The 57273-nt window shown below is 62.6% G+C and carries 55 protein-coding genes and 1 pseudogene (2 of these 56 only partly in view); 39 read left to right on the top strand and 17 right to left on the bottom strand.

Going from position 1 to position 57273, the window contains the following annotated elements:
• The 3 genes in view from NL154_RS27805 to NL154_RS27795 are tightly spaced (each overlapping or abutting the next) and all read left to right on the top strand, a layout consistent with a single transcriptional unit that may run on beyond the window.
• Positions 1-333, top strand: the 3' portion of a protein-coding gene (locus tag NL154_RS27805; RefSeq protein WP_210632461.1) for a precorrin-8X methylmutase. The gene continues 300 nt to the left of window position 1, outside the view; 333 of the gene's 633 nt are visible here — the last part of the coding sequence; the start codon falls outside the window, past its left edge; its stop codon occupies positions 331-333.
• The gene (locus NL154_RS27800) at positions 330-1058 is read left to right on the top strand and encodes a precorrin-2 C(20)-methyltransferase (RefSeq protein WP_210632460.1); all 729 of its coding nucleotides are present in this window, start codon (positions 330-332) and stop codon (positions 1056-1058) included. The genes NL154_RS27805 and NL154_RS27800 overlap by 4 nt, the downstream gene beginning before the upstream one ends.
• Positions 1055-1819, top strand: coding sequence for a precorrin-3B C(17)-methyltransferase (locus NL154_RS27795; protein ID WP_434734455.1), 765 nt, complete (start codon positions 1055-1057; stop codon positions 1817-1819). Before NL154_RS27800 ends, NL154_RS27795 begins: the two co-directional genes overlap by 4 nt.
• On the opposite strand, the gene NL154_RS27790 is transcribed toward NL154_RS27795, so the two are convergent.
• Positions 1783-2553, bottom strand: coding sequence for a cobalt-precorrin-6A reductase (locus NL154_RS27790; protein ID WP_221153262.1), 771 nt, complete (start codon positions 2551-2553; stop codon positions 1783-1785). The two genes, NL154_RS27795 and NL154_RS27790, sit on opposite strands and share 37 nt — an antisense overlap.
• Between NL154_RS27790 and cbiE the strand changes: the two genes are divergently transcribed.
• Complete coding sequence (cbiE, locus tag NL154_RS27785) at positions 2552-3784, top strand: precorrin-6y C5,15-methyltransferase (decarboxylating) subunit CbiE (protein ID WP_210632457.1); 1233 nt, start codon at positions 2552-2554, stop codon at positions 3782-3784. The genes NL154_RS27790 and cbiE overlap by 2 nt on opposite strands.
• A gap of 4 nt (positions 3785-3788) precedes the next feature.
• Positions 3789-4547: a precorrin-4 C(11)-methyltransferase gene (gene cobM, locus NL154_RS27780; RefSeq protein WP_210632456.1), complete on the top strand. Its 759-nt coding sequence runs from the start codon at positions 3789-3791 to the stop codon at positions 4545-4547.
• 58 nt (positions 4548-4605) lie between these two features.
• Here cobM and NL154_RS27775 read toward each other — a convergent pair whose 3' ends face one another.
• Positions 4606-5418: a TIM barrel protein gene (locus NL154_RS27775; protein ID WP_434734454.1), complete on the bottom strand. Its 813-nt coding sequence runs from the start codon at positions 5416-5418 to the stop codon at positions 4606-4608.
• Positions 5419-5580: 162 nt separating this feature from the next.
• Positions 5581-6609 carry a LacI family DNA-binding transcriptional regulator gene (locus tag NL154_RS27770; RefSeq protein WP_221153397.1) on the bottom strand — a complete coding sequence of 343 codons (1029 nt, stop codon included), beginning with the start codon at positions 6607-6609 and terminating at the stop codon, positions 5581-5583.
• 123 nt (positions 6610-6732) lie between these two features.
• Here NL154_RS27770 and NL154_RS27765 point away from each other — a divergent pair, with 123 nt between their 5' ends.
• From NL154_RS27765 to NL154_RS27705, 13 genes are all read left to right on the top strand, one after another.
• Positions 6733-7821: a fatty acid desaturase family protein gene (locus NL154_RS27765; RefSeq protein ID WP_210632454.1), complete on the top strand. Its 1089-nt coding sequence runs from the start codon at positions 6733-6735 to the stop codon at positions 7819-7821.
• A 21-nt stretch (positions 7822-7842) separates the two neighbouring features.
• Entirely contained in the window at positions 7843-8157 is a 315-nt protein-coding gene (locus NL154_RS27760; RefSeq protein ID WP_434734453.1) for a MocE family 2Fe-2S type ferredoxin, read from the top strand.
• Between the two features lie 11 nt (positions 8158-8168).
• Positions 8169-9395, top strand: coding sequence for an NAD(P)/FAD-dependent oxidoreductase (locus NL154_RS27755; RefSeq protein WP_434734452.1), 1227 nt, complete (start codon positions 8169-8171; stop codon positions 9393-9395).
• Between the two features lie 23 nt (positions 9396-9418).
• Positions 9419-10234 (top strand): 3-methyl-2-oxobutanoate hydroxymethyltransferase, encoded by an 816-nt coding sequence (locus NL154_RS27750; RefSeq protein ID WP_221163647.1) that lies wholly within the window; start codon positions 9419-9421, stop codon positions 10232-10234.
• Positions 10235-10353: 119 nt separating this feature from the next.
• On the top strand, positions 10354-11250 hold the full coding sequence (locus tag NL154_RS27745) for an NUDIX hydrolase (protein ID WP_221153256.1): 897 nt from the start codon (positions 10354-10356) through the stop codon (positions 11248-11250).
• Between the two features lie 69 nt (positions 11251-11319).
• Positions 11320-12291 carry a quinolinate synthase NadA gene (nadA, locus tag NL154_RS27740; protein ID WP_434734451.1) on the top strand — a complete coding sequence of 324 codons (972 nt, stop codon included), beginning with the start codon at positions 11320-11322 and terminating at the stop codon, positions 12289-12291.
• Positions 12288-13832: an L-aspartate oxidase gene (locus NL154_RS27735; RefSeq protein WP_210632448.1), complete on the top strand. Its 1545-nt coding sequence runs from the start codon at positions 12288-12290 to the stop codon at positions 13830-13832. The genes nadA and NL154_RS27735 overlap by 4 nt, the downstream gene beginning before the upstream one ends.
• A gap of 1 nt (position 13833) precedes the next feature.
• Positions 13834-14715 carry a carboxylating nicotinate-nucleotide diphosphorylase gene (nadC, locus tag NL154_RS27730; RefSeq protein WP_210632447.1) on the top strand — a complete coding sequence of 294 codons (882 nt, stop codon included), beginning with the start codon at positions 13834-13836 and terminating at the stop codon, positions 14713-14715.
• A gap of 255 nt (positions 14716-14970) precedes the next feature.
• Positions 14971-16926: a BTAD domain-containing putative transcriptional regulator gene (locus NL154_RS27725; RefSeq protein ID WP_434734450.1), complete on the top strand. Its 1956-nt coding sequence runs from the start codon at positions 14971-14973 to the stop codon at positions 16924-16926.
• A gap of 103 nt (positions 16927-17029) precedes the next feature.
• The gene (locus NL154_RS27720; RefSeq protein ID WP_176536271.1) at positions 17030-17173 is read left to right on the top strand and encodes a hypothetical protein; all 144 of its coding nucleotides are present in this window, start codon (positions 17030-17032) and stop codon (positions 17171-17173) included.
• Between the two features lie 13 nt (positions 17174-17186).
• Positions 17187-18449, top strand: a complete 1263-nt coding sequence (locus tag NL154_RS27715) for a YcaO-like family protein (RefSeq protein ID WP_434734449.1) — start codon at positions 17187-17189, stop codon at positions 18447-18449.
• The gene (locus NL154_RS27710; RefSeq protein WP_434734448.1) at positions 18446-19189 is read left to right on the top strand and encodes a TfuA-like protein; all 744 of its coding nucleotides are present in this window, start codon (positions 18446-18448) and stop codon (positions 19187-19189) included. Before NL154_RS27715 ends, NL154_RS27710 begins: the two co-directional genes overlap by 4 nt.
• Before the next feature lie 65 nt (positions 19190-19254).
• Positions 19255-19521, top strand: a complete 267-nt coding sequence (locus NL154_RS27705) for a hypothetical protein (RefSeq protein WP_004668299.1) — start codon at positions 19255-19257, stop codon at positions 19519-19521.
• 39 nt (positions 19522-19560) lie between these two features.
• Here NL154_RS27705 and NL154_RS27700 read toward each other — a convergent pair whose 3' ends face one another.
• From NL154_RS27700 to NL154_RS27690, 3 genes are all read right to left on the bottom strand, one after another.
• Entirely contained in the window at positions 19561-19965 is a 405-nt protein-coding gene (locus NL154_RS27700; RefSeq protein WP_184458547.1) for a helix-turn-helix domain-containing protein, read from the bottom strand.
• A 263-nt stretch (positions 19966-20228) separates the two neighbouring features.
• Positions 20229-21065: an amidohydrolase family protein gene (locus NL154_RS27695; RefSeq protein WP_434734447.1), complete on the bottom strand. Its 837-nt coding sequence runs from the start codon at positions 21063-21065 to the stop codon at positions 20229-20231.
• An 88-nt stretch (positions 21066-21153) separates the two neighbouring features.
• The gene (locus NL154_RS27690) at positions 21154-21939 is read right to left on the bottom strand and encodes an IclR family transcriptional regulator (RefSeq protein WP_434734446.1); all 786 of its coding nucleotides are present in this window, start codon (positions 21937-21939) and stop codon (positions 21154-21156) included.
• 299 nt (positions 21940-22238) lie between these two features.
• Here NL154_RS27690 and NL154_RS27685 point away from each other — a divergent pair, with 299 nt between their 5' ends.
• Both NL154_RS27685 and NL154_RS27680 read left to right on the top strand, forming a co-directional pair.
• Positions 22239-22973 (top strand): SDR family oxidoreductase, encoded by a 735-nt coding sequence (locus tag NL154_RS27685; protein WP_221123081.1) that lies wholly within the window; start codon positions 22239-22241, stop codon positions 22971-22973.
• 75 nt (positions 22974-23048) lie between these two features.
• Positions 23049-24326, top strand: a complete 1278-nt coding sequence (locus NL154_RS27680) for an L-fuconate dehydratase (RefSeq protein WP_434734445.1) — start codon at positions 23049-23051, stop codon at positions 24324-24326.
• A gap of 110 nt (positions 24327-24436) precedes the next feature.
• On the opposite strand, the pseudogene NL154_RS27675 reads toward NL154_RS27680, so the two are convergent.
• The 5 genes and pseudogenes from NL154_RS27675 to NL154_RS27655 all read right to left on the bottom strand — a co-directional run.
• Positions 24437-25126: pseudogene (locus NL154_RS27675) on the bottom strand (FAD-dependent oxidoreductase); the annotation flags it as partial.
• A 602-nt stretch (positions 25127-25728) separates the two neighbouring features.
• Positions 25729-26277, bottom strand: coding sequence for a sarcosine oxidase subunit gamma family protein (locus NL154_RS27670; RefSeq protein WP_210632439.1), 549 nt, complete (start codon positions 26275-26277; stop codon positions 25729-25731).
• A complete protein-coding gene (locus tag NL154_RS27665; protein WP_434734444.1) occupies positions 26270-29224 on the bottom strand; it encodes a sarcosine oxidase subunit alpha family protein in 2955 nt (984 codons plus the stop codon). The genes NL154_RS27670 and NL154_RS27665 overlap by 8 nt, the downstream gene beginning before the upstream one ends.
• Entirely contained in the window at positions 29221-29502 is a 282-nt protein-coding gene (locus NL154_RS27660) for a sarcosine oxidase subunit delta (RefSeq protein ID WP_210632437.1), read from the bottom strand. The genes NL154_RS27665 and NL154_RS27660 overlap by 4 nt, the downstream gene beginning before the upstream one ends.
• Before the next feature lie 13 nt (positions 29503-29515).
• The gene (locus NL154_RS27655; RefSeq protein WP_210632436.1) at positions 29516-30766 is read right to left on the bottom strand and encodes a sarcosine oxidase subunit beta family protein; all 1251 of its coding nucleotides are present in this window, start codon (positions 30764-30766) and stop codon (positions 29516-29518) included.
• Between the two features lie 86 nt (positions 30767-30852).
• Here NL154_RS27655 and NL154_RS27650 point away from each other — a divergent pair, with 86 nt between their 5' ends.
• The 17 genes from NL154_RS27650 (at position 30853) to minE (ending at position 47062) form a co-directional block, all read left to right on the top strand.
• Positions 30853-31812 (top strand): GlxA family transcriptional regulator, encoded by a 960-nt coding sequence (locus NL154_RS27650; RefSeq protein WP_210632435.1) that lies wholly within the window; start codon positions 30853-30855, stop codon positions 31810-31812.
• A gap of 79 nt (positions 31813-31891) precedes the next feature.
• Entirely contained in the window at positions 31892-32575 is a 684-nt protein-coding gene (locus tag NL154_RS27645; RefSeq protein ID WP_210632434.1) for a helix-turn-helix domain-containing protein, read from the top strand.
• 89 nt (positions 32576-32664) lie between these two features.
• Positions 32665-33570, top strand: a complete 906-nt coding sequence (locus NL154_RS27640) for a class II glutamine amidotransferase (protein WP_210632433.1) — start codon at positions 32665-32667, stop codon at positions 33568-33570.
• A gap of 69 nt (positions 33571-33639) precedes the next feature.
• A complete protein-coding gene (locus NL154_RS27635) occupies positions 33640-34326 on the top strand; it encodes a protein GlxC (RefSeq protein WP_434734443.1) in 687 nt (228 codons plus the stop codon).
• A gap of 14 nt (positions 34327-34340) precedes the next feature.
• Entirely contained in the window at positions 34341-35669 is a 1329-nt protein-coding gene (locus NL154_RS27630) for an FMN-binding glutamate synthase family protein (RefSeq protein ID WP_210632431.1), read from the top strand.
• Between the two features lie 80 nt (positions 35670-35749).
• Complete coding sequence (glnT, locus tag NL154_RS27625) at positions 35750-37057, top strand: type III glutamate--ammonia ligase (protein WP_221144761.1); 1308 nt, start codon at positions 35750-35752, stop codon at positions 37055-37057.
• Between the two features lie 89 nt (positions 37058-37146).
• The gene (gene purU, locus NL154_RS27620; protein ID WP_434734442.1) at positions 37147-38031 is read left to right on the top strand and encodes a formyltetrahydrofolate deformylase; all 885 of its coding nucleotides are present in this window, start codon (positions 37147-37149) and stop codon (positions 38029-38031) included.
• A gap of 3 nt (positions 38032-38034) precedes the next feature.
• Positions 38035-38934, top strand: a complete 900-nt coding sequence (gene folD / locus NL154_RS27615) for a bifunctional methylenetetrahydrofolate dehydrogenase/methenyltetrahydrofolate cyclohydrolase FolD (RefSeq protein WP_434734441.1) — start codon at positions 38035-38037, stop codon at positions 38932-38934.
• A 91-nt stretch (positions 38935-39025) separates the two neighbouring features.
• Entirely contained in the window at positions 39026-40159 is a 1134-nt protein-coding gene (locus NL154_RS27610; protein ID WP_434734440.1) for an aminomethyltransferase family protein, read from the top strand.
• An 11-nt stretch (positions 40160-40170) separates the two neighbouring features.
• Positions 40171-40776, top strand: a complete 606-nt coding sequence (locus NL154_RS27605; RefSeq protein ID WP_434734439.1) for a dimethylamine monooxygenase subunit DmmA family protein — start codon at positions 40171-40173, stop codon at positions 40774-40776.
• Entirely contained in the window at positions 40773-41738 is a 966-nt protein-coding gene (locus tag NL154_RS27600) for a PDR/VanB family oxidoreductase (protein ID WP_434734438.1), read from the top strand. Before NL154_RS27605 ends, NL154_RS27600 begins: the two co-directional genes overlap by 4 nt.
• Positions 41739-41762: 24 nt before the next feature.
• Positions 41763-42803, top strand: coding sequence for a heme-dependent oxidative N-demethylase family protein (locus NL154_RS27595; RefSeq protein WP_210632426.1), 1041 nt, complete (start codon positions 41763-41765; stop codon positions 42801-42803).
• Positions 42804-42907: 104 nt separating this feature from the next.
• Positions 42908-44245 (top strand): NAD(P)-binding domain-containing protein, encoded by a 1338-nt coding sequence (locus tag NL154_RS27590; protein WP_210632425.1) that lies wholly within the window; start codon positions 42908-42910, stop codon positions 44243-44245.
• A 176-nt stretch (positions 44246-44421) separates the two neighbouring features.
• A complete protein-coding gene (locus NL154_RS27585; protein ID WP_210632424.1) occupies positions 44422-45024 on the top strand; it encodes a methyl-accepting chemotaxis protein in 603 nt (200 codons plus the stop codon).
• A 208-nt stretch (positions 45025-45232) separates the two neighbouring features.
• On the top strand, positions 45233-45958 hold the full coding sequence (gene minC, locus NL154_RS27580; RefSeq protein ID WP_434734437.1) for a septum site-determining protein MinC: 726 nt from the start codon (positions 45233-45235) through the stop codon (positions 45956-45958).
• 31 nt (positions 45959-45989) lie between these two features.
• A complete protein-coding gene (gene minD / locus NL154_RS27575) occupies positions 45990-46805 on the top strand; it encodes a septum site-determining protein MinD (RefSeq protein ID WP_064684611.1) in 816 nt (271 codons plus the stop codon).
• Positions 46802-47062, top strand: coding sequence for a cell division topological specificity factor MinE (gene minE, locus NL154_RS27570; RefSeq protein WP_011428260.1), 261 nt, complete (start codon positions 46802-46804; stop codon positions 47060-47062). The genes minD and minE overlap by 4 nt, the downstream gene beginning before the upstream one ends.
• 59 nt (positions 47063-47121) lie before the next feature.
• On the opposite strand, the gene NL154_RS27565 is transcribed toward minE, so the two are convergent.
• The gene (locus NL154_RS27565) at positions 47122-49491 is read right to left on the bottom strand and encodes a DUF1989 domain-containing protein (protein ID WP_434734436.1); all 2370 of its coding nucleotides are present in this window, start codon (positions 49489-49491) and stop codon (positions 47122-47124) included.
• A gap of 249 nt (positions 49492-49740) precedes the next feature.
• On the opposite strand from NL154_RS27565, the gene NL154_RS27560 reads away from it, so the two are divergent.
• Complete coding sequence (locus NL154_RS27560) at positions 49741-51525, top strand: APC family permease (RefSeq protein ID WP_210632422.1); 1785 nt, start codon at positions 49741-49743, stop codon at positions 51523-51525.
• 123 nt (positions 51526-51648) lie between these two features.
• Here NL154_RS27560 and NL154_RS27555 read toward each other — a convergent pair whose 3' ends face one another.
• From NL154_RS27555 to NL154_RS27535, 5 genes are all read right to left on the bottom strand, one after another.
• Positions 51649-52410, bottom strand: coding sequence for an SDR family NAD(P)-dependent oxidoreductase (locus NL154_RS27555; RefSeq protein WP_207245846.1), 762 nt, complete (start codon positions 52408-52410; stop codon positions 51649-51651).
• Between the two features lie 13 nt (positions 52411-52423).
• Entirely contained in the window at positions 52424-53233 is an 810-nt protein-coding gene (locus tag NL154_RS27550) for an ABC transporter permease (protein WP_221153395.1), read from the bottom strand.
• On the bottom strand, positions 53233-54099 hold the full coding sequence (locus NL154_RS27545) for an ABC transporter permease (protein WP_210632420.1): 867 nt from the start codon (positions 54097-54099) through the stop codon (positions 53233-53235). The genes NL154_RS27550 and NL154_RS27545 overlap by 1 nt, the downstream gene beginning before the upstream one ends.
• An 82-nt stretch (positions 54100-54181) precedes the next feature.
• Positions 54182-55342: an ABC transporter substrate-binding protein gene (locus NL154_RS27540; protein WP_207245849.1), complete on the bottom strand. Its 1161-nt coding sequence runs from the start codon at positions 55340-55342 to the stop codon at positions 54182-54184.
• Positions 55302-56486 carry an ABC transporter ATP-binding protein gene (locus NL154_RS27535; RefSeq protein WP_207245850.1) on the bottom strand — a complete coding sequence of 395 codons (1185 nt, stop codon included), beginning with the start codon at positions 56484-56486 and terminating at the stop codon, positions 55302-55304. The genes NL154_RS27540 and NL154_RS27535 overlap by 41 nt, the downstream gene beginning before the upstream one ends.
• A 193-nt stretch (positions 56487-56679) precedes the next feature.
• On the opposite strand from NL154_RS27535, the gene NL154_RS27530 reads away from it, so the two are divergent.
• Positions 56680-57273, top strand: the 5' portion of a protein-coding gene (locus NL154_RS27530) for a helix-turn-helix transcriptional regulator (protein ID WP_210632417.1). The gene runs 261 nt beyond the window's last position; only the first 594 of its 855 coding nucleotides appear in the window; its start codon is at positions 56680-56682; the stop codon falls past the right edge of the window.

Genomic DNA, 57273 nt, shown 5'->3' with positions numbered 1-57273 from the left:
CGCGATCCCGCAACGCCGGAGCTCGCACGCGAGATCGGCAATACACGCTCGGCCGCCGCCATGCATCTCTGGCTCGAAAGGCTCGGCGGGAGCATTGTCGCCATTGGCAATGCCCCGACGGCGCTTTTCCATCTTCTCGAACTCCTACGCGACGGCGCGCCGAAACCGGCTGCGATCCTCGGCATGCCGGTCGGCTTTGTCGGCGCGGCGGAATCGAAGGATGCGCTGGCGGAAAATTCCTATGGCGTCCCCTTCGCCATCGTGCGCGGCCGGCTCGGCGGCAGCGCCATGACGGCTGCCGCCATTAATGCGCTGGCGAGGCCGGGCCTATGACGACACCCCGTCTCATCGGCGTCGGCACGGGTCCCGGCGACCCGGAGCTTCTGACCCTCAAGGCCGTGCGCGCCATCGAACGCGCTGATGTCATCGCTTACTTTGCCAAGCAGGGCAGGGGCGGTAACGGCAAGGCGATCGTCGAGCCGCTGCTGAAACCTTGGGTCACTCTGCTGCCACTCTACTATCCCGTCACCACTGAGATCGACAAAGGTGACGAACGCTACCAAAGCCTGATCACCGAGTTTTACGACCGGTCTGCAAGAGACATCGCCGGGCACCTCGAGGCCGGGCGGACCGTCGCTGTTCTCAGCGAAGGCGACCCGCTCTTCTACGGCTCCTACATGCACTTGCATGTCCGGCTCTCCAAGCACTACCCCACCGAAGTGATCCCCGGCATCAGCGCCATGTCGGGCTGCTGGTCGCTGGCCGGCATGGCGATCGTCCAGGGGGACGACGTGCTGTCCGTACTGCCCGGTACAATGGCCGAGGCAGAGCTGACGCGCCGGCTCGCCGATACGCAAGCCGCCGTCATCATGAAGGTCGGTCGCAATCTGCCGAAAATACGCCGGGCGCTTTCGGCAGCCGGCCGGCTAGCGGACGCCCTCTATGTCGAGCGCGGCACCATGTCGAATGCGGCGATGGAAAAGCTTGCCGACAGGAACGACGGCGATGCGCCCTACTTCTCGCTCGTGCTGGTGCCGGGCTGGGAGGGCAGCCGATGAGTGGCAGGCTTTTCGTCATCGGCACCGGTCCCGGCAATCCCGAGCAGATGACGCCGGAAGCGCTGGCGGTCGTCGAGGCGGCGACGGATTTCTTCGGCTACGGACCTTATCTCGACCGGCTGCAGCTCCGCTCCGATCAGCTGCGGCATGCGTCGGACAATCGCGAGGAGCTCGACAGGGCAGGGGCGGCGCTTTCCATGGCAGCGGATGGCGCCAACGTCTGCATTGTCTCCGGCGGCGATCCCGGTGTCTTCGCCATGGCCGCTGCCGTCTGCGAGGCGATCGAGAATGGGCCGGCGGCGTGGCGCGCCGTCGATCTCACCGTTCTGCCCGGTGTCACGGCGATGCTGGCGGTGGCCGCAAGAGCCGGGGCGCCGCTGGGTCACGACTTCTGCGCAATATCGTTATCAGATAACCTAAAGCCTTGGAATGTCATAGAAAATAGGCTTGCATTGGCGGCAAAGGCAGGCTTCGTCATCGCGCTCTATAATCCGATCAGCCGGTCGCGGCCGTGGCAACTCGGTGAGGCTTTCAAGCTGCTGCGCCACCATCTGCCGGCAACAACCCCCGTGATTTTCGGGCGCGCGGCCGGGCGGGCAAACGAGCGCATTGCGGTGCAGCCGCTATCGCAAGCGGATGCATCGATCGCCGATATGGCGACCTGCATCATCATCGGCTCCGCCGAAACGCGGATCGTCACGCGCCCCGGCAAGCCGGACCTGGTCTACACGCCACGTTTCATGGCGGGGGGGAAGAGGTGATCGATCGCCGCAAGCGCCGCCTCGACGGTTTCGACCGATGCGACCATCGGCGACGGCGCGCGCGCCACCATCATCACCTCGATGCCGAGCAGCCGCGCCGACTCGATCTTTGCATAGGTGGCAGTGCCGCCGCTGTTCTTGGCAATGATGACATCGATATGATGCTGCCTCAGCAAAGTGCACTCGCTTTCCAGCGTGAACGGGCCGCGATCGAGGATATATTCGGCATTCGCAAGCCTAAGCGGCCGTTCGACGGGGTCGACGCTGCGGATGAGATAGTGATGTTGCGGCGCCGCTTCTGCGTGGTGAGCACCCTGCCGCCCCGTCGCCAGGAAGACATGGCGGGGGGATTGGCCGAGCGCCTCGATGGCCGCCGGGATGCTCTGTACTTCCCGCCAGCGATCGCCCGCCAAGCGCTGCCATTCGGGGCGGCGCAGAGCGATTGCAGCGACAGCCGCGGTCTCGGCCGCGACCGCGGCATTTTTGGAAATTCGCTCGGCGAAAGGGTGCGTGGCGTCGATCAGCAGCCCGTAGCTGCCGGCTTTCAGAAAATCAGCCAGTGCCATGGCGCCGCCGAAACCACCGATACGGACCTGAACAGGCTGAACGGCCGGTTTCTCGGTACGTCCGGCGAGCGACAGCAGAACATCGCAATCATCACGCGCCGCGAGCGCTTCGGCGAGCAGGCGCGCCTCGCCGGTGCCACCGAGGATCAGGATGCGAAGTCTTCCCATGTCTGATGTCTTTTCCACTTGCAACAAGCGCTGGCTGACTATTATCGGCATCGGCGAAGATGGTCCAGCCGCCCTGGGCGAGGAGGCCAAGAGGCTGATCGCCACTGCACCCGCCGTGTTTGGCGGAACGCGGCACCATGCGCTTGCCGCATCCCTGATATCCGGCGAAATGCTTGCCTGGCAGAGCCCCTTCGAGCGCTCGGTCGACGCCGTCCTTGAAAGGCGCGGCACGCCTGTCGTCGTGCTCGCCTCCGGCGATCCGTTTCTCTATGGCGTCGGCGCAACCCTCTGCCGCCGTGTCGCGGCCGAAGAGATGCGTGTCATTCCCGCGCCTTCGGCCTTCAGCCTTGCCGCCTCCCGGCTCGGCTGGCCGCAGCAGGACGTGACGACAATCTCGTTGCACGGACGGCCGCTCGACCTGGTCCGACCGCATTTGCACCCCGGGCGGCGCATCATTGCTCTGACCTCTGATGAGAAAGGACCCCGCGAGCTCGCTGCCCTGCTTGTCACCATCGGCTTCGGGCAGTCGAGACTTACCGTGCTCGAAGCCTTGGGCGGTGCGCGGGAACGACAGAGATGCGTCGTGGCGGCGGATTTCGATCTCGCTGACATCGATCCCCTGAACGTCTGCGCGCTCGAGATTGCGGCAGGGGAGCGGGCTCGCATCCTGCCTTTTGCCGCAGGTCTCGAGGATGATCTGTTCGAGCACGACGGCCAGATCACCAAACGGGAGATCCGGGCGATGACGCTTTCGGCGCTTGCGCCACGTCATGGCGAACTGCTCTGGGATGTCGGCGCCGGCTCGGGATCGATCGGCATCGAATGGATGCTGGCCGATCCCAGCCTGAAGACGATCGCCGTCGAGCAATCGCCGGAGCGGGCGGCGCGGATTGCCCGCAACGCATCCGCCTTCGGCGTGCCGCATCTCGCCGTCGTCGAGGGTTCAGCGCCCGATGCGCTGCGAGGCCTGCCAGAACCGGATGCGATCTTCCTCGGCGGCGGCGGCAGCGAAGCCGATGTCATCGACATTGCCGCCGCCGCGCTGAAGCGGGGAGGGCGGCTTGTCGCCAATGCCGTGACGCTTGACATGGAAGCGTTATTGATCTCCCAACATGGCAAACGCGGCGGCTCCCTCACGCGGATCGAAATATCGCGCGCTGCGCCGCTCGGCAGCATGAGCGGCTGGCGGCCGGCGATGCCGGTAACGCAATGGCGCTGGACGAAAGGATAACGGGATGACGGTGCATTTCATTGGCGCGGGGCCGGGCGCCGCGGATCTGATCACGGTGCGTGGCCGCGATCTCATCGCCCGCTGCCCGGTCTGCCTCTATGCCGGCTCCATCGTCTCGCCGGAACTGCTGCAATATTGCCCGCCTGGCGCGCGCATCGTCGATACTGCCCCGATGTCGCTCGATGAGATCGAGGCGGAATATCTCCGTGCCGCTGCCGCCAGCCAGGACGTCGCCCGGCTGCACTCGGGCGACCTCTCCGTCTGGAGTGCCGTGGCCGAGCAGGCGCGCCGGCTGCAGAAGCACGGCATCGCCTATACGATGACCCCCGGCATTCCGGCCTTTGCGGCCGCGGCCGCAGCACTGGGGCGCGAACTAACGATCCCTGGCGTCGCCCAAAGCCTGGTGCTGACCCGCGTTTCCGGTCGCGCTTCACCGATGCCGAACGAAGAGAGGCTCGCAAAATTCGGCGCGACGGGTGCTACGCTGGCGATCCATCTGGCGATCCATGCTCTGAAGCAGGTGGTCGACGAGTTGACGCCACTTTACGGCGCAGACTGCCCGATCGTCATCGTCGTCAAAGCCTCCTGGGCGGACGAGCGCATCCTCTCCGGCACTCTCGCTGATATCGAGGCAAGAGTTGCGGCCGAACCGATCGAACGCACCGCGATCATCTTCGTCGGACCGTCGCTCGCGGCGGAGGATTTTCGCGAGAGCTCGCTCTATGATCCGGCCTATCAGCGCCGGTTCAGGGGCCGGGAATAGTGTCTCACGATCGGCCGCTCGCCGGCGGCCGATCGTGAAGAGAAGCGTGCATCGGGTCTCAGACTCGCGCCGTCAGGTAATCCATGCTGGCGCGCAGCGCAGCGGCCGGATCCTTGACCGCATGAACTCCCGCAGCAAAAGGTTCGAAGGAGAACGGGCCCCTATAGCCCGCCTGCAGCAGCGCCTTGATCTGCCCGGCATTGTCGAGCCGGTCGTCGCCGTCCACGAGCACGCGATGGGAGTCACGCATATCGGCAACGGACACGGAGGGATCGCTCACGCCGGAAATATGCACGAGGCCGGCCAGTTCCGGGAAGGTCGCTGCTTCGCCGGCAAGGTGATGGTGGAAGGTGTCGTGAACGAGCTTGAAGGTCGATTGCGCGCCGAGCTCCTTGATCGCCTCGGCCGCCTCGGTCTTCGAACGCAGCGAGCAGATCTCGAAGCCGAGCGGCTCGACGAGGCCGATGATGCCGGCCTTATCGAGCATCGGCTTCAGCGCGGACAGAGCCTCGCGCAGATTGGCCTGGCGTTCGCCGTCGGCGCAGCCGGTGCCGTCATTCTTCGGAACGAGGACAAGCGCCTTGGCGCCCGATGCGCTGGCATAATCGATCAATTCCCTAGCTTCCCGGGCGCGTGCTTCATTCCATTCGTTGAAGCGCTGCAGCGCGTTGATCGAAATGATCGTCAGCCCGTGGCGGGCGGCTGCTTCTCTGATCGCTTCAGGCTTGGTGCCGTCGAGAATGGCATTGCCGGAAAGGTCGTTGCGGATCTCAACGGAATCAATGCCGAGCGACTTTGCCAGCGCGAAGAAATCGTCGACGGCAAGCGATGGCGCGGCCATATGGTTGAGGGCAAAGCGGATCGAAGTCATGACGGTTATATCCTCCTCGTCTCCGCGACATGAGCGGAGCGGTACTCGTGAATGGGCGAGCGAATCTCTATCCGAATTTACGGGGCAATCCATCCGTCATTACCGGCGCCAGCCTTCATTGCTGAAAGAATTTCAGGCGCGATGATAGAACTCCATCATTGCTCAGATATTCTCGGAAATATAGATATCGAAAGGCAGGAAGGATTGGCCGGGAACGGTGGCCTCACCGTGCTCTATCGCGCCGAGCATCAGCGATAAAAGCTCCTTGCAGAGAGCGGGCAGGGGAGTGGCGACCACCATGGTGACGATATCGTCGGCGAGACCCGCCTTGCTCTCTGGCGTCAACTCGTTGACGACAAGCACGATCCGGCCGCCGACATCCTCTTCACGGAACGCCGAAATCGCCCCCTCCATGCCGCCGCCGCAGACATAAAGCCCAACGAGGTCGGGATGTTTCTGCAGCAGCGTCAGCGTTGCCTCATGGGTGATTTCGGCGGTCTCCAGGTTGATCAATGTTTCGACGACATCGAATTCAGGCGCATTCTCGCGAAAATAGGAGCGGAAACCGATCTCCCGCAGTTCATGGCCGTGGAAGCGGTGGCTGCCGACGAAACAGGCGACCTTGCCGGGCCTGTGCGCCGTACGCGCAATCATCCACGCGGCAGTGCGTCCCACCTTGCGGTTGTTGACGCCGACATAGGCGTCACGCACGCCGGTGGCGAGGTCCGAGAGCAGCGAGAAGACGGGGATGCCGCGCTCCTTCAATTCCTCGACCGCCGTTGTAACCGCGGGGTAGTCGGGGCCGACAACGGCAACCGCCTGGTTGCGGGCGCCGAGCGACTTGATCTTCTCATTGATGGCGGCAGGAGTCGTCGCAGACGGGTATTCGATCTGGATCTGGAGACGGGCGGTGGTGACGGCGCGTGCCGCTGCTTCGATTTCCCGGGCGAAGCTCTGATAGAAGGCCTGCGTCGGCTTCTGCAGCAGGAAGGCGAGCTTGTATTGCGGCAAATCTTCGAAGACGCGCTGCCGGATGAGGCCGACGGCATGATAGCCGATCTCCTGCGCTGCATCATAGACCCGCCGCGCCGTTTCCTCCCGCACACGATGACGAGCGTTGAGAACGCGGTCGACAGTGGCGACACTGACGCCGGAGGCGCGGGCGAGATCGGAAATGGTGGGGCGGCGCATGGTGATGTATTCGCTCATGGATGCGAGCCATTCATGATGGCTTTTGATAGATTACATCAAGCCTGCATTGAGCGTCGCCCAAAGTCAACCTATTCTTCCGACAACGGCATAGGGAGGCGGATAATGGCGACCCAGACAAAGAAACGTGACTACGACCTGCTCGGGGAAAGCGGCCGCATCGCGGTGGAGACGGGACTGGCGGCTGCCGAATGGTATCACACCGAGATTTCGCGCAAGGAGATGAAGGCGCTGATGCAGCGCTCCGATGCGCCAGCGATCCGTGACACGGTCATCTGGCTCGGCAGCATGATGGTCTTTGCCGGTCTCGGCATCTATTTCTGGGGCTCCTGGATCGCGCTGCCCTTCTTTCTCGCCTATGGCGTGCTCTACGGCTCGGCCTCCGACAGCCGCTGGCACGAATGCGGCCATGGCACCGCCTTCAAGACGCGCTGGATGAACGATGTCGTCTACCAGATCGCCTGCTTCATGATCATGCGCAATCCGGTCACCTGGCGCTGGAGCCATACGCGCCACCACACCGATACGGTCATCGTCGGCCGCGATCCGGAGATCGCCGTCATGCGGCCGCCGGACCTCTTCCGGCTGGTCCTCAATTTCTTCGGCATCCTCGACGTCTGGCATGCCGTCGTCGACATGCTGCGCAACGCCTTCGGCGTCATCAGCGCGACGGAAAAAACCTTTATTCCGGAGATGGAGCAGCCGAAGGCGATCCGCTTCGCCCGTATCTGGCTGGCGATCTATCTCGCGACAATCGCCGTCGCGGTCGCCACCGGCTCGATCCTGCCGCTGATGCTGATCGGCCTGCCTCGCCTCTACGGCGCCTGGCACCACGTGCTGACGGGGCTTTTGCAACATGGCGGCCTTGCCGATAACGTCATCGATCACCGGCTGAACAGCCGTACGGTCTATATGAACCCGATCAGCCGTTTCATTTATTGGAACATGAATTACCACGTCGAACATCACATGTTCCCGATGGTGCCCTATCACGCGCTGCCCCGGCTGCACGCAATGATCAAGCATGATCTGCCGGCACCGAACCCGTCGATCTGGTCGGGCTACCGCGAGATGATCCCGGCTTTCCTGCGCCAGCTGCGCAACGAGGATTATTTCCTGAAGCGGGAACTGCCGGACACCGCGCGGCCCTACCGCGAAGAATTCCACAAAGAACTCGCCCCGGCGGCGCAATAATCACAATCGAGGGAGGTAGAGATGAGCGGAAACTGGATCGAAGTCTGCGGCAAGGACGAGATCGATGAAGAGGATGTCATCCGCTTCGATCATGGCGGGCGCACCTTCGCGGTCTACCGCAGTCCCGACGACGAATTCTTCGCCACCGACGGGCTCTGCACGCATGAACAGATCCATCTCGCCGACGGGCTTGTCATGGATGAAATCATCGAATGCCCGAAACATAACGGCCGCTTCAACTACAAGACAGGCGAAGCCAAGGGTGCGCCGGTCTGCGTCAATCTCAGGACCTATCCGGTCAAGGTCGAAGGCGGCTCCGTCTTCATCTCGGTCTGACGGAGGTCGATGTGGCACATTTCGTTATTCTCGGTGCGGGCGAATGTGGTGCCCGCGCCGCTTTCGCTCTGCGGGAAAAAGGTTTTGCCGGCGAGATAACGCTTGTCGGCGCCGAACCCCTTCACCCTTATGAACGGCCGCCGCTTTCCAAGGCTGCCTCCGCCGATGCCGGCGATCCGAAATTCATCGCCGCTGCGGAAAAATACGCCGAAAGCGACATCCGGCTGCTGACCGGTCTTGAAGCCAGGGATTTCGATCCTGCCTCGCGGAGGGTCATGCTTTCGGATGGCACCGCGCTTTCCTACGACAAGCTTCTGCTGGCGACGGGCGCGGCCGCGCGATCATTCCCCGGCGCTCCGGAAGGCAATCCGCATATCCGTTCGCTTCGGACCCATCACGATGCGGCCGCTCTGCGCAAGGCGATGAAGCCGGGACGCCATATCGCCATTATCGGCGGCGGCTTCATCGGGCTGGAACTTGCCGCGACGGCGCGCCTGCTTGGCGCCGACGTCACCGTTATCGAGGGGCTGGAGCGGGTGCTGAAACGCGGCGTGCCGGAGGAGATCGCCCATCTGCTCACCGAACGCCACCGCGCCGAAGGTGTCGATATCCGCTGCGGCGTCTCGATCGAGACATTGACCGAGGAAGGCGGGAAGGCCGTGATCAAACTGTCGACGGGCGAGATGGTAGAGGCCGACCTCGCCCTCGTCGGCATCGGCGCGCGGCCGAATTTCGACATCGCCGAAAGGGCGGGGCTTACAATCGAAAACGGTATTGCCGTCGACACCTATCTCCGGACCTCGGCGCCGGATGTCTTTGCCGCCGGCGATTGCTGCTCCTTCCCATTGCCGATCTATGGCGGCCGGCGTGTAAGGCTCGAATCGTGGCGCAATGCCCAGGAGCAGGGCACGTTGGCCGCAGCCAACATGCTCGGCCTCGACGAAGCCGTTTCATCGGTGCCGTGGTTCTGGTCGGATCAATACGACGTGACGCTGCAGATTGCAGGCCTCGCCGGAGGGGCGGTCCTGCATCTGCGCCGCGACCTCGGCCCAGGCGCCTTCATTCTCTTCCACCTCGACGCCCATGGCCGGTTGATTGCGGCGAGCGGCATCGGACCGGGCAATGCCGTGGCGCGTGATATCAGGCTTGCGGAAATGCTGATCGCGGCTGGTGCCCATCCGGACCCTGTCGCGCTGACATCAAGCAACATCAAGCTGAAATCCCTTCTGGCCGCCTGAATCCCATATTTTCAAAGGAATTGATGATGAAAAAACATAAGCGTGCAACCGTTGCCGACCTGCTTGCGGAAAAGGGCAGGCGCCAGCTGACCATGCTGCGCGTCACCTCGCTCGAGGAGGCCGAAGCCGCCGAAAAGGCCGGGATCGACATGGTCTCTGTACCACCGTCGCTGCTCGGCCCGGTCTTCCGCGAGATCGCCCCCACGCCCTTTGCCATTCCGGGTCTCGAATATGGCGACCATGTCTCGGCTGAAGACTATCTGCGCGCCGCCTTCGCCGCGCTGAAGGCCGGCGGCGACGCCGTCTATTGCGCCGCCAGCCTGCAGACGATTCGGCGCCTGCGTGACGAGGGCATCCCGGTCTGCGGCCATCTCGGGCTGATCCCCTCGAAAGCCACCTGGACGGGCGGCTTCCGCGCCGTCGGCAAGACGGCGGCGAGTGCGGCCGAGATCTGGCGACAGACCAAGGCGCTGGAAGAGGCCGGCGCCTTTGCCGCCGAAATCGAAGTCGTGCCGGGGGATGTCGCCGCCGCCATCAGCGACAACACCTCGATGCTGATGATCTCGATGGGCGCGGGCAGCGGCTGCGACGCCCAATATCTCTTCGCCGACGACGTGCTCGGAGCCAATCGCGACCATTACCCGCGCCATGCCAAGGTCTACCGCAACTTCGCCGCCGAACATGACAGGCTGCAGCGCGAACGCATCGCCGCCTTCACCGAATTCGCAGAGGACGTCAGGACCGGCGCCTATCCGGAAAAGCGTCATTGCGTCGGTATCGACGACGCCGAACTGAAGATTTTCCTCGACCGGCTGACTAACGAGACGGGCAAGCGCTGACGCTTGCCCCGGGGCTCCCCCTCTGCCAGGAGGAGAGGGGGAAAGTTCCATTGGCTTCCGTCGCCGCCTGTGGCAGGAATGATACGTTCGATTCATTCGGAACGGAGTATTCGGCCCCTGTGACGATCGGCTTTGCGCATGCGGAACTGATTGCGGTGCTCGTCGCGGTGACGGGGGATGAGCCACGCGTCATGACCATCCGATCCGGCAACGCGCTGCCGTCGGGTCCGTTCGAAATGGGCCATCGAACCCTGCAATCGGGCCTGCGCGAATGGGTGCAGGAGCAGACCGAACACCCGGTCGGTTACCTCGAACAGCTCTATACTTTCGCCGACCGCGACCGGAACAACGAGATTCTTGGCGGACGGACGATCTCGATCAGCTATCTCGGCCTCGTCAACGAGCAGGCGGGCTCCGGCCGGCCGGGGTGGCACGGCTGGTACGACTATTTTCCCTGGGAAGACCACCGGCAGGGCCGGCCGGCCGTGCTGGACGAGATCGTCGCGCGGCTCAGACGCTGGGCGGATGCCGATCCGGCGCGGCGGCACCATCGCCACCGCCGCGCCGACTTCACCTTCGGCCTCGACGGCGGCGGCTGGAATGAGGATCTCGCCCTGCAACGCTATGAACTGCTTTATGAAGCCGGCCTCGTGGCCGAAGCCGGATGCCGGGTGGAGGCCAATCTCGGCCGGGCGATGTTTGCCGATCACCGCCGCATTCTGGCGACCGGCATTGCCCGGCTGCGCGCCAAAATCAAATACCGCCCCGTCGTCTTCGAACTGATGCCGGAGAGTTTTACGCTTCTGCGGCTGCAACGCACGATCGAGGCCCTGGCGGGGCTGACACTGCACAAACAGAATTTCCGCCGCCTCATCGAACAGCAGGACCTGGTCGAGGAGACCGGCGGAACGGAAAGCGAAACCGGCGGCCGGCCGGCCAAGCTCTTCCGCTTCCGCCATACAGTGCTCGAAGAACGGGCGCTTGCAGGAACGAAATTACCGCTCTCCCGCAATTGACATATGCTCACAGCGAGAATATGTCTTTGCCTATGATATGCTCAAGTAGAGCATAATTAGGAGCCGGCCATGAACCACCCAGTTTCCGCATCCTCGCTCTATAACCGCGTCAGCCGCGTCATTCCCAAAGCCGAATGGATGTCGTTCGAGGATGACGTCAACGCCATTCTCGAGCTCAAGCGCCGCCGCAACGCCGTCATTCTCGCCCACAATTATCAGACGCCTGAGATTTTTCACGGCGTGGCCGATATTGTCGGCGACAGCCTGGCGCTCGCCCGCAAGGCGGTTGAGGTCGAGGCCGATGTCATCGTGCTGGCCGGCGTGCATTTCATGGCCGAGACTGCCAAGCTTCTCAATCCCGAAAAAACCGTGCTGATCCCCGATCTCGGCGCCGGCTGCTCGCTGGCGGAATCGATCACGCCGGAGGATATTGCGCTGCTGCGCCAGGCCCATCCCGGCGTCCCCGTCATCACCTATGTCAATACCTCGGCCGCGGTGAAGGCCGCCTCCGACATCTGCTGCACCTCGGGCAACGCCAAACAGGTGGTGGAGTCGCTCGGCGTGCCGAAGGTGCTGATGATCCCCGATGAATATCTCGCCCGCAACGTCGCCCGCGAGACCGATGTCGAGATCATCGCCTGGCATGGGCATTGCGAAGTGCATGAACTGTTCACCGCTGACGATGTCCGCCAGCTGCGTGAAAACCATCCCGGCGTGACGGTGCTTGCCCATCCGGAATGCCCGCCCGACGTGGTGGCGGAGGCCGATTTTGCCGGCTCCACCGCTGTCATGTCCGATTATGTCGGCAGGCAGAAGCCGGCACGGGTGGTGCTGCTCACCGAGTGCTCGATGAGCGACAATGTCGCCGTCCACCACCCTGACGTCGAATTCATCCGCCCCTGCAATCTGTGTCCGCATATGAAGCGGATCACGCTCGCCAATATCCGCGCCGCACTCGAGGAAAACCGCCACGAGGTGACGGTCGATCCGGCAATCGCTGTGGCCGCGCGCCGCGCCGTCGAGAGGATGCTTTCGATATGACCGAGATCCTTGAGCAGTTGACTGGCCGCACCGTCATCGTCGGCAGCGGCCTTGCCGGGCTGATGACGGCGCTGACGCTGGCGCCGGAACCTTCGGTCATCGTCACCCGCGCCGGCCTCGGCGCCGAGACTTCCAGCGCGTGGGCGCAGGGTGGCATTGCCGCCAGTATCGGCGCCGACGACAGCGCCGCACTGCATCTTGCCGATACGCTTGCCGCCGGCGACGGGCTCTGCGACCGAAGGGTCGCCGCCGGCATCATTGCGGAGGCGCCGGCGGCCATTGCAGCACTGGAACAAGCCGGGGTCCGCTTCGACCGCAATGACTCCGGGGAACTCTCGCTCGGATTGGAGGCTGCCCATAGCCGCCGCCGCATCGTCCATGCCGAAGGCGACGGCTCAGGTGCGGCGATCATCGCAGCGCTGGTGCGGGCCGTGGCGCGGACGCCGGCCATCACCGTGCTCGAAGGCCTCGAGGCGCGACGGATTTTGATGGACGGCGAGCGCGTCGCCGGGCTGCTCTGCGCGACCGCAAGCGGCGCGGCCGCCGTCCTTTCGACGACAAGGCTGGTGCTCGCCACCGGCGGGATCGGCGGACTTTATGATGCGACGACCAATCCGATGGGCAATTTTGGTCAGGGGATTGCGCTCGCGGCAAGGGCGGGTGCCGAGCTTGCCGATATGGAATTCGTGCAGTTTCATCCGACGGCGCTCGATTCACGCCGCAGGCCCCTGGCGCTTGTCAGCGAGGCGGTGCGCGGCGAGGGGGCCTTGCTTGTCAACGAACGCGGCGAACGGTTCATGGCCGGCATAGCGGGCGCCGAACTTGCGCCGCGCGACGTGGTGGCGCGCGCCATCAGTGCCGAGATCGCCCGCGGCGGCCGCGTCTTCCTCGATGCTCGCAAGGCGCTCGGCAGTCGCTTTGCCGCGCGCTTCCCCGTCATCGCTGCCCTTGGCGGCGAGGCCGGCATCGATCCGGCCAAAGACCTCGTCCCGGTGCGTCCGGCCGTGCACTACCAAATGGGTGGCGTCGCGACGGATGCGAATGGCCGCAGCTCGGTCGCCGGCCTCTGGGTCGCCGGCGAGGCCGCCTCGACCGGTCTGCACGGCGCGAACCGGCTTGCCAGCAATTCGCTGCTCGAGGCGGCTGTCATGGGCATGCGGGCGGCGCGCGACATATCGGCCATGCCGGCGGGCGGCGCCGGTGCCATCTTCGCAGAACAGCTTCCGGAGCCGGCCGACGCATCCTCCATCCGCACGATCGTCTCGCGCCATCTCGGCGTGCTGCGCAATGCGGATGCCCTCCAAGGCGCAATCGCCGCATTGCTGCCACTTGCCGAGGGCGACGGCCCCGGCTCCGATCCGGCCATTGTTGCATTGCTGATCGCCGTCTTTGCCAGCCTACGGGTGGAATCGCGCGGCGCCCACGCCCGCACCGATTTTCCCCTGCAGCTCGCCGATGCGCAACGCCGCCGGATGCGCCTTTCCCAAGCGCTGGAGATTGCCCGCGCCACACCACCCTATTCGCTGGCCAGGAGCGCCTGACATGAGCCTCGTTCCGCTTCCGCGTCTGATTATCGAACCCTTGGTGCGAGCAGCCCTGCTCGAAGATCTCGGCCTTGCCGGCGACATCACCTCGGCGTCGGTCATTCCCTCAGATCACCGCTCCACGGTGGTGATGGCCGCTCGCCAACCGGGCGTGATCGCCGGCCTCGATGCGGCCGACCTCGCTTTCACGCTCGTCGATCCTCAGATCGTCATGCGCCGCCATCTCAACGACGGTGATGCAGTCAAATCAGGTGACGTCATCGCCACGATCGAAGGCCCGTCGCGCGGGCTCTTGACCGGTGAGCGCACCGCGCTGAATTTCCTCGGCCATCTCTCGGGCGTCGCCACCGTCACGGCCGGGATTGCCGCAGCCATCAGCGGCACCAAGGCCTCGGTCGCCTGCACGCGCAAGACGACGCCCGGGCTGCGGGCTCTGGAGAAATATGCAGTGCGGGCCGGCGGCGGCATGAACCACCGTTTCGCGCTTTATGACGCAGTGCTGATCAAGGACAACCACGTGGCCATATCAGGCGGTGTTGCCCAGGCGATCCGCCGGGCGCGGGCCGGCGTCGGTCATCTGGTCAAGATCGAGGTCGAAGTGGACAGGCTCGATCAGTTGCAGGAAGCGATGGCCGTCGGTGTCGATGCCGTTCTGCTCGACAATATGACGCCGGACCAGCTGCGCGAGGCCGTCGCAATCGTTGCCGGGCGGGCAATCACCGAGGCATCCGGCCGGGTGACGCCGGCAACGGCCGCCGCAATCGCCGCTTCCGGCGTCGACCTTATTTCGGTCGGTTGGCTAACGCACAGCGCACCAGTGCTGGATATCGGCCTCGATTTCGTCGAGGCCGCCGGCGCGACACAAACCAGCACCAAATAGATCGCGCAGATGCTGTGATCGATCAGGCTCGCTTGCTGTTGGTTGCGGCTGTAGAGGCCGCAGCGGCTGGAATAATCGATCCAAATCACGTCGGGGGCAAAGTGTTGGCAAGCATTTCCGGCCGCTCATGTGAGAAAATGCAAATATTCGGTGTAAAAACTTCTTTTTGCGCTATGCGCGGGCTTATTATCGCTCTAACATGTTCCTGAGTGGCCGGCGCGCATGCGCGTCTGGTCTTCAGGGGTGAGAAGCGGGATGCAACGGACATCCGGACAGATGTCGACGAACAGGCTCTGCCTGCTCGGAAGGCCGCGATTGCTGGCAGCGGGGAGGGAACTCCCCTTGCCGGAGAAGTCTTATTTTCTCTTCGCCATGCTCGCCGCCGAAGCCAATCTCGAACTCGACCGCGAAACCGTCAGGCGGCAGCTCTGGCAATCGGAAGCCCCGGAAAAACGCGCGGGCAGTCTGCGCCAGCTGCTGGCGCGTATCGAGCAAAGCATTCCCGCCGACCTGCCGCCGCTGCTGAAAGCGACCCGAACCCATATCGGCCTTGCCGACGGCTGGGAAGTCGACGTCCATATAATGAAACAGAAAGGGCCCATCGCAGCCGAAGACGGCGACATTCTGAACGGCGAATTGCTTGAAGGCGCCAAGTCGCCGACGCAGGGCGCCGAAGACTGGCTGACATACGAGCGCCAGCGCGTCGACGAATTGCGCGCCGCCCATCTGACGCGGCTGGTGGAAACCGCTGACGACAGATCGGATGAAGAGCAGGTGGCCTTTGCCCGTCGCCTGCTGGAGCTCGATCCCGCCAGCGAGACGGCCTATCGCGCCCTGATGCGCACTTATGTCAGGATGAACGATCCGGCCGCGGCCCGCCAATCCTATCTGAAGTGCAAGAGCCAGCTGAAGGACGAATTCGACACCGAGCCGGAGGAAAGCACCACCGCGCTCGCCCGCGAACTCGGCCTGATCCCGGCAGCTCAACCCGCGGCGGCCGAACGTCCGTCGGCAGCGCCCGGCGGATTCGCCGATCTGCTCGGCCAGCCGCGGATCATCATCCTGCCGCCGGAAAGCATTTTCACCGATCCGCTGATGGAGCGCGTCGGCAGGGCCCTTCTTGAAGATGTCACCATCGGCCTCAGCCAGCAGCGCGGCTTCAAGGTGATCGCAGCCCATACGAGCCTTGAAATCCTCAGCCGTTCGGTCGATCCGGCTCGCGCTGTGCCACGTGCGCTCGACCTCAGCTTCGACTATGCGGTCTACGTCACCATCCAGGGCCGCGACGAGGATGTCTATGCGACCTGCCGTCTGACGCGGACGGCGACCTCAGAGGTGATCTGGGCTCTGGAACTGCCGCTGGTCATGCAGAAGATCAGTGAATCCTTCGCGCATCTGACACGGCGCATCGTCTCCTCGCTCGCCGACAGCGTCGAACGCTGCGAGCTGGCGATGCCGATCGGCGAGGCGCCGCCATCGGCTTACCGTCTTTATCTCGAAGGCAAGCGCCTGATCGCCCAAACAGACCTGCAGCATCTGCGCCAGGCGCGCAAGTGGTTCAGATCCTCGCTCAATCGCTACGAGAATTTCTCGGCCGCCCATGCCGGCGTGTCGCGCGCGCTCGGCATGGAATGGCTGATCCGGGGCATGCAGGACACCGAACTGCTCGACGAGGCGAATGGCGCCGCCCGACTGGCGCAGCAATCCGACCCGAACAGCGGCCGGGCCTACCGCGAACTCGGTTTCGTGGCGCTGTATCGCCGCCGTTTCGACGAAAGCCTGGACTATTTCCAGCAGGCTCAGGATCTCAATCCCAACGACGCCGACATCCTTGCCGATTATGCCGACGCGCTCTGCCACTACGGCGACTTTGACAAGGCGCTGGATCTGAACAACGCGGCTTTCAAGCTCAATCCGCTGCCGCCGGACTATTACTACTGGAATCGTGGCGGCATCCACTTCGATCGCGGCGAATATAACCAGGCGATCGAGGCGCTTGAGCCGGTGCAGTCGAAACAGGCGACCGCGCGACTGCTGGCGGCTGCCCATGCCATGGCGGGCGATATGAAAAAAGCCGGCAAATACGCCAACGTCGTTCTGGAAAATTTCCCGGATTTCCGCAGCGAGGACATCCGCCATTTCGTTCCCGACCGCGATCCCCGCTACACGGAAACGCTGATTCATGGCCTCCAACTGGCCGGACTTCCCTGATTGCATGGCCTTTTAACGAAGCCTGTAACGGTTAAATGACGCAGACAGTGTTCCTCTGCAATGGTTAACGGCAGCCGGCTGCCTATCCCATTGGAGATGGACAATGAAAACCACTGTTGAAACCCATGCAGCAATGCCCTCTCAGCCGCGCTTCTCGGCCGCAGCCAAGGCTGCGATGAAGCAGGACGAACTCAACGTCACGGCAAATGCTCTCGAAAACCTGACCCATGCGCTGAAGTTCCGCTAAGAGCGAGATCGGTATGTCCGCCTTCGCCGATCTTGAAATGCTAGCCGATGATCTCAAGCGATCATCGGCCGGCGTCAGCGACTATCACGACCGTGCAGTCACGCCGGCACAGACACTTGCAGCCATCAGGCCGCATCTGCGCGAATTCGGTATTACGCGCGTCGGTCTGCTGACCGCTCTCGACGTGCTGAACATCCCCGTCGCCTTCGCAACGAGGCCGAACAGCCACACGCTTTCGGTCTTCCAGGGCAAAGGCATCGATAATGATGCCGCCATGGCCTCGGCCGCCATGGAGGCGATCGAGACGCGGATCGCGGAAAATGCGCCTGCCGACCTGACGCAGGCGACGGTGGAGAGCATGCGGGCGGAACGCGCCGCCATGATCGATCTCGATAATGTCGCACGCTGTGCGCCCGATGAAATCGGCGGCGACCCCATCCCATGGTGCTCCGGCCTCGACATTCTGTCCGGCAGCAGCGTCTTCGTCCCCTGGTGGCTTGTCGGCCTCGACCATCGCGGCGAGCGGCCGCCGGGCTTCGAGCAGTCGAGCGATGGGCTTGCCTCCGGCAATACGCCGGCCGAAGCCGTCCTGCACGGACTTTGCGAGCTGGTGGAGCGTGATGCCTGGGCTTTGACCCAGTTGAAATCGCCGCAGCGCCTCAAGGAGAGCCGCATCGACCCCGCCTCCTTCGGCGATGCGGTCATCGACGTCATGACCGACCGGATCACGCGCGCTGGCATGCGGCTGCTGCTGCTCGACATGACCACGGATATCGGCGTTCCGGCTTTTCTGGCCGTCATCATGCCGGGCAATCTTTCCGACCGCGTCGACGCGCGCTGGTCGCATGTCTGCGGCGGCTGCGGCTGCCATCCCGATCCTGTGCGCGCCGCGCTGCGCGCCATTACCGAAGCGGCCCAGAGCCGGCTGACCGCGATCGCCGGCAGCCGCGACGATTTCTCGCCGCGCATCTATCAGCGGCTCGATCGGAGTGCGGCGATGCAGCAGCTGGTCGAACTCTGCGAGAGCGACGGCCGGATGCGCGCCTTCCAGAGCCGCCATCGCCGTGCCGCGACGATCCAGAAGACCATCCGCCACATAGCCGACCGGCTGGTGGCGAGCGGGATCGAGCAGATCGTCGCCGTGCCCTTTGCCCGTCCGGCTTTGCCGGTCTCGGTCGTCAGGGTGATCGTGCCGGGCCTGGAGGTCGATATATCAGGACAGTATGTCCAACTCGGCCTGCGCGCCGTCAACACCATGAGAGGAGCGCAGTCATGAAGGTTCTGTTCGTCGGTCCGAGCCTTGGTGGCGGCCTTGCCGCAGCGAGAAACATGTCTCCCTGCATCGATTTCCGCCCGCCCGCCGCCCGCGGCGACATCCTGAAGGCGGTGGAGGATGGCGCCACCGCGATCGGCCTCGTCGACGGCTATTTCGGCGATCTGCCTTCGGTCTGGCACAAGGAAATTCTCTACGCGCTCGAACGTGATGTCGCCGTAGCCGGCGGCGCCAGCATGGGCGCGTTGCGGGCCGCGGAATGCGCACCGTTCGGCATGGTCGGCCTCGGCTCGATCTTCGAGGATTACGCGTCCGGGCGGCTGCTCGACGACGAGGCCGTCGCGCTGGTACATGCGCCGCAGGCGCTTGGCTGGCTGCCGCTTTCCGTACCCTGGGTCGATTTCGAGCCGACGATCGATGCGCTTTATGCCTGCGGCGAGATTTCGACGGCTGAGCGCAAGAAACTGCTGCTCTCCGGCCGCTTCCTGCATTTCTCCGAACGCACCTATGCGCACGTGCTCGACGAGTGCCATTTCCGCAAGCCGCGCCGCGACCACCTCCTCGCCGCTCTGCGCAAGAACCGCGTCGAACGCAAACGCGACGACGCGCGGCTGGTGCTGGAGTGGCTGCACCGCGACGAATTCGCCCCCGTCAACCGTGACTGGCGCTTTGCCGCAACCTCGCATTGGGAGCTTTTGCACGCCGAAGTCACACGCAATGTGACTCCTGTAACGCTAGAATAACGGTCTCGGCGAAATGATGCAGTGGTGATGGAATCTGAGGCTTCACGGCCAAAGGGGCGGGAACAATGTTTGAACAACATAATGAAGGTACAGGCAGTGAATACGCAAGGATCTTCCGGCTGCTGTCGGCAGCCAAGGAGGAGGCTGAAAAGCTTCAGCTGCGTAATCTGATGCACCTGACGAACATGGCACTGCTGCAGGTCGTAATCGATTGGGACGGCATAGATCCGGACAGGGAGCTTGACGTCAACCTCGAGAAACTGCTCGGCAGCAAGGCCAAGATCGCAATGAAGGACGCTAGCGAGAATCTGATCCTGATCGATCGCCATTGACCTTCATGCCGCCGTTAGGATCGCGTGAAGGAGATCCGGCTATTCGGCCGCTTCACCGTCGGCCTGTTCGGTGTGGGCGATTGCCTGAACAAGCTTCAGGATCTTCTTGCGAAGCGCTTCGTTTTTGATCGAGAAGAACGCCGCGTTCAAAAGGACACCCTCGCGCGAAATAACGAATTCCTCGCTGGGAGCGGGGTTGTCGTTAGCCGTTTCAGGGGTCGACAGGTCGTCGAAGAACGTCCTGACGTCGACATTCAGCGCACCGGCGATTTCTACCAGCATGCTGGCGGAAACGCGGTTGGAGCCTTTTTCGTATTTCTGGATCTGCTGAAACGTTACGCCAACACGGTCGCCCAATTCCGTCTGCGAAACTTTGCGCAGCAGACGCTGTATGCGGATCGTCTTTCCGACATGAACATCCACTGCGTGCGGTTCTTCTTTCATTTTGTTTTCCCTCCTGAGGACACGGACATGAGGTTATTCGCCATATCCGTGTCTGACAACTTGTACCTGAGACACACAAAGCTAGCAATTGTTTGGCTGTAAGTCGTCCCAAACCGAAACATTGCATCGCTTCATATTAGCAGCAGCAAAAAACATGCCAAAGTAGCACTTTTGGGGGGTACATCATCCGATTTCAGGGTGTCGAGCATGGTGGTTTGCTGCGGCCCTTCCAGCCAAAGGATCGGGACGGCCTAAACAAAATGTTACAATGACCAGAGGCGCTGGGCATTGTCGAAGAGCAGCCTGGAGCGTTCCGCTTCGCTGCTGCTGGCGAGCACCGCATGCGTGGCGGCAACCCAGGTGGAAAGGCCGCCGCCGAGCGTGCAGACCGGCCAGTCGCTGCCCCACACGACACGATCCCAGCCGAATTTTGCGATCACATGTTCGATATAGGGCGTCAGCGTCTGGGCTGACCATGTCTGCGCATCCGCATAAGCGACGACGCCTGATATCTTGCAGATCACGTTCGGCCGGCGGGCGATCTCCGATATCCCGGCTTTCCATGGCTCGAAAGCATTGGAGCGGATATCCGGCACGCCGCAATGATCGAGGATGAACTGCACGTCGGGCGCGAGATCGATGAGAGCGGTGACGTGACCGGCCTGATGCGGCAGTGTGCAGAGGTCGAAGGTCAGGCCGCTGCTACCGATGCGCCGGATGTTGTCTCGAAACAGGACACTTTCCGAGACGGTGTCGGGGACGACATGCAGCACGCGGCGGAAGCCTTTGACGAAGGGATCGGCCTTCTGCCGCTCGAGATAGGCGGCAAAGCCTTCCTCCTCGGGACGGCAGGAGACAATCGCCCCAGCAATCAGGTTGCCTTGCCTTTTGGCGAGAGAGGCAATGTGGTCGGTCTCGGCCTGCATGACGGCCGGATCGACATCGACCTCCATATGCAGCGCCGTCGTAATGCCGCAGCGCCGCGCCTCGGCCGCATAGGTCTCATAGAGAAAGTCATGATCGAGAGCCGGCACGCCGGAGAGCCAGGGATAGGGAAGCGCCGACCGGTCGATAATGTGCAGGTGCGTGTCGATGAGCACGTTTTCCTCCTCCAGAACTGGCTTTGCCGCACCCTATTTCTCGTGAATGGATTATTCAAATAGAAATTCCCGAGATCCTCCCACCTTTTCAGCCGGAATTGAAGACATCCGCCCCGGCCAGCAGCGAAAGCTGAGTGGCGGTCTTCTGCACCAGCGTGATCGTCTGGGTGATGTCGGGGGCGGACGGCGCGTTGACAAGGGCGATGAAGGGGCAGGTCAGGGCGGCGATGCAACGCCGATCCGGCCCGAGAACGGGCGCCGACAGATTATAGACGCCCGATGTCTGGGCGCTTGCCATCATCTCGTAGCCGCGCTCGCGGATCTGGTCGAGACGATCGTAGAATTCGGCACCGAGGTCGATCTCGGCGCAGTTGCGCGCATGTTCCGATATCATCATCTCCCGCTCCTCGTCGCTGCGGAAGGCGAGCAGCACATGCCCCGAGCCGGTGTCGAACAGGCTGATATGGGCGCCGATGCGGATCGAGAAGCCCCAATAGTCCGGTGCTTCCTGCTGGGCGATGACAACCGCGGCGCCACGATCGAACACGGCGAGATGATTGGCCTGGCGGGTGCGCTGGGCAAGGTCGCGCATCAGCGGCGTGGCATAGGAGGCAAGCCGGCGCACAGGCGCATGCAATTGCGCAAGGCCGAAGAGCTTCAGCGTCAGCGAATAGCGATCGCCATCCAGCCGGGTGACGTAACCGCGACGCACCAGCCGGTCGAGCATGCGATAGAATTCGTTGGGGCTGCGGTCGAGCCGCTTGGCGATCTCCGCCTGGGTCAGGCCGCTGTCGACGCCGGCGAGCAGCTCCAGGATATCGAGACCCTTGTCGAGGGCAGGAGCGCGGTAGCGGTCTGACTCGTCGGTCTCCATTCTTTCCTCCTGTGAATATTATTCTGCATATACGCAGAACCAAGGCCGGAAAAGGAAAACTTCACGCTTGACCCTTGGCCCATCGTCTGTTTGTCTATAAACAGACAAATCATAACTGAAGACAACCGATCAGCGGAAACGACGAGAGGCGAGGCTTCATGCCCACCCTAGGCCGGCCGAAACGCGTAAAGAGAGAAAGTGGCAGGCCTTGACGGACGAGCTATTCCATCACCGCTCGGCCTTCGGCAAGATAACCGCATGCATCGTCTCATGTAGACAATCCAGAAGAGGCCCGTGACATGACAAACAGACTTTCCGGCAAGACCGTTCTCATCACCGCGGCCGGCCAGGGCATTGGCCGGGCGACGGCGGCAGCCTTTGCCGCGGCCGGCGCCAAGGTCCATGCAACCGACATTAATACCGATGCGCTGGCGACCCTTGCCGCGGAAACCGGCGTCTTCACGCATAAGCTCAACGTGCTCGATGGGAATGCGGTCGCGGCGCTCGTCGCCGAAATCGGCACTGTGGACGTTCTGTTCAACTGCGCCGGCTTCGTCCATGCCGGCTCGATCCTGGAAATGCCGGATTCCGATCTCGAATTCGCTTTCGATCTAAACGTCAAGGCGATGATCCGCACCATCCGGGCGGTGCTGCCCGGCATGCTCGAACGCAAGGACGGGTCGATCATCAACATGGCCTCCGTCGCCTCCAGCATCAAGGGCGTGCCGAATCGCTTCGCCTATGGTGTCACCAAGGCGGCGGTCATCGGCCTTACCAAATCGGTCGCCGCCGACTATGTTGCTCAAGGCATTCGCTGCAATGCCATCTGCCCCGGCACGGTGGAAAGTCCATCCTTGCAGGACCGCATGCGAGCCCAGGGCGATTACGATGCGGCGCGCGCCGCCTTCATCGCCCGCCAGCCCATGGGCCGGCTCGGCTCGCCGGAAGAGATCGCCGATCTCGCCGTCTATCTCGCCGGCGCCACCTACACATCCGGTCAGGCGATCGCCATCGACGGCGGCTGGACGATCTGACGTCAGCCGGTCGATCGGCAGATAACCGGCCGATCCGGCTATCGCAAGTGGCCCCATAAATCGGGAGGAACAACAATGACCCGCATCACCGACCTTCGCGTCTTCGATCTCCGCTTTCCCACCTCGCAAAGCCTGGATGGATCCGATGCGATGAATCCCGATCCCGACTATTCGGCCGCCTATGTCATCCTCGACACGGATGTCCCAGGCCTTGCCGGCCATGGCTTGACCTTCACCATCGGCCGCGGCAACGACATTTGCTGCATGGCGATCGAAGCGATGCGCCACCTCGTCGTCGGCGCCGACCTCGGCGAGGTGCTTGCCCATCCCGGCAAATTCTGGCGGCATCTGACCAGCGACAGCCAGTTGCGCTGGATCGGCCCGGAAAAGGGCGCCATTCACCTTGCAACCGGCGCGATCGTCAACGCCGTCTGGGATCTGCTCGCCAAACAGGCCGGCAAGCCGGTCTGGCGGCTGGTCGCCGAGATGTCGCCGGAAGAGATCGCCGATATCGTCGACTACCGCTACCTCACCGACGTGCTGACGCGTGACGAAGCGGTCGCTATCCTCAAGAAGGCGGAAGCCGGCAAGGCGGAACGGGTCGCCGCCCTCGAAAAGGAGGGCTACGCCTGCTACACGACCTCGGCCGGCTGGCTGGGTTACGAGGACGAGAAATTACGCCGGCTCTGCCAGGAAGCGATCGATGCCGGCTTCAACCATATCAAGATGAAGGTCGGCCGCGATCTCGAAGACGATATCCGCCGTCTGAGGATAGCCCGCGAAGTGATCGGTCCCGATCGTTACCTGATGATCGACGCCAACCAAGTCTGGGATGTCGACCAGGCGATCGACTGGGTCAAGGCGCTTGCTTTCGCCAAGCCCTTCTTCATTGAGGAACCCACAAGCCCCGACGATGTCGCCGGCCACCGCAAGATCCGCCAGGCAATCAGCCCGGTGAAGGTCGCGACCGGCGAGATGTGCCAGAACCGCATCATGTTCAAGCAGTTCATTGCCGAGGGCGCGATCGACATCGTCCAGATCGATTCCTGCCGTATGGGAGGGCTGAACGAGGTCCTATCCGTCCTGCTGATCGCCGCCAAGTTCGGCCTGCCGGTCTGGCCGCATGCCGGCGGCGTCGGCCTCTGCGAATATGTGCAGCATCTGTCGATGATCGATTACATCGCGGTATCCGGCACCAAGGATGGCCGCGTGATCGAATATGTCGATCATCTCCATGAACACTTCCTCGACCCCTGCCGGATCGACAACGCCGCCTATATGCCGCCCACCCTGCCGGGCTTCTCCATCGAGATGAAACCGGCCTCGATCAGCGGCTACACATTTCGAGGCTGAGGAACCAGCGCCGGTGGCGCGCTCGTCCCGCCAGAACCCGGAGAAGGAATTCGCGGCTCTCAAACCAGCATCGACTGCTGGGCGAAGATACCCGCCATCGCGCCTTGCCATCATGCCGTGGTGACCGAGGGCATTCCGGGATTGGCGAGGTCGCCGGCGGCGTAGATGCCAGGCATGCTGGTCTCGCGGCGCTCATCGACCTTGAGGGCGATGCCGCTGGGCGTATCGACTGTGGCGAGGCCCAGTGATTCATGCAGACTGGCGGACGGTTTGTTGCGCGGATGGGCGAACAGGATGTCGACCGCGACATCGGGGCCGGTATCGAGTTTGACGGCGGCGCTGTGGCCCCCGTGATGGACGATCCCGGTGATCCGGCCCTCGACGACAGGTATGTTGCGAGGTGCGAGATCGGCCCGGATATCGGGCGGAATGTCATGACCATCGGCGAACAGCGTCAACCTGTCGGTCCAATCGTGGAAAAGCCTGGCCTGATTGTGCGACTGCCGGCCGGACCAGACGAGGCCCCAATGCTGGCCGGCGACTTCAAAGCCGTCGCAATAGGGGCAGGGCACGATGGAGGTGCCCCAGCTTTCGGCAAAGCCCGGAACATCAGGCATCTGGTCCACGATGCCATAGCTCAGGATCACGCGGCGCGCCGTGAGGCTTTCGCCATCGCCAGTGAGGACGGAGAAGTTGTCGATGCCGCCGGAGACACTTTCGGCCCGGGCACTGACGAGCTTGATCGTGGGATAACGCGCCAGCTGCCGCCGCGCCTCGGCCAGGATGTCCAGCGGCGGCTTTTAGATTCAGGTTAGAAAAGCCTCCCATCATTTCTCGCCCCTCGACATATCCGTAAATTCAACCTGCCCGCGAGCACCGAACGCCACTGAGAGAGCAAGGGGGGCCGCCGAAAGCGGTTTCTTAACCTCGCACCCAATAAAGAAGCTCACATCTGGAAGCTGATCGGTTTCTGATTTTTCGATTCTGAAGCAATTCGCAAACTGTAGTCGATCAGCCCCCCCAAATTCGGCAAGGTATTTCTTTAATATATCTATTGCCTGTAGATTCGACTGATTTACGATGGCCCTACCTTCCCTAGCTCCGGTGTAAACCTCAAGTCAACTTGCTTAGATCTGCAAAGTAACACACGAGCTCGTTGGCTAGCGGCTATGTTCACACATCTAACATCTTCCGCCCCGAACGGACCTTTACCGAAACAGCAGATTTTTTGCCGGCGACCCCGTGAACTCGATCTCCACGGCCTAACAATTTCGCCGCCATCCTCTCCACTGTAGCGAATTCTCGTGTGGGCTCGATGGTCAACGGCTGCGTGCCATCGCACCGAAAAGTTGAACCTTCCAGCTAATTTGGGTTAATAATCGATCTTTGTGCCGGTACGGCCCTATGCGCCACCGTCCTTTTCAGCGCTCGCCGCCATATGATTAAGCTCGTCCCAGAGGCTTTCGGCGAAGCTGCGCAAAACGGTGAGTTCGAAGCTGTCATCGCCGGTGCGGGCGATCTGTACGGAGATGTGACCCATCATGGTCATCGCCGAACTGCCTTCCGCAAAGACGGCGGGATCGAGATCGACTGCGGTGCCCTTTGAAAGAAGCACGCGCGAAGACCCTCCGGAAATGCCGATGCGGACGCGACCGTGGCTCTGGTCCATGACGAAGGCCTTTCCAGCAAGGGCCGCCGCAAGCGCGTCCAGACCGGCAGGCGAGAGCGGCTCGTCGCCGGCGACGAACCATTGGCGGAAGCCGGCCTTGCGGATCGAACTTTTCGCAAGGCCTATCTTCGCCAGTTCGGCGGCAAGTGCGGTCGGCTCGATTGCGCCGAGCACGTGCAGGAGATGGCCCTCCGGCAAAGCTTCCAGCCGGAGGCCGGGTCCTGCCATGCCGCTATATCTGGCTCCTGCGAGAACCGGTCTGTGCTGGGGAAGTTCAGGCATGGAGCTTCTCGTTTTCGGGATCGATGAAGACGGGATGGCAGAGCACCGCATCGGTGATTTCGTTGCGCAGGCCGTTCCAGACCGTCACCTTTTCGCCGATGCGCTCCGGCCCGCGCCGGACGAGCGCCAGGCCGATCGTATGGCCGAGGCTCGGCGAGAAGGCGCTCGAGGTGACATAACCCTGGTCGTTTTCGAGCGTCGCCGCTGCGCCCTCGGCAAGGATATGCGAGCCGGTGCGAAAGCCGCTTGCCGGATTGAGCGGCTTGACACCGACGAGGCGCGGGCGCTCGGGATCCTGCAGGCCTTCGCGGGCGAGCATCGCCTTGCCGATGAAATCCGGCTTGGTCGATGAAACCATGCGGCCGAAGCCGAGATCGCCTGGGGTGACCGTGCCGTTGATCTCGGCATGGGTGACGTGGCCCTTTTCGATGCGCATGACACCGAGCGCTTCCGCGCCATAGGCTGAGATGCCGTGCTTCTCGCCTGACGCCATGATGGCATCGGCAACGCTTTCGCCGTAGCCGGCCGGCACCGCCAGCTCGTAAGCCAGTTCGCCCGAGAAGGAGATCCGGAAGAGCCGGCCTTCGAGGCGGCCTGCAAATAGCGACACCTTGCGGGCGCTCATGAAGGGGAAGGCCGCATCGGAAAGATCCTCGTCGACGATTTCCGAGAGGATCGCGCGCGACTTCGGCCCGGCGACGGCCATCTGCGCCCATTGATCGGTCGAGGAGGCGAAGTAGACGTCGAGTTCCGGCCACAGCGTCTGGGCGCAGAATTCGAGATGGGTCAGCACGCCGGCGGCCAGCGCCGTCGTCGTCGTCATGAAGAAGTGGTCGTCGCTGAAGCGGCTGGTGGTGCCGTCGTCATAGATGAAGCCGTCCTCGCGCAGCATGATGCCGTAGCGCGCCTTGCCGACCGCCAGCTTGGCAAAACCGTTGCAATAGACGCGATCGAGGAAGGTCGCTGCATCCTTGCCGAAGATTTCGATCTTGCCGAGAGTCGAGACGTCGCAGAGGCCGGCATTTTTGCGGATGTTCAGCACCTCGCGGTCGACGCTTTGACGCCAGGTCGTTTCGCCGGCGCGCGGGAACCAGGAGGAGCGGTACCAGAGGCCGGTTTCGACGAAGACCGCGCCGTTCTTTTTCGCCCAGCCATGCAACGGCGATTTGCGCGCCGGCTGGAAATCCTTGCCGCGCGATGCCCCCGTCAAAGCGCCGAAGGAGACAGGTGTGTAGAAGGGACGGAAGGTCGTCGTGCCCACCTCGGCAGGCGAGACGCCGCGCGCCTCGGCAAGAATGCCGATGGCGTTGATGTTGGAAAGCTTGCCCTGATCGGTCGCCATGCCTGATGTGGTGTAACGCTTGGCAAGTTCGACATGGCCGTAACCTTCGCGGACGGCGAGGCCGAGATCTTTGAGATGCACGTCGTTTTGGTAATCGACGAAAGCCTTGCCCTTCGAACCTTTGACGGACCAGAGCGACTTCGTGCGCTGAGCCGTGTCGGTGGCTGAGGCAAAGGCCGGTTCAGCTGCGAAACCGATCGCGTTCAGGGCAGCGGCCGCCTTTGCCGCTCCATCACCGAGGCAGGCTGCAGTCTGCGCAAGGCCGGCAGCCGCGCCGGCAACGGCAAGACCATCCTGCGCAGCCGGCGCCAGAAACGCCGCAATCTCGTTCGACCATTGCGGTTTGCCGCCGCGATGGCAGGCAAGATGGATGACCGGGCTCCAGCCCCCCGACATGGCAAGTGCATCGGCTTCAATCCGGCGAATGCCGTCTTCGGCTTTAACGCTGACGCCGCGCAGACGCCGGCCGCCATGGGCATCGATAATCCGCGCGCCCCTCAGCACCTCGGCGCGGCCCGGCCAGTTCTTGCCGCCGTCGGGGCGGCTGTCGGCGATCGCCGCAACTCGAAGGCCGGCGGATTCGAGGTCAGCGGCGGTGTCATATCCGCTATCGTTGGTGGTGAAGATCACCGTGCCTCGGCCCGGCGCGACCGCCTGCCGGTTGAGATAGCTACGCATGGCGCCTGACATCATCACGCCGGGAATATCGTTGCCGCCGAAGACCAGCGGCCGCTCCTCGGCCCCTGTCGCCAGGATCGCCTGGCGGGCGACGATGCGCCACAATCGTTCGACGGGGCCTTCGGGATCGGGCAGCGCCACATGCTTCTGCACACGTTCGACGGCGCCGAAGACATTGTCGTCGTACCAGCCGAACACGGTCATGCGCGGCAGGCGGCGCACATTCGAAAGCCCTTCGAGTTCGGCCAGCAACTCGGCGAGAAGGGCGTCCGCCGGCTTGCCATCGACGGCGCCATTGTCCGAGAGCAGGCTGCCGCCGAGTTCGGGTCCTTCGTCGGCGAGGATGACGCGCGCGCCGGCGCGCCCGGCCGTCAGCGCCGCGGCGAGGCCGGCAGGGCCGGCGCCGATCACCAGCAGGTCGCAATGCGCCCAGCATTTCTCATAGGCATCGGGATCGGCTTCGTAGGAGGCGCGGCCGAGGCCCGCCGCCTTGCGGATCACCGGCTCGTAGAGCTTTTCCCAGAGGGCTGCCGGCCACATGAAGGTCTTGTAGTAGAAACCGGCGCTGAGGAAAGGCGAGAGCAGGCCGTTGACCGCACCGACATCGAAACCGAGCGAGGGCCAGCGGTTCTGGCTCTTGGCCGTCAGCCCCTCATAAAGCTCGATCATCGTCGCGCGTGTGTTCGGTTCGGTGCGCCCGCCGCTGCCTGTCGTCACCAGCGCGTTCGGTTCGGCGGCCCCCGCCGTCAGAATGCCGCGCGGGCGGTGATATTTGAAGCTGCGGCCGACGAGCTGGATACCGTTGGCCAGCAGCGCCGAGGCGAGCGTGTCGCCCGAATGGCCTTGCAGCGCCTTGCCGTCGAAGGTGAAGCCGATTGTCCCGGCCCGGTCGATGCGGCCGCCGGAGGAAAGACGAAAGCTCGTCATGCCGGTTCTCCGCCGAGCTTGGCAAGGGCGGCATCCCTGACGCCGTGGACCTTATGGGTGACGGTATCGCGCTCGACGATCAGCCAGCGACGGCATCCGGAGGAATGGTGCCAATATTCGCTGTGTCGGCCCTTCGGATTGTCACGCAGATAGACATAGTCGTACCAGACATCTGCGCCGGCATCCGGCGCCGGCCGGACAAGGTTCGCATCGCCGCGGATCGAGAATTCCTCCTTGGGCCGGACGCCGCAATGAGGACATGAAATCAGGCTTGCCATCGTCTAAATGTCCTCAATGCAGGTTGGGCTGGGCGCCGACGCCCTTTTCGTCGATAGGGTAGCCGCGCGCGAAGCGGTCGAGCCGGAAGGCGCGCGCCGTCTGGTGCGGCGTGTTGCGGGCAATCAGATGGGCGTAACAGAAGCCGGAGGCGGGCGTGGCCTTGAAGCCGCCGTAACACCAGCCGGCGTTGAGATAGAGATTATCGATATGGGTACGGTCGATGATCGGCGAGCCGTCCATGCTCATGTCCATCACCCCGCCCCAGGAGCGCAGGTAGCGCAGGCGCGACAGCGACGGGATCATCGCGATCCCGGCTTCGGCCACATGCTCGACGGTCGCGAGATTGCCGCGCTGCGCATAGGAATTGTAGCCGTCGATATCGCCGCCGAAGACCAACCCGCCCTTGTCGGACTGGGACACATAGAAATGCCCGGCCCCGAAGGTGACGACATGGTCGATGAAAGGTTTCAGCCCTTCGGAGACGAAGGCCTGCAGCACATGGCTTTCGATCGGCAGGCGAAAGCCGGCCATATCGGCGACGACGGTGGAATTGCCGGCCGCCGCCAGCGCCAGCTTGCCGCAGCCGATGAAGCCCCTGCTGGTCTCGACACCGGTCACCTTCCCGTTTTCGGTGCGGATGCCGGTGACTTCGCATTGGGTGATGATGTCGACGCCGCGGTTGTCTGCGCCGCGGGCATAACCCCAGGCGACCGCGTCGTGGCGCACCGTGCCGCCGCGCGGCTGGTATAGACCACCCATGACGGGGAAACGGGCATTGTCGAAATCGAGGAACGGAAGCTTCTTGCGCACCGCCTGCCGGTCGAGCAGCTCGGCATCGACGCCGTGCAGCCGCATGGCGTTGCCGCGGCGCGTATAGGCGTCGCGCTGCGCGTCGGAATGGAAGAGGTTCAGTACGCCGCGCTGCGAGACCATGGCGTTGAAGTTGAAGTCCTGCTCCAGTCCTTCCCAGAGCTTCATCGACAGTTCGTAGAAGGGATTGTTGCCCGGCAACAGGTAGTTCGACCGGATGATCGTGGTGTTCCTGCCGATATTGCCGGAGCCGAGATAGCCCTTTTCGAGCACGGCGACATTGGTGATGCCGAACTCCTTGGCGAGATAATAGGCGGTGGCAAGGCCGTGACCGCCGCCGCCGACGATGACGACGTCGTAATGCGGCTTCGGCGCCGGATCGCGCCAGGCGGGCGCCCAGCCTTTGTTGCCGCGAAGGCCGTTCAAAAAAATCGAAAGAGCGGAATAGCGCATGGGTCACCCGGAAAGAACGGAAGCATGATGCCAGAAAGAAGCGGGCAGACTTGCACAATAGGGACATGAATCGCTAAGAAAGGGACATGTCCTCACTTGATAGCAGAAATGTTCAGACGATCGGCTTCATCCTGGTTCCTGGATTTGCGCTGATGTCCTATGCCTCGGCAACGGAGCCGTTGCGGGCGGCAAATTTGCTGGCGGGCCGCGAGATCTATCGGCTACAGATCTTCTCGCCGGATGGCGCATCGGCACTCTCTTCCTCCGGCATCAGCGTACCCGCCGAACCTCTGCCCGTCAGAGGCTCGGGGCTCGGAACGGCCTTCGTCTGCGCCGGCGGTTCGCCGCGCGACTGGCGATATCCCGGCGTGCTTGCCTGTTTGCGGCAGCTGTCGCGCGAAGGTGTGAGGATCGGCGGCATCTCGGGCGGTCCCTATCTAATGGCCGCCGCCGGACTGCTCGGCGGCCGCGACTTCACCATCCATTGGGAGCATGCGGCAGCCCTTCTCGAAGCCTTTCCGGATCTCACGCCGCGCCAGGCACGCTTCGTGATCGACGGCAACAGGATTACCTGCGGCGGCGGCATCGCTCCACTTGACATGATGCATGTGCTGATCGCCGAGCGCATGGGGCCGGATTTCGCCCGTCGCGTCAGCGACTGGTATCTTCACACGGAGGTCAACGAGCCGGCAGCACCACAGCGTGCGTCGCTTGCCGAGCGCTACGGTGTCCACCACCCCGGCTTGCTCAGCGTTCTCGAACGAATGGAGGAGACGATCGAGATGCCGCTCGAGCGTGCCGCCATGGCGCGGATCGCCGGCGTCACCACCCGCCATCTCGACCGGCTGTTTGCGGCCCACCTCGGCACCAGCTTCCTCGATCAATACCACAGGATCAGGCTGCAGCATGCCCATCGCCTGCTGAAGCAGAGCCCGCTTTCCGTCTCGGAGATCGCGGTTGCCACCGGCTTTTCCAGCCTCAGCCATTTTTCCCGGATGTTCCGTAGCGCCTACGGCGTCACTCCGCGTGAGGCGCGGCGGGAATAGTTTTCTTCACGGTTGAGGAAATTTCACTATGACGATAGGATTGCATCCGAACAAAAGCGCAGGCGGCAGGGGAAAATCCATGAAATCCAAGCGAGAAGCGGCGGAGCAGCCGGAACAGCCGCATGGCGGCCGTGCTGCCTTTTCCCAGGACCCGCACGCCGTTCGGGAACCGAAGGAAAACAACCTCGAAATGGCAATCGGCCATGAGGTGCGCGCCTACCGCAAGAAACTCGGCATCACCGTCACCGATCTCGCGGCCGCGACCGGCATTTCGCTCGGCATGCTGTCGAAGATCGAGAACGGCAATATCTCGCCGTCGCTGACGACGCTGCAATCGTTGTCGCGGGCGCTCGGCGTGCCGCTGACCGCCTTTTTCCGCCGCTTCGAGGAGCCGCGCAATGCCGTCTTCGTCAAGGCGGGGCAGGGCGTCGAACTCGAACGGCGCGGCACCCGCGCCGGCCACCAATATAATCTGCTCGGCCATATCGACAACAATACCAGCGGGGTCATCGTCGAGCCCTATCTGATCACGCTGACCGCCGATTCCGACATCTTCCCGACCTTCCAGCACGAGGGCATGGAGTTTCTCTATATGCTCGAAGGCGAGGTGGTCTACCGCCACGGCGACCAGCTTTTCCAGATGCAGCCGGGCGACAGCCTGTTCTTCGACGCCGATGCGCCGCATGGGCCGGAACAGTTGGTGAAACTGCCGAGCAAATACCTGTCGATCATCAGTTATCCCCAGCAGAGCTCGCGGAGCTGAATTGCCTTAGAGGAAAACTTTATTCTTCCCAGTTGATGTCCCGATAGAGACCTGCTACTCCTTTCTCAACATGAACGGAGGCACGCGCCATGTGCGGCATTGTAGGACTGTTCCTCAAGGACAAGAGCCTTGAACCCCAGCTCGGGAATCTGCTCTCGGATATGCTGATCACCATGACCGATCGCGGCCCGGACTCGGCCGGAATCGCGATCTATGGCGGCTCCGCAGCGGGCAAGGCAAAGATCACCGTCCAGTCCAGCAATCCAGGGGCGGACTTCGAAGGCCTCGCCGGCGACCTGGAGAAAGCCGGCATTAAGGCCCATGTGTGGATCAAAAGCACGCATGCGGTCATCGAGCTCGATGCTTCCAAGCTTGCAGAGGTGCGCGAGGCGCTCGAACGGATCCGCCCGGCAGTCCGCCTCATGGGCTCGGGCGAAAGCGTCGAGATCTATAAGGAAATCGGCCTTCCCAAGGACGTCGTGGCGCGCTTCGGCGTCCGCGCGATGAGCGGAACCCACGGCATCGGCCATACCCGCATGGCGACCGAATCCGCCGTCACCACGCTCGGCGCCCACCCGTTCTCGACCGGCGCCGACCAGTGCCTGGTGCACAACGGTTCGCTGTCCAACCACAACAATCTGCGCCGCGAACTGGTGCGCGAAGGCATGACCTTCGAGACGCAGAACGATTCCGAAGTCGCCGCCGCCTATCTGACGGCCGAAATGGCCAAGGGCAAGGATCTCGGCCAGGCGCTGACCGGCGCGCTTGACGATCTCGATGGCTTCTTCACCTTCGTCGTCGGCACCAAGTCCGGCTTCGGCGTGGTGCGCGACCCCATCGCCTGCAAGCCCGCCGTCATGGCCGAGACCGACCAGTACGTCGCCTTCGGTTCGGAATACCGCGCGCTGGTCAATCTTCCCGGCATCGAGAATGCCCGTGTCTGGGAGCCGGAGCCGGCAACTGTCTACTTCTGGGATCACGACAAGGCCGCCTGAGGGGCGCCTGAAAGCCAAGAGGCGGCGCAGACCGCCTCCCGGACAAACGAGGCTTCCAACGAGGAATCAATGCCCACATTCGATCTTTCCAGCACCCCTCTTCGCGAACTGAACAGCGCGCTGCACGCTCTTTCCAAAGGCGCCAACGACACTGAGTTCGAGGTCATCAACCCGCGCGGCAGCCATGCCGTCGCCGTCGGCATCGACAGCCCAGTGACGGTCGCTGTCAGGGGATCGGTCGGCTATTACTGCGCCGGCATGAATGACGGCGGCAAGGTGACGGTTCAGGGCTCGGCCGGTCCGGGTGTTGCCGAAAACATGATGTCCGGCACCGTCGTCATCGAGGGCGACGCCAGCCAATATGCTGGCGCGACCGGCCGGGGTGGGCTGCTGGTCATCAAGGGCAATGCCGCGTCGCGCTGCGGCATTTCGATGAAGGGCATCGACATCGTCGTTCATGGCAGCATCGGCCACATGTCGGCCTTCATGGGCCAGTCCGGCCATCTCGTCGTGCTAGGCGACGCCGGCGATGCGCTCGGTGATTCGCTCTACGAAGCCAAGCTGTTCGTCCGCGGCGAGGTCAAGAGCCTCGGCTCCGACTGTATCGAGAAAGAGATGCGGCCGGAGCATCTGGAGAAGCTTGCCGAACTCCTCGACAAGGCGGGGGTGACGGACGTCAGACCCGAAGAGTTCAGGCGCTACGGATCGGCCCGCAAGCTCTACAATTTCAACATCGACAACGCCGACGCATACTGAGGCGAGGGACACTCATGAGCTATCACAACCCCTATACCCCGCCACGCAAGTCCGCGACTTTCGACGACTACACACTTGCCGAAATCCGCCGCGCGGCGGCGACCGGCATCTATGACATCCGCGGCGCCGGCACCAAGCGCAAGGTTCCGCATTTCGACGACCTGCTGTTTCTCGGCGCCTCAATCTCGCGCTACCCGCTCGAGGGTTACCGCGAGAAGTGCGACACGACTGTGGTGCTCGGCTCGCGTTTCGCCAAGAACCCGATCACGCTGAAGACGCCGATCACCATCGCCGGCATGAGCTTCGGTGCGCTGTCCGGCAACGCCAAGGAGGCGCTCGGTCGGGGTGCGACAATCGCGGGCACGTCGACCACGACGGGCGACGGCGGCATGACCGATGAAGAGCGCGGCCATTCGCAGACGCTGGTCTACCAATATCTGCCCTCGCGCTACGGTATGAACCCGAAAGACCTGCGCCGTGCCGACGCGATCGAAGTCGTGGTCGGCCAGGGCGCCAAACCCGGCGGCGGCGGCATGCTGCTCGGCCAGAAGATCTCCGACCGCGTCGCCAATATGCGCAACCTGCCGAAGGGCATCGATCAGCGCTCGGCCTGCCGCCATCCGGACTGGACCGGCCCCGATGATCTGGAAATCAAGATCATGGAGCTGCGTGAGATCACCGATTGGGAAAAGCCGATCTACGTCAAGGTCGGCGGCGCGCGTCCCTATTACGACACCGCTCTTGCCGTGAAGGCCGGCGCCGATGTCGTCGTGCTCGACGGCATGCAGGGCGGCACGGCGGCGACGCAGGACGTCTTCATCGAGAATGTCGGCATGCCGACGCTCGCCTGCATTCGCCCGGCCGTGCAGGCGCTGCAGGATCTCGGCATGCACCGAAAGGTGCAGCTCATCATATCAGGCGGCATCCGCTCGGGCGCCGACGTGGCGAAGGCGCTGGCGCTCGGCGCCGATGCGGTCGCGATCGGCACGGCGGCGCTCGTCGCCATCGGCGACAATGATCCGCGCTGGGAAGAGGAATATCAGAAGCTCGGCACCACGGCCGGAGCCTATGACGATTGGCACGAAGGCAAGGATCCGGCCGGCATCACCACCCAGGACCCGGAGCTCGCAAAACGCCTGGACCCGGTTGCGGCCGGCCGCCGTCTCGCCAACTACCTCAAGGTCATGACGCTCGAGGCCCAGACGATCGCGCGCGCCTGCGGCAAGAACCACCTGCACAATCTCGAGCCGGAAGACCTCGTCGCGCTGACGATCGAGGCATCGGCCATGGCGCAGGTGCCGCTCGCCGGCACCAACTGGATTCCCGGCAAGGGAGGCTTCTGATTTCTACCGGCCGGGCCAAAGCCCCGGCCGTCTCATCTCCATAACCAAAGTGTCTCGAAGAAATCCAAAGGGGAACGAGAATGACACTGGACCTTGCTGCTTTTGCGAGAGACAAAGGCATCAAATATTTCATGATCAGCTACACCGACCTGTTCGGCGGCCAACGCGCCAAGCTGGTCCCGGCGGAAGCCATTGCCGACATGCAGAAGGATGGCGCCGGTTTCGCGGGCTTTGCGACCTGGCTCGATCTGACGCCGGCCCATCCGGACCTGTTTGCGGTTCCCGATGCCTCCTCCGTCATCCAATTGCCCTGGAAGAGAGACGTCGCATGGGTCGCCGCCGACTGCGTCATGGACGATCAGCCTGTCGAACAGGCGCCGCGTGTCGTGCTGAAAAGACTGGTGGCTGAAGCTGCGAAGGAGGGGCTCCGGGTAAAGACCGGCGTGGAGCCCGAATTCTTTCTCATCTCTGCTGATGGTTCGGTGATTTCAGACGAGTTCGATACCGCCGAGAAGCCTTGCTACGACCAGCAGGCCGTGATGCGTCGGTACGATGTCATCGCCGAGATCTGCGACTATATGCTGGAACTCGGCTGGAAGCCCTATCAGAACGACCACGAGGATGCGAACGGCCAGTTCGAGATGAACTGGGAATATGACGATGTCCTGAAGACGGCGGACAAGCACTCCTTCTTCAAGTTCATGGTCAAGTCGGTCGCCGAAAAACACGGTCTTCGCGCCACCTTCATGCCGAAGCCCTTCAAGGGCCTGACCGGAAACGGCTGCCATGCCCACATCTCGGTCTGGGACATCGACGGCAGGGTCAACGCCTTCGCCGACAAGGAAATGGCCTTCGGCCTCTCCGCGCAGGGGAAAACCTTCCTCGGCGGCATCATGAAGCACGCTTCGGCGCTTGCTGCCATCACCAATCCGACGGTCAATTCCTACAAGCGCATAAACGCGCCGCGCACGACCTCGGGCGCGACATGGTCGCCGAACACCGTGACGTGGACGGGCAACAACCGCACTCACATGGTGCGCGTGCCGGGGCCCGGGCGCTTCGAGCTGCGCCTGCCGGACGGTGCGGTCAATCCATATCTCTTACAGGCGATCATCATCGCGGCCGGCCTCGACGGCATCCGCAGCCAGGCAGACCCCGGCCAGCACTATGATATCGATATGTATGCCGAGGGACACCTGGTGAAGGACGCGCCGCGCCTGCCGCTCAACCTGCTCGATGCGCTGCGCGCCTTTGATGCCGACGAAGGCCTGAAGGCGGCAATCGGGGCTGAGTTTTCCTCCGCCTATCTCAAGCTCAAGCACCGGGAATGGAATGCCTACTGCTCGCATTTCACCCAGTGGGAACGCGACAGCACGCTCGATATCTGAGCAGCCGGACCGACGTCTTCGCCATGCCGGGTTGGACAGCTCGGCATGACCGGACTCTCTATACCTGAAAGGGTGAAGGAAGAGACAGCATGAAGAGCTTCGTACTCACCGTATCCTGCAAATCGACGCGCGGCATCGTTGCGGCGATTTCGAGCTATCTGGCCGACAAAGGCTGCAACATCATCGACTCCAGCCAGTTCGACGATCTCGATACCGGCAGGTTCTTCATGCGCGTCAGCTTCATTTCGGAAGAGGGACTGTCGGGCTCCGCCATCAGCGCCGATTTTGCCGCCGTCGCCGCGCCCTTCGAGATGGATTACGACTTCCACGACAGCGAGAGCCGCATGAAGGTGCTGCTCATGGTGTCGCGCTTCGGCCATTGCCTCAACGACCTGCTCTACCGCTGGAAGATCGGGGCGCTGCCGATCGACATCGTCGGCGTCGTCTCCAACCATTTCGATTACCAGAAGGTCGTCGTCAACCACGACATCCCCTTCCACCACATCAAGGTGACGAAGGAGAACAAGCCGCAGGCCGAGGCCCAGCTCGTCGATCTCGTCGAGCAGACCGGCACCGAGCTGATCGTGCTCGCCCGCTACATGCAGGTCCTCTCCGATCAGCTCTGCAGGCAGATGTCGGGCAGGATCATCAACATCCACCATTCCTTTCTGCCGAGCTTCAAGGGCGCCAACCCTTACAAGCAGGCCTATCAGCGCGGCGTCAAGCTGATCGGCGCCACCGCCCATTACGTCACCGCCGATCTCGACGAAGGCCCGATCATCGAGCAGGACACCGCCCGCATCACCCATGCGCAGTCGCCGGACGACTATGTCTCGATCGGCCGCGACGTCGAAAGCCAGGTGCTGGCCCGCGCTATCCACGCCCATATCCATCATCGCACCTTCATCAACGGCAACCGCACCGTCGTCTTCCCGGCCAGCCCCGGAAGCTACGCATCCGAACGCATGGGCTGAGAGATGGTCGAGGTCATCGACGGCAAGCTTGTAGCTGCATCCGTAATTCAGACGGTCAAGAGTGCGACGGCAGCGCTGGAAAAGAGCAGCGGCGTCACCACCGGCCTTGCGGTCATCATCGTCGGCGACGATCCGGCAAGCCACGCCTATGTCGGCTCCAAGAGCCGCATGGCCAAGGAATGCGGTTTCAAGTCTGTGCAGCACACGCTGCCGGCCGAGACGACGCAGGAGGAACTGGCAGGCCTCGTCGCCACCCTCAACGGCGATCCGTCGATCCATGGCATCCTCGTGCAGCTGCCGCTGCCGAAGCCGCTCGATAGCGAGCCGATCATTCAGTCCATCCTGCCGGAAAAGGATGTCGACGGCCTCAGCGTCGTCAATGCCGGCAAGCTTGCCACCGGCGACCTGAAGACCGGTCTGGTCTCCTGCACGCCGGCTGGCGCCATGGTCTTCGTCCGCCGCACCCATGGCGAGGATCTCTCCGGCCTCAACGCCGTCGTCATCGGCCGTTCCAACCTGTTCGGCAAGCCGATGGCGCAACTGCTGCTCAATGCCAATGCGACGGTGACGATCGCGCATTCGAGAACCAAGAATCTCGCCGAGGTCTGCCGCAACGCCGATATTCTGGTCGCCGCCGTCGGCCGGCCGGAAATGGTCAAGGCCGATTGGGTCAAGCCCGGCGCGACCGTGATCGACGTCGGCATCAATCGCGTGCCGGCTCCTGAGAAGGGCGAGGGCAAGACCCGGCTCGTCGGCGACGTCGCCTTCCGCGAGGTCTCCGAGGTCGCCGGCACCATCACGCCGGTTCCGGGCGGCGTCGGCCCGATGACCATCGCCATGCTGATGGCCAATACGGTCATCGCCGCCCATCGCACCGCCGGGCAGACGCCGCCAAAGTTTTGAGTGGAATGCCGTCTGGCGGGCTTGCCATGACGCGAAAGATTTATATAGTCAGGAAATAAATATTCCGTAGAGGAAATAAGAGGGAACGGAAATGGCTCTATCATGGCGTTTCTCCGCCTTGGCGGATCGGCATCGCGCACTGGGATCGAAGCTCGAGGACTGGAGCGGCATGGGAACCGCCTGGACCTACGAGAAGGACATGTCGGAAGAACATGTCGCCGTTCGCACCAAGGCCGGCATCATGGATGTCTCGGGTCTGAAGAAGGTGCACCTGGTCGGCCCGCACGCCATCGCCGTACTCGACTACATCACCACCCGCGATCTGACGAAGATCTATCCCGGCCGCTCGGTCTACGCGACCATGCTGAACGACCGCGGCCACTTCACCGACGATTGCATCGTCTATCGCACCGGCCCGAATTCCTGGATGCTGGTGCATGGATCCGGTTCCGGCCACGAGGAAGTCGTCAAACAGGCGGCAGGCCGCAACTGCGCGGTGCTCTTCGACGACGACCTGCACGACCTGTCGCTGCAGGGTCCGCTTGCGGTCGATTACCTCGCCAAATATGTGCCCGGCATCCGCGAGCTCAAATATTTCCACCACATGCAGACGACGCTGTTCGGCGCGCCCGTCATGATCTCGCGCACCGGCTATACCGGCGAGCGCGGCTACGAGATCTTCGTGCGCGGCCAGGACGCCGTCATGGTCTGGGACAGAATCGTCGAGGAAGGCAAGGAGATGGGCATCATCCCCTGCTGCTTCTCGGTCCTCGACATGCTGCGCGTCGAAAGCTACCTGCTGTTCTACCCCTACGACAATTCGCAGATGTATCCCTTCGCCGACCAGCCACCCGGCGACAGTCTCTGGGAACTCGGCCTCGACTTCACCGTCAGCCCCGGCAAGACGGGCTTCCGCGGCGCCGAGGAACATGCGCGCCTTAAGGGCAAGGAGCGCTTCAAGATCTTCGGCATGCTGATCGACGCCGACGGACCGGCCGATCTCGGCGACGAGGTCTTTGCCGACGGCAAGAAGGTCGGCGTCATCACCTGCCCGAGCTATTCGTCACTGACGAAGAAATCCATGGCGATCGTCCGCCTCGACGTTGACAAGGCGGTGCACGGGACGAAACTCGAAGTCCGCGGCAAGACCGTCGAGGCAGGCGCCACCGCCCATACGCTTCCCTTCGACGATCCGGAGAAGAAGAAGAGGACTGCCGTAGGTTAAGGAGCGCGCCAATGCTCGTCGCAGGCATCAAGAGCCGACCAGTCTACAAGGGCCTGACCATCCAGCCGCGCGCCCGGCGGCACATTTTCGCACTCGAAGGGGAGGGCGCCAAGGCTCTCCTCGATCAGCAGCCGGCGCTTGACGAAACGGCTCTTTCCCGCAGCGAGATCCTCTATGTCGCCCGCGGTTCTCGAGGCTCCGGCCTCGATGAACCCCTGCGCCGGCTCGGCGCCGACATGTTCTTCACGGCGCCGACGATCGCAACGCTGCTCTTCCGGTTGAAAGGCTCGCTCGCGACGGCTCACATGGGCACTCGGCTTTATATCTCCGGCACGGAGGGCTTCATCGGCCAGGCGATGCTCGTGGCGCTTGACTACGGCATGGACCACGCCTCCATCATCACCGAGCATCGCGGCTCCCTTGCCAGGCGGGTGCAATGCGTCCATTGCAAGGGCATCACGGACGACGTCACCACCAGCCCCTTCGCCTGCAGCCATTGCGGGCTGACGCTTCTTGTCCGCGATCACTATTCGCGGCGGCTTGCCGCCTTCCAGGGCGTCAACATCGACGCGGAAGAGCCCGGCAGCGCGCCTCAACCAGAGGAGTTGTTCCTTTGAGCGGCGGCACTGAAATTCCCGTGCGCGTAGCGCGGATCACTCCGATCGCCGAGCGCGTCAAGCGTTTCCGCTTCGAGCGCCTGGACGGAAAGCCGATGCCGTATTTTTCAGGCGGCGCCCATATCATCGTCTCGATGAACGATGGCGGCCATATGCGCCGCAACGCCTATTCGCTGATGTCTCCCCCGCACGACTGCGCGGCCTACGAAATCAGCGTGCTGCATGTCGAAGATTCACGCGGCGGCTCCACCTTCATGCATGAGAACGTGAGCGAAGGTGACGAGCTAAAGGTCAGCTATCCCGTCAACCTCTTCCAGCCCGACTGGCGCGGGCGCAAGCATCTTCTGATCGCCGGCGGCATCGGCATTACCCCTTTCATCGCGATGATGGAGCAGTTTTCCCGCGAAGGCGCCGCCTTCGAGCTGCATTATGCGATCCGAACGCGCGACCGAGGCGCCTATTGGCGGGAGCTCCTGGAGCGCTACGGTCCGCATCGCATCAAGATCTATTGCGACGCGGAAGGCAGTGCCATCCCGCTGACGCGTCTGCTCGACTGCCAGCCACTCGGCACGCATCTCTATGTCTGCGGCCCCTCCGGCATGATCGACGGCGTGATGAAAGCGGGGCTCGACGCCGGCTGGCCGGAGCAGAACCTGCATTCGGAACGGTTTCTTTCCTCTCTGCCCGGGAAGCCCTTCACGATCGAGCTTCTACGCTCCGGCAAGACCGTGAAGGTCGGCCATCACGAAAGCATGCTGGAGGCGATTGAGGCGGCCGGCGTCGACGCCCCCTTCCTCTGTCGCGGCGGCGCCTGCGGTCAATGCGAAACGGCGGTCGCCGTCTGCGAGGGCAAACTGCTGCACAATGACGTCTATCTGACGAGCGAAGAAAAGGCATCCGGCAGCAAGGTGATGATCTGTGTTTCCCGCTTCGAGGGAAACACGCTGCATCTTGATCTCTAACGGCATCGAAAAAGGAGACCGGACATGGCAATCGCCTTCAAGCAAGAAACATTCCGGGACGATTTCAGCTACCGGAACAGCCCCGGGAACATCCGTCGTTTTCCGTTCCCCTTCGACCGCGACGAATACATGTATTCGGTCAACATGGAGCCGCATGTGCGCGGACGGGCGGGAACCGTCTACGAAAACTTGATCGATGTCGACGAGCATTACGTCGCCGAGATGCACGACCGAGCGCTGGTGCTGAAGGAAGATCCGCTGCGCTACCAGGCCCTGCCGCACATGATGAGCGCGCAGTGGGACACGCTCGAACTTTTGATGGAAGAGCAGGCAGCGGGCTACCCCGACCATTTCACCCTGATCCGCAACGGCGACCAGTGGCGCTGGATCAACCGCCCGCTCGGCATCGACGACAGCTTCACTTTCGGCGACGCCTCGACGCTGCCCTATGAGCCCTTCGAATATATCACCCGCCAGGCCCAGGGCGATTTCTGCATCGTCGATCAGCGCGACGGCAATCTGTGGATGGATGCCGGCATGGTGACGACGCAGGCTGACTGGTCGCTCGATTTCGACATCGGCATGAATTTCATGGAATGGCACGGGCCGGTGCCGCTCGCCCATCAGATCGGCGTCTTCGACCGGGCGCTGAAATTCCTTCTGAACCTGCAGCAGGGCAAGCCGACACGGCGCTTCAACTGGACGATGACGATCAATCCGCGGCTCGACACCAGCCCCGAGAATTATCACAAATGGGGGCCCGACCGCACGACGGTGACGCCGGAGAATGTGGGCGAGAAAGTGCATCTGCGGGTCGAGTTGCAAAGCCTCTGGCGACTGCCGCGCTCCAACGCCATCCTCTTCGTCATACGCTGCTACCTGATGAACATGGAAGAGCTCGTCACCGTCCCGAAATGGGCGCGGCGCTTCCCGCGGGTGCTGAAGACGCTGCCTCCGGAACTCATCGACTACAAGGGACTCACCCGTTACCGCGAGACGACGATTGACTGGCTTTCCAAATATGACGACGGGGCTCCGACCAGCCCCGGTATTTATCCGGACTGAAAGAAATGCCGTAACATTTTGAATTTCTGGGTACATCCTCCTTCGATTTCAATTCGAGGAGTTATCCAGGAGACGATGCCATATAATCAAGAGGGGAATGCTTCATGACAAGAGTAGCCGTCATCGGTGCCGGTCCGTCCGGGCTGGCGCAGCTGCGCGCCTTTCAATCGGCTGCCCAGAAGGGCGCCGAAATCCCGGAGATCGTCTGCTTCGAAAAGCAGTCGGACTGGGGCGGGCTCTGGAACTATACCTGGCGCACCGGCCTCGACGAATATGGCGAGCCTGTCCATGGCAGCATGTATCGCTATCTCTGGTCGAACGGTCCGAAGGAATGCCTCGAATTCGCCGATTATTCCTTCGAGGAACATTTCGGCAAGCCGATCGCCTCCTATCCGCCGCGCGCCGTGCTCTGGGACTATATCAAGGGCCGGGTCGAGAAGGCGAATGTCCGCCACTGGGTGCGCTTCAGCACGCCGGTGCGCATGGTCCGCTTCGATGAGGCCACGAAGAAATTCACGGTGACGGCGCATAACCGCATCGAAGACCGGATGTACGACGAGGAATTCGATTATGTCGTCGTCGCGACCGGTCACTTCTCGACGCCGAATGTGCCCTATTTCGAGGGCGTGAAGACCTTCAACGGCCGCGTCCTGCACGCCCATGATTTCCGCGACGCGCTCGAGTTCAAGGGCAAGGACATCCTGATCGTCGGCCGCAGCTATTCGGCCGAAGACATCGGTTCGCAATGCTGGAAATACGGCGCGAAATCGGTGACGACGAGCTACCGCTCGAAGCCGATGGGCTTCAAATGGCCGGAGAATTTCGAAGAACGGCCGCTGCTGACCAAGCTCGAAAACCGCACGGCGCATTTCCTCGACGGGTCGAGCAAGGAAGTCGACGCCCTGATCCTCTGCACCGGATACCAGCACCATTTCCCCTTCCTGCCCGACGACCTCCGGCTGAAGACGGCCAACCGCCTGTGGGCCGACAGCCTCTACAAGGGCGTGATCTTCGACAAGAACCCGCAGCTCTTCTATATCGGCATGCAGGACCAGTTCTATACCTTCAACATGTTCGACGTTCAGGCCTGGTGGGCGCGCGACGTGATGATGGGCCGCATCACCCTGCCGCCGGAAGAAGAACTGAAGGCGAATTTCGACATGTGGCGCGCCCGCGAGGAGACGCTCGAGGATGCCGAACAGATGATCTGGTATCAGGGCGACTATGTGAAGGAACTGCTCGCGGAGACCGATTATCCCTCCTTCGACATCGAGGGGACCAACCGGACGTTCATGGAGTGGGAACATCACAAGGCCGAGAACATCATGGGCTTCCGCGACCATGCCTACCGATCGCTGATGACCGGCAACATGTCGCCGAAGCATCACACGCCCTGGGTCGAAGCGCTCGACGATTCCATGGAGGAATATCTGCGCAACTGATGGCGGAGGCCGCATAATTTCTTAGATCCGAATCGATTTCCGGATAGAATCATGCTGCAGATTCAAGGTGCTACGGCGCCGCGTGGCAGTAAGAGAGCCGTTCGTTGCGGCTCCCTCCAACGTTTAAAGTGAAGTGAGTAACCAATTTGCAACTCCTCCTTTCGAGCGAGGCCTTCGTGGATTTTCAAACAAGCATTCTCGGGCGCATGAGCGGTTTTCTTTACCGCTGCCGCGCCGACGAAAACTACACGATGCTTGAGATGACCAACGGCATCGAGCGCATCTTCGGTTACCCCGCCGACGAAATCATCGGCAACAGGACACGGACTTTCACCTCAATCATGTACGAGGAAGACGTGCCTTTGATGGACGAGGTAGTGGGGAGGGCGCTCGAGAAGCGGACGGACTGGACGATGGAATACCGTATACGTCATGCCAGGGGTCATCTCGTCTGGGTGACAGAGACCGGTGGCGGAATCTGGGACGAGAAGGGTGAACTTCTCTATCTCGAGGGCAGCATCATCAATATCGAATCGCTCTATCAGCGAATCGACGAACAGACCGCCGACATGCGCGTCACAGCCTCGAAGACCAATGAGATCCTGCAGTCGCTGCGCTATCTCAAGCTGCTCGCCGTCAATGCCGGCATCGAGGCGGCCCGTGCCGGCACGGCAGGGTCAGGCTTTGCCGTGCTTGCCGCCGAGATGCGCACGCTCGCCAACTCCTCGGAAGAGGCCGCACGCGCCATTTCCAACGCGCAACGCAAGCCGGAAGGCTGAGCGCTACGAAGCAGCGGCAGAATTGCGGCTCACATCGAAAAATCTGCATCATTAACCGTCCCGCGCGGAACTAATATTATTTCTTTTCAAAAGGTTGCGGAACTCCCTCGGTTGAAAAATCTCGTCGCATTATCGGCATTGTTAGGGCCGCGTTAACCTTTTGTTAACCATACCGGCGGTAGACATGGTCAACGATTTCTTCACATAGATGACCAAAGTGCTAACAGACGCTCGCTCTATCCGCATCAAGGGCCGCTCTTTCCTGGCGGTCATGCTGTCCCCGGACCTGCCGATCGATGATTGGCTGACCAGACTGGACGATCTGGCTGCCCGTTCGGCCGGTTTCTTCCTCGGACGGCCTGTCGTGCTCGATCTGACGGACCTGCAAATCGACCGGCCGCAGCTGAAGGACCTCATCGCCGAACTTGCCAAGCGCAATGTCAGCATTATGGGGATCGAGGGCGCCCGGCCGTCGATTCTCGGCGCGGGCATGCCTCCGGCGCTGAAGGGCGGCCGCTCCGCCTCCGACGTCGAGGTTCAGCCGAATGAGCCTGCCGATCCGGTGGCCAAGCCGGCAGCAACCGAGACCCGCCCGGTAACGACAACGCAATCCATCGTCATCAGGGAACCGGTGCGCTCGGGGCAGTCAGTGATCTTCCCCGAAGGCGACGTCACCATCGTTGGCTCGGTCGCCTCGGGCGCCGAGGTGATCGCCGGCGGCTCCGTCCATATCTACGGCGCGTTGCGCGGCCGGGCCATGGCAGGCTCCATCGGCAACGCGTCGGCGCGGATCTTTTGCCGCAAGCTCGAAGCCGAGCTGGTGGCGATCGACGGCATCTACAAAATGGCTGAAGACATGGCCCCCAATCTTCGCGGACAGGCTGTTCAGCTCTGGCTCGAAGAGGACGCGATCATGGCGGAAAAACTGATCTGACCCGGCTGCGGCCACGGCAAAGGAGAGAGAAATGGGGAAAGTGATCGTCGTCACGTCAGGCAAGGGCGGGGTCGGAAAGACAACCTCGACCGCCGCATTGGGAGCGGCGCTGGCGCAACGCAATGAAAAGGTCGTCGTCGTCGATTTCGACGTCGGCTTGCGCAATCTCGACCTCGTGATGGGCGCAGAGCGGAGGGTCGTCTACGACCTGATCAACGTCATCCAGGGCGACGCCAAACTCACCCAGGCGCTGATCCGCGACAAGCGGCTGGAGACGCTGTTCCTGCTGCCGGCCTCTCAAACCCGCGACAAGGACAACCTGACGGCCGAGGGCGTCGAGCGCGTCATCAACGATCTGAAGCGCTATTTCGACTGGATCATCTGCGACAGCCCCGCCGGAATCGAGCGCGGCGCAACGCTTGCCATGCGCCATGCCGATGTCGCCGTCGTCGTCACCAACCCTGAGGTTTCGTCGGTGCGCGACTCCGATCGCATCATCGGCCTTCTCGACGCCAAGACCGCCAAGGCCGAACGCGGCGAGCGGATGGAAAAGCACCTGCTGCTCACCCGCTATGACGCCAACCGCGCCGAACGCGGCGACATGTTGAAGGTCGACGACGTCCTCGAGATCCTCTCCATCCCGCTCCTCGGCATCGTGCCGGAGAGCATGGATGTGCTGCGGGCGTCCAACATCGGTGCGCCGGTCACGCTGGCGGAAAGCCGCAGCGCGGCTGCGATGGCTTATTTCGATGCCGCGCGCCGGCTCGCCGGCGAAACCTTGCCGATCACGATCCCCGAGGAAAAGCGCAATCTATTCGGCAAGATCTTCGGACGGAGGGCAGCATGAATATCTTCCGTCTTTTCAACAAGCAGAGAACGGCACCCGCCGCCCGCGAACGCTTGCAGGTGCTCCTTGCACACGAACGCTCATCGGCAGGATCGGACCTTGTTTCGCTGCTGCGCGAGGAAATCCTTGCGGTCATCGCAAAACATGTTGAGCTCGACCACGACAAGGTGCAGGTGACGATCGACCGCAACGAGTTTGTCTCCACTCTTGAGATCGACGTCGAAATCCCGCTGAACGCAGCCGTACAGGCCGCTTGAGGGCAATATCCGGGGGACGACGGACGGAACCGATCGTCGTCTCCCGAACACGAAGTGGGTTACGATCGCGGGCGCGTCTTCTGCGGATCGTAATGCGAAAGCGGCACGATCGTCGCCGGCAAACGCTTCTGGTGGCCGTCGAGCTTGCCGATCTCGACCTCGGTGCCCGGGCTCGCATGCATCACGTCGATGCGGGCAAGCGCGATCGTCTTGCCGAGAACAGGCGAGCGCGTGGCGCTGGTGACGACGCCGATCTGGGCCCGGCCGATATGGACGCAATCGCCATGGCCGACCGCCTCGTTCGCCTGGATATCAAGGCCGACGAGCAGATGGCGCGGATGTTCCTTGCGCCGGATCAGCGCCTCGCGGCCGATGAAATCGTCCTGTTTGGATTTCAGCGGCACGGTAAAGCCGATGCCGGCCTCGAACGGATCCGTCTGGTCGGTGAATTCGTGGTGGGCAAAGATCAGGCCCGCCTCGATGCGGACCATGTCGAGTGCCTCCACCCCCATCGGCTTCAGCCCGTGCGGTTGGCCTGCCTCCCAGACGGCATCGAACACCCCCAGCGCATCCTTCGGATGACAGAAGATCTCGTAGCCGAGCTCGCCGGTATAGCCCGTGCGCGAGATCACGACCGGCGCCCCCTCGAAGCCGCCGATGCGGCCGACGGTGAAGCGGAACCATTCGAGCTCGCCGATCGCGGGCTGGCGCGGCGCCGTCCAGATAATCTCCTTCAGGATGTCGCGGCTCCGCGGCCCTTGCAGCGCGATATTGTGCAACTGATCGGTCGATGAGCGAACCCAGGCCTTGAAACCCTTCTTCTCGGCCTGCTGACGCAGCCATATGCCGCTGAAATCATCGCCGCCGATCCAGCGGAAGTTCTTGTCGCCGAGTCTGAAGAGGGTGCCGTCGTCGATCATGCCGCCGTTTTCGTAGCACATCGCGGAATAGACGACCTGGCCGGTCGAGAGTTTTCGCACGTCGCGCGTCAGGCAGTATTGCAGCAGTTCCTCGGCGTCCGGACCCGTCACTTCGAACTTCCGCAAGGGCGAGAGATCGATGACGGCGGCGCGCTCGCGGCAGGCCCAGTATTCCTCGACCGGTCCTTCGGACGAGAAGCGGTTCGGCAACCAGTAGCCGCGATATTCCGTATAGTCTCGCGTCAACGCCGAAAGGCGGGGATGGAAGGCGGTTTCGCGCGTCAGTTCGGCTTCGGCATCTGGGGTCATGCGATAGGCTACCGCTCGTGAGAATTTCTCTTTTCCGGAAAAGGTGCGGACGTGGATATCCGTCGGATCCCAGCCGTTCGCCGCATCGATATCGTCAGGGCAGGACGATGAGACGCAGACGAGATCCGTCAGCGCACGCATCAGCACGTAATCGCCGGGACGCGACCAGGGCTCGTCGAGATAGAGCTGGTTGTTGTGGTCGATATTGGTGTTGTAGAAATAGTTCAGCGCTTCCCAGCCCTTGCGCCCGGCAATGCCATAAGGCGCCAGCGCCGCGTTGAAATTGTCCGTGCAGTTGACGTGGCCGGGATAACCCATGTCGTCGTAATAGCGTGAATTGCAGGCCGTTGCGAAAGCGTCGTGGCGGCCGACCGTGTCCTGGACGATCTCGACCAGCGGCTCGAAGTCGCGATCGAAGGCCTTGGACGGCAGGCCGGGCGTGGGATAGCTGCGACCGAGCAGCGTGCGAGTGACGGTCGAATCGAGCGCCAGATCGAGGCCCTTGTCGACCTTGCGGGCGGCAAAGGCCTGGAAATCGGTGCACTGGCGCCCATAGACATCGATGATCTGGATAAATTCGCCGGCGCGCACGAAATAAGCGGCGGCGCTCGCCGCCCGGATGCGGATATCCTCGATCGGATCGGCCGCCGGTTCCGGCAGGGCGGAGGCATAGTCGCGGATCAGCAGGCTGCGCTTGATCCGGATCTCGATCGGCGTCGCCGTGTCCTGCGCCTCCGGCGACATGGCGCCGGCGGGTGCCGCAACGATCAGCAGGCCCTTCACGGCAATCGTGAACTCCGCCAGGCTGCCCGGCGTCGATCCTGCCCCGAAGATGCGAAGCGCTCCGGCCGCTGCGAGATCGGCGCCGCGCCGCTGAAGTGCCGCGCGCATGCGGGCAGCACTCTCATCCTCTGCCTGAAGAATGGCCTTCAAGCCCTCGGCTGAATTGCTGAATGCCGTTCCGAGACCGGCTGCCTGGAAGCGCCCTTTTTCGTCAAGGAAGGAGAGCTCACAAATCTGCCCGCCTTCGCTGTCGATGACGCTCACGCGGTCGCCCGGCTCCACGCGCACGACGACCGATCCGCCACCCTTTGCCCGGTAGCGTTCAGTGCCCGCCGGCAGGGCGGGAATACCGGGGTAATGGACGAGGCTCGGAACGATCGTTCGGGGGCCCGGCATGACAGGATGAAGTTCTCGCATTCTACCCTCATGGGGGATCGGCATGCCCTTCAGCATACGCCCATACAGGTTACAAAATGCCTGTGGAAAGTAAAGTCATATTGACTAAAAAGAAAATATCTTCACTATGCATCAAGAGTTCAGGCTCGGAGAATCCGTCGGGAGCGCGGATCGCCAAAATCATCCGAGCGCGCTCGAGACCGTCAGGGAGACACGTTCAGGGAGACGTACAGAGATACGTCCGGAACAATCGAATGGGGAATTTCGCCGATGACAGATATTGTGGAGGCCGGAATTGCATCCGGCACCGAAGGTAAGCTTATACGCGCGCTCGACTGGAAGGGCGCATTCTGGGTGGCCGCGGGCGTGCCGCCGCTCGTTCTCTTCTCCATCGGCGGCATCGCAGGCACGACGGGCAAGCTCGCCTTCGTCGTCTGGATCATCTCGATGGTGATGGGTTTCCTGCAATCCTTCACCTATGCCGAGATCGCCGGCATGTTCGGCAACAAATCCGGCGGGGCCTCCGTCTACGGCGCCACCGCCTGGCTGCGCTATTCGAAATTCATCGCGCCGCTGTCGGTCTGGTGCAACTGGTTTGCCTGGTCGCCGGTGCTTTCACTCGGCTGTGCCATCGCCGCCGGCTACATTCTCAATGCATTTTTCCCGATTCCGGCAGCCGATTCGCAAATGGTCCTCGACTGGATCGCCGCGCATGCCGCTTCCGTCACGGCCGACAGCCCCCGCGTCGCCGAATATATCGCAGCCCACGCCGGCACGACGCCTGACGATGCCGTCAAGGCGCTGCTCGGCGCCGACGGTGTTGCCGCTCTGACGCCGGCGATCCGCAACTGGTCGCTGGCAAGCTTCAGCATTCCCTACCTCGCCACCGCCAACATCAACGCCACCTTCTTCATCGGCGGCATCCTGATGCTGATCATCTTCGCGATCCAGCATCGCGGCATCTCGGAAACGGCTAGCGTGCAGAAATGGCTGGCGATCATCGTGCTGGTGCCGCTGCTGATCATCGGCCTTTATCCGATCGTCAGCGGCCAGATCGTTTCCGCAAATGTCACCGGCCTCGTCCCGCCGACGGCGGCCTATGCCGCCAGCGACGGCAGCTGGAGCAATGGCGGCTGGACGCTGTTTCTCGGCGGCCTGTATATCGCCGCCTGGTCGACCTACGGCTTCGAGACGGCGGTCTGCTACACCCGCGAACTGAAGAATCCGAAGACAGACACCTTCAAGGCGATCTTCTATTCCGGCCTGGCCTGCTGCCTGTTCTTCTTCCTGGTGCCCTTCGCCTTCCAGGGCGTACTCGGCCACGCCGGCATGCTGGCCCCCGGCATCGTCGATGGCACGGGCGTTGCCGAAGCGCTTGGCGGCCTGATCGGCGCCGGCCGGGTCATCACCCAGTTGCTCGTGATATTGATGATCCTGGCGCTCTTCCTCGCCATCATGACGGCAATGGCCGGTTCCTCACGCACACTCTATCAGGGTTCGAAGGACGGCTGGCTGCCGAAATATCTCGACCACGCCAACGAGCATGGCGCCCCGACACGGGCGATGTGGACCGATTTCGCCTTCAATCTCTTCCTTCTGGCGATCGCATCGGACGTCGGTGGCTACTTCTTCGTACTCGCCGTCTCGAATGTCGGCTACATCATCTTCAACTTCCTGAACCTCAATTCCGGCTGGATCCACCGGGTGGATTCCGGCCATATCGAACGGCCCTGGAAGGCGCCGAGCTGGCTGATCGGCCTCAACACCGTGCTCGCCTTCGTCAACGCGCTCTTCCTCGGCGCCGGCGCCAAGGTCTGGGGTTACTCCAACGCACTCTGGGTCGGCTTCATCTTCGCCGCCCTGATCCTGCCCGTCTTCGCCTATCGCCACTATGTGCGCGACGGCGGCAAGTTCCCGGCCGGCGCGATGGAGGATCTCGGCCTCATCGGCCAGGATCTCGGCGTCAGGAAAGCCGGCATGCTCCCTTATCTTGCACTTGTCGGCGGCCTCGCGATCGTACTGATCGCCAACTGGTTCTTCCAGCTCCCGGCTTGAATAGCCTCCCAAGCAGAAAAGCCGCAAGCCGCCATGGAAACATGGCGGCTTTTTCATGCCCTGATTCTGGGATTTGATCTGGATGAGGGTTGACCTAGTAGGGGGCAAACCATTCCACCACCGTCAAACAATGGTCTCGCCGCCGTCGACGACGAGAATCTGACCGGTCATGTAGGACGAACGGTCCGAGACCAGGAAGAGAATGGGCTCGGCGATTTCGGAAACATCGGCCCAGCGTCCGAGCGGCACCTTCTCAGCGACATAGGCCTCGATCGCGCCACGGCCGCCCATCTGGGCGATGAAGGGTTCGTTGAACGGCGTATCCACCCAGCCCGGGCAGAGCGCGTTGACGCGGATGCCGAACCTGGCGTAGTCGCCGGCCATCTGCCGGGTCATCGCGATGACCGCATGTTTCGTCGTCGTATAGGCGATCATCTCGCGATCGTAGAGTACGCCCGACGAGGAAGAGGTGTTGAGGATGACGCCGCGGCCCGCCTTCTTCATCAGCGGCATGACGAAGCGGGCCGCCATGAAATGCGCTCGGACATTCAGGCTCCAGGACCTGTCGAAACCCTCGACAGCCACCTGTTCCAGATCGCCCGCCACCTGTGCGCCGGCATGATTGTGGAGGATGTCGATTCGGCCATGACGTTCGGCGACCGCAGCGATGCCCGCTTCGAGCGCCCTGTCGTCGGTGACGTCGAGAACTAGGCACTCAGCCCTGCCGCCGGCGGCCTCAATCCGGTCGACGGTTTCGGCGGCACTGGCGGCATTCAGGTCGGCCACGACGACGAAAGCACCTTCTCCTGCCATGATCAGCGCGCCGGCCTGGCCGATGCCCGAGCCCGCTCCGGTGATGATCGCGACGCGATTTTCAAGAATCATTGGTGTTTCCCGTTCAGTTTGTTGTTTTCTCGCGCATCAGAAAGCGCGCGATGAGGATCAGTCCCAGCGATGCGACAAGCACCATCGTGGCGATGGCGTTGATCTCCGGCGTCACGCCACGACGGATCGAGGCGAAGACATAGATCGGCAGTGTCGTGTTCGAACCTGCGACGAAAAAGGCGATGATGAAATCGTCGAAGGAGAAGGTGAAGGCGAGCAGGAACCCGGCCAGGATTGACGGCAGGATCTGCGGCAGCACAATCTGGCGAAAAGTGGTGAAAGGCGTGGCGTAAAGGTCGCTCGACGCTTCGACGATGTCACGGCCGAGGCTGGCGATGCGTGCTTTGACGATCATTGTCACCAGCGCCATGGTGAAGAGGCCGTGGGCGGCGATGATCGAGCCATAGCCGAGTGATAGCTTCGGCGCCTGTTCGCCTGGCCAGACGGCGGCGATCAGTGGATTGACGAAGCCGAAGACCTCGACCAGCGCCACCAGCGTCGCAATGCCGATGACGACGCCGGGAACGACGATCGCCGCAGCGAACAGCCCGTCGAAGACCGCTCGCGCCCGGGCGCCGAGCCGCTCCATGCCGATCGCCGCCATCGTGCCGAAAATGGCCGCCAGCCCGGCACTGGTAAAGGCGATGGTCAGGCTGTTCTGCAGCGCTTCCATCAGGAAAGTGTTCGCAATCGCCCTGCCATACCATTGCGTCGAGAAGCCGGTGAAATCGCTGGCATTACGGCCGGCATTAAAGGAGAACAGCACGACAAGCGCGATCGGCATGTAGAGGAACAGGTAGACTGCGGTGACCAGCGCGCGCATCAGACGAGATCCACTTGGCGGGTACCGGCAACACGCCAGGCGATGCGCATGGCGATCAACAGCACGATGACGACGACAACGACGAGAGTGACAGCGATTGCAGAGCCGAACGGCCAGTTGCGCGACTGCAGGAAGAGATCGACCAGCGCATTGCCGATGAAGAAGACTTTGCCGCCGCCAAGCAACTGCGGGATCAAATATTCGCCGAGCAGCAGGATGGTGACGAGGGCGATGCCGGTCATCACACCCGGAAGCGACAGAGGCAGCGTAATGCCGAAAAAGGTCGAAAGCGGCCGCGCGCCGAGATCGGCGGAGGCCTCCAGAAGGCGGCGGTCGAGCTTTTCGAGGCTGACATAGATCGGCATGATCATAAGCGGCAGGTAGCCGTAGACGATGCCGAGCAGCACGGCGCCCGGTGTGTTCAGCAGCCTGACGTCTTCGATGCCGACCATCTCCAAGAGATGCGGAATGCCGCGCGCGCCCAAGATGTACATCCAGGCGTAGGTGCGCACGAGAAGGCTCGTCCAGAAGGGCACGACGACGAGGGAGACCAGCAGCAGCCGGTATTTGGCGCTCGCCTTGACGGCCAGGTAATAAGCAACCGGATAGGCGACGAGCAGGCAGGCGAAGGCGCCGATCGGCGCAAGAATCAGCGTGTTCTTGAAGGCTGCGGTGCGCGAGCCGAGATTGGCAAACTGCGCAAAGGTAAAAGCCGCCTGATAACCACCTTCTGGCGCCCGCTCTCCGAAGGCAAAGACGATGATGGCGATGAAGGGCAGCACCAAGAACACGAACAGCCAGATGCTGGCCGGACCGACAAGAGCCGCGGTGACAAGGCGCCGATTTGTGGCAGGAGTAAAAGGCATCGAAAGGTTCTTTATCCGCCGATTCTAAGCACGAGACCGGCCCCTCGCGCCAAGGCGGCGGGGCCGGAGTTGGGCACGGCGATCAAGCCGACTTGAAACGCGCCATCAGCTCCGCCCGGCCGGGATCGGTCAACGTCACCGCCGCGCCGAATTCCAGCGGCGTCAATGAGGCCTCGTCCGGATAGACGATCTTGTTCGCGGTGATCTCCTTCGGCAGCAGTGCGATGACCCGGCTGTCGGTCGTCGGTGCGCCGTTGGCGACGTGCTCCTTGACGGCATTGGCCGGATCCATGAGGTAGTTGAGCAGCGCGTAACCCGCCGCCTTATTCGGCGCGTCCTTCGGGATGGCGTAATAGTCGGTCCAGATCTCACCGCCGTCGGTGCCGAGCACATAGGCGATCTCGGGAACGTCACGGTTGAGCTGCGCCCCGTCATTGGTCCAGCACATGGTGAGCCAGGCGTCGGTGGCGCGCATGGCCGGTTGGTAGTCGCTGTTGATGGCGAAAAGATGCGGTTTGACTTTAATCAGCAGTTCCTCGGCTTTTGCGAGTTCGTCTGCCTTGATCGAATTAAAATCGTAGCCGAGCGACACCAGCGCGCTGCCGATCGTCGTTAACTGATAGTCGTGCACCATGGCGCGGCCGTCGGCTTCCGTCTGGGCGATATCAAAGAAATCCTTCCAGCTCGAAAGCTTGGTCTTGATCTTCGCTGTGTTGACCGAGAACCCGGTGGTACCCCAGTTCTTCGGCACCGCGTAGGTCTTGCCGTCGATCATGCCTTCCCTGGTGAAGCGCGGATTTTCCGTCGCCGGGCTGAAATTCGGGATCTTGGAGAGATCGAGTTCGTCGATCAGGCCGAGCTTGTGGTGGGTGGAGATCGTGTAGTTGGTCGGCACGAAGAGCGACCAGCCGGAGGCGCCCGCCTGGAGCTTGGCCAGCATTTCCTCGTTGGAGCCGAAGACGTTGACCTCGACGGCAACGCCGGTCGCCGCCTTGAAATTCTCGAAGGTCGCAGGGTCGTGATAATTGGGCCAGGTGGCGATCGACATCTGGGTACCGAGGTCCTCGGCGTAAGCGGGCGTCGACAGCGCACCGGGGAAACGCGACAGCACGGCGGTCGCAAGTCCGAGGCCGGTGACGCCGAGGAAGTGGCGGCGGCTGACGGAGCCGCGTTTCAGGCGCATGAACTCGTCCATGAAGCCTTCAGGGGTAATAGGCAGATGATCCTTGTAGTCCTTGCTCATGATGCTGTTCCCTTGTTCTGGTTTTTGCGTTCGATGCTGAAGAAACTTGGGGCGAAGAAGCCTCGCCTGGAAAAATGTGGGCCATATCAGGATCGAAGCTGAGGAAGACCGCTTCACCTGGCTCGACCAGATCGCTCTCATTCATGCCGCGCCGGTCGGCGGTGACGAGGAAATCGCCGAGACCTGGAACAGTCACGGCATATTCGGCCGAGGAGCCGAGGAAGATGCGGTGCGTGACCGTCCCGGCAAAGGACGTGCTGCCGACCGCAGCCCGCGTAAGCCGGATTGCCTCGGGACGGATCGCAACGATGACGTCGCCCATCGTAAGGCCAGGGCGGGCGATGGCTGCAAGCGCCGAACCGTCGCCAAGGCGCAGCGTGCCACCGGCTTCCAGCGTCGCATCGATCCGGTTGGTCTTGCCGACGAAATCGGCGACGAAAAGATCGGCCGGGCGGTCATAGACCTCTTGCGGCGTGCCGAGCTGACGAATGCGGCCGGCGCTCATGACGCAGACGACGTCCGCCATCGACAGCGCTTCTTCCTGATCGTGGGTGACGAGCACGAAGGTGATGCCGAGCTCGCGCTGCAGCGTCTGCAATTCGATCTGCATGGCCGAGCGCAGTTTCTTGTCGAGCGCGGCCAGCGGCTCGTCAAGCAGCAGTACCGAAGGCCGGTTGACGATCGCGCGCGCCAGCGCCACCCGCTGCTGTTGGCCGCCGGACATCTCGTGGATGCGCCGCTTGGCGAACCCGCCGAGACGCACCATCTCGAGCGCCTCTGCCGCGCGGCGATTGATCTCGGCCTCCGCAAGCCTTGGTCGCATCTGCCGCAAGCCATAGGCGACGTTCTGTTCGACGTTGAAATGCGGAAACAGAGCATAATGCTGGAAGACCATGTTGACGGGGCGGCGATAGGCCGGAACGCCGTTCATCTGCCGCCCGTTGATCAGCACGGAGCCCTCGCTCGGCTGCTCGAAGCCGCCGATCATGCGCAGACACGTGGTCTTGCCACAGCCGGACGGGCCGAGCAGAGCGAGGAAAGCGCCCTTCGGTACATTCAGGTTTATGTCGGTCACGGCGGTCACCGCGCCATAATTCTTGGTGACCGAACGGAATTCGATATCGTTCGTCGAAGCGGATGCCACGCGTCTGTTCCCTGCGGTTGGTTGGGATGGGCAGTCTAGCGCTGCCTTTTTGCCACCGTCGTTGGACAAAGAGTAAGCCCGGGCCCTCGGCGCGGTATATACCCCGAAAGAGGTATTCTGCCTCACATCTCTTCGTGGAAGGTGTATATGAAACTCAGAGTATTCCTGCAGAGCGGTTTTGGGGAGGCTATCGATGAGCATCGATCTCGAGGCGCTGTTTCAGGCTTTCGACGTCACCGTCGGAAAGGCCGCCATGGCGGATGCGGAGTTTGGAGAGACGTTCCGCCGGATGATGGCGGCGCTGGTGCGCTTCGATTATGTCGTGGTTTTTGCCTATCGCGGCAAGGAGCGACCGATCGATCTCTATAGCACCTTCGATCCAGACGAAAACGTCGTTTTCGTCACCCTCTATCAGGTCGGTCCCTACCTGCTCGATCCATTTTACCATACCGCCCGCGCACGCCGTCCGGGGGTCTTCCGCATGCGCGAACTCGCGCCCGACCGCTTCTTCTCCAGCGAATATTACCGGAGCTACTATGTCCAGACGGGACTTGCCGAGGAGATCGGCTTCTTCGTGACACTCGACGACGACATCACCGTCGTGCTGTCGCTGATGCGCCGGGAAAAGACCGGCCCGTTTCCACCGGCTGAATTCGCGCTTCTGAAAAAGGCCGAACCTTTGGTGGCGAGCCTTGTCCGGCATTTCTGGCCGGGGCTCGGCGTCCGCTTCGACGCGCAACGCGATGCCGGCTTGAGAAAGGGGAGGAAAAGCGGTGCGGCGGCGCAG

This window comes from Rhizobium sp. YTUHZ044 (assembly GCF_051123975.1).
Taxonomy (GTDB): domain Bacteria; phylum Pseudomonadota; class Alphaproteobacteria; order Rhizobiales; family Rhizobiaceae; genus Rhizobium.
This window is presented reverse-complemented; position numbering and strand designations above follow the sequence as displayed.

Coding starts and splice junctions, on each gene's coding strand:
- cbiE (WP_210632457.1), top strand. CDS start 2,552: ATGTCTGATGTCTTTTCCACTTGCAACAAGCGCTGGCTGACTATTATC.
- NL154_RS27550 (WP_221153395.1), bottom strand. CDS start 53,233: ATGCGCGCGCTGGTCACCGCAGTCTACCTGTTCCTCTACATGCCGATC.
- NL154_RS27705 (WP_004668299.1), top strand. CDS start 19,255: ATGTTTGAACAACATAATGAAGGTACAGGCAGTGAATACGCAAGGATC.
- NL154_RS27700 (WP_184458547.1), bottom strand. CDS start 19,965: ATGAAAGAAGAACCGCACGCAGTGGATGTTCATGTCGGAAAGACGATC.
- NL154_RS27560 (WP_210632422.1), top strand. CDS start 49,741: ATGACAGATATTGTGGAGGCCGGAATTGCATCCGGCACCGAAGGTAAG.
- NL154_RS27630 (WP_210632431.1), top strand. CDS start 34,341: ATGAGCTATCACAACCCCTATACCCCGCCACGCAAGTCCGCGACTTTC.
- folD (WP_434734441.1), top strand. CDS start 38,035: ATGGTCGAGGTCATCGACGGCAAGCTTGTAGCTGCATCCGTAATTCAG.
- NL154_RS27710 (WP_434734448.1), top strand. CDS start 18,446: ATGAAGGTTCTGTTCGTCGGTCCGAGCCTTGGTGGCGGCCTTGCCGCA.
- NL154_RS27605 (WP_434734439.1), top strand. CDS start 40,171: ATGCTCGTCGCAGGCATCAAGAGCCGACCAGTCTACAAGGGCCTGACC.
- NL154_RS27750 (WP_221163647.1), top strand. CDS start 9,419: ATGATGAAAAAACATAAGCGTGCAACCGTTGCCGACCTGCTTGCGGAA.
- NL154_RS27725 (WP_434734450.1), top strand. CDS start 14,971: ATGCAACGGACATCCGGACAGATGTCGACGAACAGGCTCTGCCTGCTC.
- NL154_RS27545 (WP_210632420.1), bottom strand. CDS start 54,099: ATGCCTTTTACTCCTGCCACAAATCGGCGCCTTGTCACCGCGGCTCTT.
- NL154_RS27690 (WP_434734446.1), bottom strand. CDS start 21,939: ATGGAGACCGACGAGTCAGACCGCTACCGCGCTCCTGCCCTCGACAAG.
- nadC (WP_210632447.1), top strand. CDS start 13,834: ATGAGCCTCGTTCCGCTTCCGCGTCTGATTATCGAACCCTTGGTGCGA.
- NL154_RS27795 (WP_434734455.1), top strand. CDS start 1,055: ATGAGTGGCAGGCTTTTCGTCATCGGCACCGGTCCCGGCAATCCCGAG.
- NL154_RS27645 (WP_210632434.1), top strand. CDS start 31,892: ATGAAATCCAAGCGAGAAGCGGCGGAGCAGCCGGAACAGCCGCATGGC.
- NL154_RS27590 (WP_210632425.1), top strand. CDS start 42,908: ATGACAAGAGTAGCCGTCATCGGTGCCGGTCCGTCCGGGCTGGCGCAG.
- nadA (WP_434734451.1), top strand. CDS start 11,320: ATGAACCACCCAGTTTCCGCATCCTCGCTCTATAACCGCGTCAGCCGC.
- NL154_RS27635 (WP_434734443.1), top strand. CDS start 33,640: ATGCCCACATTCGATCTTTCCAGCACCCCTCTTCGCGAACTGAACAGC.
- NL154_RS27660 (WP_210632437.1), bottom strand. CDS start 29,502: ATGGCAAGCCTGATTTCATGTCCTCATTGCGGCGTCCGGCCCAAGGAG.
- NL154_RS27665 (WP_434734444.1), bottom strand. CDS start 29,224: ATGACGAGCTTTCGTCTTTCCTCCGGCGGCCGCATCGACCGGGCCGGG.
- NL154_RS27640 (WP_210632433.1), top strand. CDS start 32,665: ATGTGCGGCATTGTAGGACTGTTCCTCAAGGACAAGAGCCTTGAACCC.
- glnT (WP_221144761.1), top strand. CDS start 35,750: ATGACACTGGACCTTGCTGCTTTTGCGAGAGACAAAGGCATCAAATAT.
- minD (WP_064684611.1), top strand. CDS start 45,990: ATGGGGAAAGTGATCGTCGTCACGTCAGGCAAGGGCGGGGTCGGAAAG.
- NL154_RS27565 (WP_434734436.1), bottom strand. CDS start 49,491: ATGCGAGAACTTCATCCTGTCATGCCGGGCCCCCGAACGATCGTTCCG.
- NL154_RS27790 (WP_221153262.1), bottom strand. CDS start 2,553: ATGGGAAGACTTCGCATCCTGATCCTCGGTGGCACCGGCGAGGCGCGC.
- NL154_RS27720 (WP_176536271.1), top strand. CDS start 17,030: ATGAAAACCACTGTTGAAACCCATGCAGCAATGCCCTCTCAGCCGCGC.
- NL154_RS27800 (WP_210632460.1), top strand. CDS start 330: ATGACGACACCCCGTCTCATCGGCGTCGGCACGGGTCCCGGCGACCCG.
- NL154_RS27670 (WP_210632439.1), bottom strand. CDS start 26,277: ATGCCTGAACTTCCCCAGCACAGACCGGTTCTCGCAGGAGCCAGATAT.
- NL154_RS27680 (WP_434734445.1), top strand. CDS start 23,049: ATGACCCGCATCACCGACCTTCGCGTCTTCGATCTCCGCTTTCCCACC.
- NL154_RS27685 (WP_221123081.1), top strand. CDS start 22,239: ATGACAAACAGACTTTCCGGCAAGACCGTTCTCATCACCGCGGCCGGC.
- NL154_RS27715 (WP_434734449.1), top strand. CDS start 17,187: ATGTCCGCCTTCGCCGATCTTGAAATGCTAGCCGATGATCTCAAGCGA.
- NL154_RS27610 (WP_434734440.1), top strand. CDS start 39,026: ATGGCTCTATCATGGCGTTTCTCCGCCTTGGCGGATCGGCATCGCGCA.
- NL154_RS27650 (WP_210632435.1), top strand. CDS start 30,853: ATGTCCTCACTTGATAGCAGAAATGTTCAGACGATCGGCTTCATCCTG.
- cobM (WP_210632456.1), top strand. CDS start 3,789: ATGACGGTGCATTTCATTGGCGCGGGGCCGGGCGCCGCGGATCTGATC.
- NL154_RS27770 (WP_221153397.1), bottom strand. CDS start 6,609: ATGCGCCGCCCCACCATTTCCGATCTCGCCCGCGCCTCCGGCGTCAGT.
- NL154_RS27760 (WP_434734453.1), top strand. CDS start 7,843: ATGAGCGGAAACTGGATCGAAGTCTGCGGCAAGGACGAGATCGATGAA.
- purU (WP_434734442.1), top strand. CDS start 37,147: ATGAAGAGCTTCGTACTCACCGTATCCTGCAAATCGACGCGCGGCATC.
- NL154_RS27765 (WP_210632454.1), top strand. CDS start 6,733: ATGGCGACCCAGACAAAGAAACGTGACTACGACCTGCTCGGGGAAAGC.
- NL154_RS27595 (WP_210632426.1), top strand. CDS start 41,763: ATGGCAATCGCCTTCAAGCAAGAAACATTCCGGGACGATTTCAGCTAC.
- NL154_RS27555 (WP_207245846.1), bottom strand. CDS start 52,410: ATGATTCTTGAAAATCGCGTCGCGATCATCACCGGAGCGGGCTCGGGC.
- minC (WP_434734437.1), top strand. CDS start 45,233: ATGACCAAAGTGCTAACAGACGCTCGCTCTATCCGCATCAAGGGCCGC.
- NL154_RS27735 (WP_210632448.1), top strand. CDS start 12,288: ATGACCGAGATCCTTGAGCAGTTGACTGGCCGCACCGTCATCGTCGGC.
- NL154_RS27655 (WP_210632436.1), bottom strand. CDS start 30,766: ATGCGCTATTCCGCTCTTTCGATTTTTTTGAACGGCCTTCGCGGCAAC.
- NL154_RS27775 (WP_434734454.1), bottom strand. CDS start 5,418: ATGACTTCGATCCGCTTTGCCCTCAACCATATGGCCGCGCCATCGCTT.
- minE (WP_011428260.1), top strand. CDS start 46,802: ATGAATATCTTCCGTCTTTTCAACAAGCAGAGAACGGCACCCGCCGCC.
- NL154_RS27540 (WP_207245849.1), bottom strand. CDS start 55,342: ATGAGCAAGGACTACAAGGATCATCTGCCTATTACCCCTGAAGGCTTC.